59 protein-coding genes (1 of these 59 cut by a window edge) are annotated in these 54,871 nt (G+C 63.9%); 37 read left to right on the top strand and 22 right to left on the bottom strand.

All coding sequences use genetic code 11. From position 1 onward, the window contains the following. Positions 1–40: 40 nt before the first annotated feature. The 3 genes from NR193_RS17750 to NR193_RS17740 form a co-directional block, all read right to left on the bottom strand. Entirely contained in the window at positions 41–544 is a 504-nt protein-coding gene (locus NR193_RS17750) for an invasion associated locus B family protein (protein WP_091575980.1), read from the bottom strand. Positions 545–819: 275 nt separating this feature from the next. Then, on the bottom strand, positions 820–1,182 hold the full coding sequence (locus tag NR193_RS17745) for a YkvA family protein (protein WP_256752071.1): 363 nt from the start codon (positions 1,180–1,182) through the stop codon (positions 820–822). Between the two features lie 134 nt (positions 1,183–1,316). Then, positions 1,317–1,613 carry a 4a-hydroxytetrahydrobiopterin dehydratase gene (locus tag NR193_RS17740; RefSeq protein WP_256752070.1) on the bottom strand — a complete coding sequence of 99 codons (297 nt, stop codon included), beginning with the start codon at positions 1,611–1,613 and terminating at the stop codon, positions 1,317–1,319. Positions 1,614–1,721: 108 nt separating this feature from the next. On the opposite strand from NR193_RS17740, the gene NR193_RS17735 reads away from it, so the two are divergent. After that, complete coding sequence (locus tag NR193_RS17735) at positions 1,722–2,240, top strand: low molecular weight protein-tyrosine-phosphatase (protein WP_256752069.1); 519 nt, start codon at positions 1,722–1,724, stop codon at positions 2,238–2,240. Here NR193_RS17735 and thpR read toward each other — a convergent pair. Together thpR and NR193_RS17725 are read right to left on the bottom strand one after the other, a co-directional pair. Then, on the bottom strand, positions 2,144–2,740 hold the full coding sequence (thpR, locus tag NR193_RS17730) for an RNA 2',3'-cyclic phosphodiesterase (protein ID WP_256752068.1): 597 nt from the start codon (positions 2,738–2,740) through the stop codon (positions 2,144–2,146). The genes NR193_RS17735 and thpR overlap by 97 nt on opposite strands. 128 nt (positions 2,741–2,868) lie before the next feature. Then, positions 2,869–3,513 carry an arylesterase gene (locus NR193_RS17725; RefSeq protein WP_256752067.1) on the bottom strand — a complete coding sequence of 215 codons (645 nt, stop codon included), beginning with the start codon at positions 3,511–3,513 and terminating at the stop codon, positions 2,869–2,871. Between the two features lie 88 nt (positions 3,514–3,601). On the opposite strand from NR193_RS17725, the gene NR193_RS17720 reads away from it, so the two are divergent. The 4 genes from NR193_RS17720 to NR193_RS17705 all read left to right on the top strand — a co-directional run bounded on the left by NR193_RS17720 (position 3,602) and on the right by NR193_RS17705 (position 8,547). After that, complete coding sequence (locus tag NR193_RS17720; RefSeq protein WP_256752066.1) at positions 3,602–4,297, top strand: ABC transporter ATP-binding protein; 696 nt, start codon at positions 3,602–3,604, stop codon at positions 4,295–4,297. Beyond that, positions 4,297–6,846: an ABC transporter permease gene (locus tag NR193_RS17715; RefSeq protein ID WP_256752065.1), complete on the top strand. Its 2,550-nt coding sequence runs from the start codon at positions 4,297–4,299 to the stop codon at positions 6,844–6,846. The genes NR193_RS17720 and NR193_RS17715 overlap by 1 nt, the downstream gene beginning before the upstream one ends. A gap of 248 nt (positions 6,847–7,094) precedes the next feature. Then, positions 7,095–7,874 (top strand): Bax inhibitor-1/YccA family protein, encoded by a 780-nt coding sequence (locus tag NR193_RS17710; protein WP_256752064.1) that lies wholly within the window; start codon positions 7,095–7,097, stop codon positions 7,872–7,874. Positions 7,875–7,980: 106 nt separating this feature from the next. Then, positions 7,981–8,547 carry a GNAT family N-acetyltransferase gene (locus tag NR193_RS17705; RefSeq protein WP_256752063.1) on the top strand — a complete coding sequence of 189 codons (567 nt, stop codon included), beginning with the start codon at positions 7,981–7,983 and terminating at the stop codon, positions 8,545–8,547. 122 nt (positions 8,548–8,669) lie between these two features. On the opposite strand, the gene NR193_RS17700 is transcribed toward NR193_RS17705, so the two are convergent. Then, the gene (locus tag NR193_RS17700) at positions 8,670–9,056 is read right to left on the bottom strand and encodes a DUF2794 domain-containing protein (protein WP_091576226.1); all 387 of its coding nucleotides are present in this window, start codon (positions 9,054–9,056) and stop codon (positions 8,670–8,672) included. 548 nt (positions 9,057–9,604) lie between these two features. On the opposite strand from NR193_RS17700, the gene NR193_RS17695 reads away from it, so the two are divergent. Continuing rightward, positions 9,605–9,799, top strand: coding sequence for a transcriptional regulator (locus NR193_RS17695; RefSeq protein ID WP_256752062.1), 195 nt, complete (start codon positions 9,605–9,607; stop codon positions 9,797–9,799). 160 nt (positions 9,800–9,959) lie between these two features. On the opposite strand, the gene NR193_RS17690 is transcribed toward NR193_RS17695, so the two are convergent. Then, positions 9,960–10,511, bottom strand: a complete 552-nt coding sequence (locus NR193_RS17690) for a winged helix-turn-helix domain-containing protein (RefSeq protein WP_256752061.1) — start codon at positions 10,509–10,511, stop codon at positions 9,960–9,962. A 278-nt stretch (positions 10,512–10,789) separates the two neighbouring features. Next, on the bottom strand, positions 10,790–11,554 hold the full coding sequence (locus NR193_RS17685) for a thioredoxin family protein (protein WP_256752060.1): 765 nt from the start codon (positions 11,552–11,554) through the stop codon (positions 10,790–10,792). 174 nt (positions 11,555–11,728) lie between these two features. Between NR193_RS17685 and NR193_RS17680 the strand changes: the two genes are divergently transcribed. Then, positions 11,729–12,406 carry a ceramidase domain-containing protein gene (locus NR193_RS17680; protein ID WP_256752059.1) on the top strand — a complete coding sequence of 226 codons (678 nt, stop codon included), beginning with the start codon at positions 11,729–11,731 and terminating at the stop codon, positions 12,404–12,406. 51 nt (positions 12,407–12,457) lie between these two features. Here NR193_RS17680 and acnA read toward each other — a convergent pair whose 3' ends face one another. Next, positions 12,458–15,148, bottom strand: a complete 2,691-nt coding sequence (gene acnA, locus NR193_RS17675) for an aconitate hydratase AcnA (protein WP_256752058.1) — start codon at positions 15,146–15,148, stop codon at positions 12,458–12,460. A 285-nt stretch (positions 15,149–15,433) separates the two neighbouring features. Between acnA and ccmA the strand changes: the two genes are divergently transcribed. From ccmA to NR193_RS17655, 4 genes are all read left to right on the top strand, one after another. Beyond that, a complete protein-coding gene (gene ccmA / locus NR193_RS17670) occupies positions 15,434–16,042 on the top strand; it encodes a heme ABC exporter ATP-binding protein CcmA (protein WP_256752057.1) in 609 nt (202 codons plus the stop codon). Positions 16,043–16,238: 196 nt separating this feature from the next. Next, a complete protein-coding gene (gene ccmB, locus NR193_RS17665) occupies positions 16,239–16,904 on the top strand; it encodes a heme exporter protein CcmB (RefSeq protein WP_256752056.1) in 666 nt (221 codons plus the stop codon). A 179-nt stretch (positions 16,905–17,083) separates the two neighbouring features. After that, a complete protein-coding gene (gene ccmD / locus NR193_RS17660) occupies positions 17,084–17,251 on the top strand; it encodes a heme exporter protein CcmD (RefSeq protein WP_256752055.1) in 168 nt (55 codons plus the stop codon). After that, positions 17,248–17,829: a DsbE family thiol:disulfide interchange protein gene (locus tag NR193_RS17655; protein ID WP_256752054.1), complete on the top strand. Its 582-nt coding sequence runs from the start codon at positions 17,248–17,250 to the stop codon at positions 17,827–17,829. Before ccmD ends, NR193_RS17655 begins: the two co-directional genes overlap by 4 nt. A gap of 266 nt (positions 17,830–18,095) precedes the next feature. Here NR193_RS17655 and NR193_RS17650 read toward each other — a convergent pair whose 3' ends face one another. After that, complete coding sequence (locus NR193_RS17650; protein WP_091575996.1) at positions 18,096–18,263, bottom strand: hypothetical protein; 168 nt, start codon at positions 18,261–18,263, stop codon at positions 18,096–18,098. Positions 18,264–18,595: 332 nt separating this feature from the next. Here NR193_RS17650 and NR193_RS17645 point away from each other — a divergent pair, with 332 nt between their 5' ends. Next, positions 18,596–19,513, top strand: a complete 918-nt coding sequence (locus NR193_RS17645) for an SMP-30/gluconolactonase/LRE family protein (RefSeq protein ID WP_256752053.1) — start codon at positions 18,596–18,598, stop codon at positions 19,511–19,513. 33 nt (positions 19,514–19,546) lie between these two features. Further along, positions 19,547–19,753, top strand: a complete 207-nt coding sequence (locus tag NR193_RS17640; RefSeq protein ID WP_256752052.1) for a 4-oxalocrotonate tautomerase family protein — start codon at positions 19,547–19,549, stop codon at positions 19,751–19,753. A 76-nt stretch (positions 19,754–19,829) separates the two neighbouring features. Here the strand turns inward: NR193_RS17640 and NR193_RS17635 are convergent, their stop codons facing one another. From NR193_RS17635 to NR193_RS17600, 8 genes are all read right to left on the bottom strand, one after another. Continuing rightward, positions 19,830–20,363 carry an NADPH-dependent FMN reductase gene (locus NR193_RS17635; protein WP_256752051.1) on the bottom strand — a complete coding sequence of 178 codons (534 nt, stop codon included), beginning with the start codon at positions 20,361–20,363 and terminating at the stop codon, positions 19,830–19,832. Between the two features lie 33 nt (positions 20,364–20,396). Continuing rightward, positions 20,397–21,017 carry a pyridoxamine 5'-phosphate oxidase family protein gene (locus NR193_RS17630; protein ID WP_256752050.1) on the bottom strand — a complete coding sequence of 207 codons (621 nt, stop codon included), beginning with the start codon at positions 21,015–21,017 and terminating at the stop codon, positions 20,397–20,399. Positions 21,018–21,027: 10 nt separating this feature from the next. Continuing rightward, positions 21,028–21,693, bottom strand: a complete 666-nt coding sequence (locus NR193_RS17625) for a septation protein A (protein WP_256752049.1) — start codon at positions 21,691–21,693, stop codon at positions 21,028–21,030. A 61-nt stretch (positions 21,694–21,754) separates the two neighbouring features. Next, positions 21,755–23,674 (bottom strand): signal recognition particle-docking protein FtsY, encoded by a 1,920-nt coding sequence (ftsY, locus tag NR193_RS17620; RefSeq protein WP_256752048.1) that lies wholly within the window; start codon positions 23,672–23,674, stop codon positions 21,755–21,757. A gap of 12 nt (positions 23,675–23,686) precedes the next feature. Then, complete coding sequence (gene mtaB / locus NR193_RS17615; RefSeq protein WP_256752047.1) at positions 23,687–25,015, bottom strand: tRNA (N(6)-L-threonylcarbamoyladenosine(37)-C(2))-methylthiotransferase MtaB; 1,329 nt, start codon at positions 25,013–25,015, stop codon at positions 23,687–23,689. Then, the gene (gene dapF, locus NR193_RS17610; RefSeq protein WP_256752046.1) at positions 25,015–25,899 is read right to left on the bottom strand and encodes a diaminopimelate epimerase; all 885 of its coding nucleotides are present in this window, start codon (positions 25,897–25,899) and stop codon (positions 25,015–25,017) included. The genes mtaB and dapF overlap by 1 nt, the downstream gene beginning before the upstream one ends. Before the next feature lie 72 nt (positions 25,900–25,971). After that, a complete protein-coding gene (locus tag NR193_RS17605) occupies positions 25,972–26,133 on the bottom strand; it encodes a DUF1328 family protein (RefSeq protein ID WP_120014473.1) in 162 nt (53 codons plus the stop codon). Between the two features lie 300 nt (positions 26,134–26,433). After that, positions 26,434–27,489, bottom strand: a complete 1,056-nt coding sequence (locus NR193_RS17600; protein ID WP_256752045.1) for an MBL fold metallo-hydrolase — start codon at positions 27,487–27,489, stop codon at positions 26,434–26,436. Between the two features lie 104 nt (positions 27,490–27,593). On the opposite strand from NR193_RS17600, the gene NR193_RS17595 reads away from it, so the two are divergent. The 3 genes from NR193_RS17595 (at position 27,594) to zapE (ending at position 29,998) form a co-directional block, all read left to right on the top strand. After that, entirely contained in the window at positions 27,594–28,037 is a 444-nt protein-coding gene (locus NR193_RS17595; RefSeq protein WP_256752044.1) for a glyoxalase/bleomycin resistance/extradiol dioxygenase family protein, read from the top strand. A 139-nt stretch (positions 28,038–28,176) separates the two neighbouring features. Then, positions 28,177–28,716 (top strand): protease inhibitor Inh/omp19 family protein, encoded by a 540-nt coding sequence (locus tag NR193_RS17590; RefSeq protein ID WP_256752043.1) that lies wholly within the window; start codon positions 28,177–28,179, stop codon positions 28,714–28,716. An 88-nt stretch (positions 28,717–28,804) separates the two neighbouring features. Beyond that, positions 28,805–29,998 carry a cell division protein ZapE gene (zapE, locus tag NR193_RS17585; protein ID WP_256752042.1) on the top strand — a complete coding sequence of 398 codons (1,194 nt, stop codon included), beginning with the start codon at positions 28,805–28,807 and terminating at the stop codon, positions 29,996–29,998. A gap of 10 nt (positions 29,999–30,008) precedes the next feature. Here the strand turns inward: zapE and NR193_RS17580 are convergent, their stop codons facing one another. After that, entirely contained in the window at positions 30,009–30,437 is a 429-nt protein-coding gene (locus NR193_RS17580) for a GNAT family N-acetyltransferase (protein ID WP_256752041.1), read from the bottom strand. Between the two features lie 215 nt (positions 30,438–30,652). Here NR193_RS17580 and mdh point away from each other — a divergent pair, with 215 nt between their 5' ends. The 12 genes from mdh to NR193_RS17520 all read left to right on the top strand — a co-directional run bounded on the left by mdh (position 30,653) and on the right by NR193_RS17520 (position 43,719). Then, positions 30,653–31,621 (top strand): malate dehydrogenase, encoded by a 969-nt coding sequence (mdh, locus tag NR193_RS17575; protein ID WP_256752040.1) that lies wholly within the window; start codon positions 30,653–30,655, stop codon positions 31,619–31,621. A 31-nt stretch (positions 31,622–31,652) separates the two neighbouring features. Beyond that, entirely contained in the window at positions 31,653–32,846 is a 1,194-nt protein-coding gene (sucC, locus tag NR193_RS17570; protein ID WP_256752039.1) for an ADP-forming succinate--CoA ligase subunit beta, read from the top strand. A gap of 4 nt (positions 32,847–32,850) precedes the next feature. Beyond that, complete coding sequence (locus tag NR193_RS17565; protein WP_256752038.1) at positions 32,851–33,222, top strand: cupin domain-containing protein; 372 nt, start codon at positions 32,851–32,853, stop codon at positions 33,220–33,222. 2 nt (positions 33,223–33,224) lie between these two features. After that, a complete protein-coding gene (locus NR193_RS17560) occupies positions 33,225–33,722 on the top strand; it encodes a DUF1579 family protein (RefSeq protein ID WP_256752037.1) in 498 nt (165 codons plus the stop codon). Positions 33,723–33,733: 11 nt separating this feature from the next. Further along, complete coding sequence (sucD, locus tag NR193_RS17555) at positions 33,734–34,636, top strand: succinate--CoA ligase subunit alpha (protein WP_027031912.1); 903 nt, start codon at positions 33,734–33,736, stop codon at positions 34,634–34,636. Between the two features lie 204 nt (positions 34,637–34,840). Further along, the gene (locus tag NR193_RS17550; protein ID WP_256752036.1) at positions 34,841–37,828 is read left to right on the top strand and encodes a 2-oxoglutarate dehydrogenase E1 component; all 2,988 of its coding nucleotides are present in this window, start codon (positions 34,841–34,843) and stop codon (positions 37,826–37,828) included. Between the two features lie 30 nt (positions 37,829–37,858). Continuing rightward, positions 37,859–39,145: a 2-oxoglutarate dehydrogenase complex dihydrolipoyllysine-residue succinyltransferase gene (gene odhB, locus NR193_RS17545; protein WP_256752035.1), complete on the top strand. Its 1,287-nt coding sequence runs from the start codon at positions 37,859–37,861 to the stop codon at positions 39,143–39,145. A 10-nt stretch (positions 39,146–39,155) separates the two neighbouring features. Next, positions 39,156–39,725, top strand: a complete 570-nt coding sequence (locus tag NR193_RS17540) for a hypothetical protein (protein WP_256752034.1) — start codon at positions 39,156–39,158, stop codon at positions 39,723–39,725. 68 nt (positions 39,726–39,793) lie between these two features. Then, positions 39,794–40,246 (top strand): hypothetical protein, encoded by a 453-nt coding sequence (locus tag NR193_RS17535; protein ID WP_256752033.1) that lies wholly within the window; start codon positions 39,794–39,796, stop codon positions 40,244–40,246. Further along, complete coding sequence (locus NR193_RS17530; RefSeq protein WP_256752032.1) at positions 40,243–40,998, top strand: SDR family oxidoreductase; 756 nt, start codon at positions 40,243–40,245, stop codon at positions 40,996–40,998. Before NR193_RS17535 ends, NR193_RS17530 begins: the two co-directional genes overlap by 4 nt. A gap of 24 nt (positions 40,999–41,022) precedes the next feature. After that, positions 41,023–42,429 (top strand): dihydrolipoyl dehydrogenase, encoded by a 1,407-nt coding sequence (gene lpdA / locus NR193_RS17525; protein WP_256752031.1) that lies wholly within the window; start codon positions 41,023–41,025, stop codon positions 42,427–42,429. Positions 42,430–43,236: 807 nt separating this feature from the next. Continuing rightward, on the top strand, positions 43,237–43,719 hold the full coding sequence (locus NR193_RS17520) for a DUF2867 domain-containing protein (protein ID WP_256752030.1): 483 nt from the start codon (positions 43,237–43,239) through the stop codon (positions 43,717–43,719). On the opposite strand, the gene NR193_RS17515 is transcribed toward NR193_RS17520, so the two are convergent. Continuing rightward, entirely contained in the window at positions 43,716–44,789 is a 1,074-nt protein-coding gene (locus NR193_RS17515; protein WP_256752100.1) for a TraB/GumN family protein, read from the bottom strand. The genes NR193_RS17520 and NR193_RS17515 overlap by 4 nt on opposite strands. Positions 44,790–44,926: 137 nt before the next feature. Continuing rightward, positions 44,927–45,865, bottom strand: a complete 939-nt coding sequence (locus tag NR193_RS17510) for a tyrosine recombinase XerC (RefSeq protein ID WP_256752029.1) — start codon at positions 45,863–45,865, stop codon at positions 44,927–44,929. A 363-nt stretch (positions 45,866–46,228) separates the two neighbouring features. On the opposite strand from NR193_RS17510, the gene rimM reads away from it, so the two are divergent. Together rimM and trmD are read left to right on the top strand one after the other, a co-directional pair. Further along, the gene (gene rimM, locus NR193_RS17505; protein ID WP_256752028.1) at positions 46,229–46,822 is read left to right on the top strand and encodes a ribosome maturation factor RimM; all 594 of its coding nucleotides are present in this window, start codon (positions 46,229–46,231) and stop codon (positions 46,820–46,822) included. Then, on the top strand, positions 46,819–47,523 hold the full coding sequence (trmD, locus tag NR193_RS17500) for a tRNA (guanosine(37)-N1)-methyltransferase TrmD (RefSeq protein ID WP_256752027.1): 705 nt from the start codon (positions 46,819–46,821) through the stop codon (positions 47,521–47,523). Before rimM ends, trmD begins: the two co-directional genes overlap by 4 nt. On the opposite strand, the gene NR193_RS17495 is transcribed toward trmD, so the two are convergent. Further along, complete coding sequence (locus NR193_RS17495) at positions 47,505–48,257, bottom strand: sulfite exporter TauE/SafE family protein (RefSeq protein WP_256752026.1); 753 nt, start codon at positions 48,255–48,257, stop codon at positions 47,505–47,507. The genes trmD and NR193_RS17495 overlap by 19 nt on opposite strands. 329 nt (positions 48,258–48,586) lie before the next feature. On the opposite strand from NR193_RS17495, the gene rplS reads away from it, so the two are divergent. The 7 genes from rplS to leuC all read left to right on the top strand — a co-directional run. Further along, on the top strand, positions 48,587–49,126 hold the full coding sequence (gene rplS, locus NR193_RS17490) for a 50S ribosomal protein L19 (protein WP_256752025.1): 540 nt from the start codon (positions 48,587–48,589) through the stop codon (positions 49,124–49,126). A gap of 139 nt (positions 49,127–49,265) precedes the next feature. After that, entirely contained in the window at positions 49,266–49,700 is a 435-nt protein-coding gene (locus NR193_RS17485; RefSeq protein ID WP_256752024.1) for an organic hydroperoxide resistance protein, read from the top strand. Continuing rightward, entirely contained in the window at positions 49,697–50,197 is a 501-nt protein-coding gene (locus NR193_RS17480; protein WP_256752023.1) for a MarR family winged helix-turn-helix transcriptional regulator, read from the top strand. Before NR193_RS17485 ends, NR193_RS17480 begins: the two co-directional genes overlap by 4 nt. A 172-nt stretch (positions 50,198–50,369) precedes the next feature. Continuing rightward, positions 50,370–51,167, top strand: a complete 798-nt coding sequence (locus NR193_RS17475) for a transporter substrate-binding domain-containing protein (RefSeq protein WP_256752022.1) — start codon at positions 50,370–50,372, stop codon at positions 51,165–51,167. Positions 51,168–51,431: 264 nt separating this feature from the next. Next, positions 51,432–52,244 (top strand): amino acid ABC transporter permease, encoded by an 813-nt coding sequence (locus tag NR193_RS17470; protein ID WP_256752021.1) that lies wholly within the window; start codon positions 51,432–51,434, stop codon positions 52,242–52,244. Positions 52,245–52,345: 101 nt separating this feature from the next. Continuing rightward, positions 52,346–52,981: a class I SAM-dependent methyltransferase gene (locus NR193_RS17465; protein ID WP_256752020.1), complete on the top strand. Its 636-nt coding sequence runs from the start codon at positions 52,346–52,348 to the stop codon at positions 52,979–52,981. 529 nt (positions 52,982–53,510) lie between these two features. After that, on the top strand, positions 53,511–54,871 hold the 5' portion of the coding sequence (leuC, locus tag NR193_RS17460) for a 3-isopropylmalate dehydratase large subunit (RefSeq protein ID WP_256752019.1). The gene runs 49 nt beyond the window's last position; the window shows 1,361 of its 1,410 coding nt (coding positions 1–1,361); its start codon is at positions 53,511–53,513; the stop codon falls past the right edge of the window.

Here is a 54,871-nt window from a genome sequence, read left to right as displayed (position 1 = left end):
GGCCATGCCGCCCGGCCTCTCACTCAAAACGATGATTTGCCTATTTGCACTTGGCGATCGAGGACAGCGCCGCCGAAATGCCCTTCAGCGAGAAGACATAGGAGGTGGGGTTGCCGCGGCCCGACTTCGCCGTCACCTTCATGTCGGTGCCGGTCTTCATCGCGGCGATCAGCACCGGCTCCTCGGCGGCGTTCTCGACCCAGGCCGACTTGCCGCGCGTGAACATCGAGAAGGACTTCTTGTCGATGGTGACGGTGGCCTTGGAGCCTTCCTGGAAGTTATAGCCGGCAATGAATTGCGGCTCGTAGGAGACCTGCTGGCCGGGCCGCTGGCTGACGAAGAAGAACATGTCGCCATGGTCGAGCGTCGGCGGCTGCTTGTCGGTCGGCACGGTCAGGACATAGCAGACCTTGCCGCCCGATGCCTGGTAGCTGTAGGTGCCCCAGGCATTGTGCTGGCCGATCTTGGTCGCCGACTGCGCCAGTGCCGGCGCCGCCGCGGCCACCAGGACCAGGCTCGAAACTATAGCAATCAATCCGCGCATCGTTTTTCCCGTATTCCAAATGGTGCGGCGGCAGGCCGGCTTGGCGTCCTGCCCGTCGCTTCATTTTGATTTAATCTGGGTTACCAAACGGTGAACTTCCTTTGAGAAAAGGACCCTCACCCGAGGAAACCGCCGCCATTCCCGCGCCGCCGCCCTGTCAGCGGGTGGCGCGGCGTCCCTTCGGCGACTTGGAGGCCACGAAAGCGGCAAGAGTTTGACTTTTTTCCCCGGCCGCTGAACGCCGATGTCCAGGGCGCGGGCTGGCGTGGAGACGCTCAGCCCTTGTCGGCGATGGCCTCCTTGGCGGCCTGCCGGTGCGCCGGCGTGATGTGGGCGCTGACGGCGGTGATGGCGGCGGTCAGCACGGCGATGTCGTCGGTGAAGCCAAGCCCGAGCACGAAATCGGGAATGACGTCCACCGGCAGGACGAAATAGCCGAGCGCGGCCAGCAATATGCCCTTGGCGCGCAGCGGCGTGTTCTTGTCCAGGGCGCAATAATAGGCGGCGACGACCTCTTCCATGAACGGAATCTGCCGTGCGGCCTTCTTCGCCGTGCGCCAGAATTTCTCGCGCACCTCGCTCTCGCTGCCGAGCTTGTCGCCAAAGCCGAAGAAATCAAAACCGGATTCTCGCGCCATCAACCTCTCCTTGCGGGGCCGTGCGCGTCCTGGCGCATGCCCGCGGGGAAGATGTGGTGAAATCCGAACCCTGCTGCAAGTGCCGGCGCCGATTTGAGGTCCGCCATTCAATTGCAAGCACGCACGGAAAGCACTCAGCCGCCGAAATAGCGGTTCATCTTCTTCGCCATCTCGATATCGAGCACGCTCAGGCCGCCGACATCATGGGTGTTGAGCGTGACCTCGACCGTCTTGTAGACGTTCGACCACTCCGGATGGTGGTCCATCTTTTCCGCGGCAAGCGCGACGCGGGTCATGAAGGCAAAGGCCTCGGAGAAATTCTTGAAGGTGAAGGTGCGGCTGATGGAGCCGGCGTCCTTTGCCAGTGCCCAGCCGTCGAGCCCGGTCAGCGCGGCTTCAGCGGCTTCCCTGCCCAGTTTCTCTCTCGCCATGTCGATTTCCTGTGCTATTTCCCGAAAATGACCCTCACCATAATGCATGTCGCCCAAAAGTGCGTTGCGGTTTTGGGATAACGACACGCACAAAACAACGCCGGATCGATGAGCGCAAAGCCCATAAAATCCATCCTGTTTGTCTGCCTCGGCAATATCTGCCGGTCGCCGCTGGCCGAAGGCGTCTTTCGCGCCGTCTGGGCGGAGCGCGGATGGAGCCGGGACATCCTGCTCGATTCAGCGGCCACCAGCGGCTGGGAGGTCGGCTCTGCCCCCGATCCACGCTCGATCGCGGTCGCGGTGCGCCACGGCATCGACATTTCCGGACAGCGGGCGCGCAAGGTCACATCGGAGGATTTTCATCGCTTCGACCTGATTTTCGGCATGGACCGGTCGAATGTCCGCGACCTGAAAGCGCTGGCGCCGGCAGCCACGCACGAGCGCATCCATCTGTTCCTGGAATTCGCCGAGGGAACGGCGCGCGACGTGCCGGATCCCTACTATGACGACGCGGAAGCGTTCGCGTCCGTCTACCGCATGATCCGCGATGCGTCGGAGGCGCTGGCTATGCGGCTGGAAGCGCGGGCGTCACTGCCCGACAGCGGCCAGGCTTCCTCGACGATATAGGGCCCGCCGCCGACCGAATCGCGCGACGACATCAAGACGAAGCGGCCGACGCGGAACGGCAGCGTCGAGAAATTGCCGCGCGCCGACAGATACTGGGCGACGTCCAGCGGAGTCGAATTGCGCAGCCGGGCAAGGGTTACATGCGGCATGAACTTGCGCGGGTCGGCAGGGATGCCGAGCCGCTGACAGATGCGCTCGATTTCGCCCTGAAGGGCCACAAGATCGGGCGAAGCCGAAACTCCGGCCCACACCGCGTGCGGTTTCTTCTGGCCGAAAGCACCGACACCGGACAGCGTCAGCGGGAAGGAGGGACGGTGAACGCGGTCGAGCGCGTTGGCGATCTCGTCGGCGACATGGCCCGGGACATCGCCGATGAAGCGCAGCGTCAGATGGTAGTTTTCGACGTCGATCCAGCGGGCGCCTGGCAGGCCGCCCCGCAGCAGGGACAGCGAAAGAGCGGCGTCACGCGGTATTTCGAGGGCGGTGAAAAGACGCGGCATGAAGAGCCTCCCTTCCTCGAATCGAACTGTCACCCGTAGCGAATCATCGATAGTCAAACGGAGCAAGAGGTTTGTTGGTCACAGTCCTTGTCAAAAAGCTTCCCCAACGGAAACAGGTCCAGTCGGCCTCACCAACCTCCCGGCACCGCCGCGATGGCCTTTTCGACGGTGGGCAGGATGCGTTCGACCATCTTGTCGACGCCCCGGGCGTTCGGATGCATGCCGTCCTCGAGCTGCAGGCCAGGCTGGTCGGCGACGCCGTCGAGAAAGAACGGGTAGAGCGAAACATCATATTTCCCGGCGAGGTGCGGAAAGATGGCGTCGAAGGCGCTCTGATAGTCGGCACCGAGATTGGGCGCGGCGCGCATGCCGGCCAAGAGCACGGCAATCTTGCGCTCCCTCAGCTTGCCCAGCATCTCGTCCAGGTTCTTTTTGGTGATGTCGGGCGGGACACCGCGCAGCATGTCGTTGGCGCCGAGCTCGAGGATGACCAGCTGGGTGCCGTCCGGCACCGACCAGTCGAGCCGCGCCAGGCCACCGCTCGACGTGTCGCCGGAGACACCGGCATTGGCGACGGTCACATCATGGCCCTTGGCGCGAAGGGCTGCCTGCAGTTTGTCGGTAAAGCCCTCGTCCGGTCCGAGGCCAAAGCCCGCCATCAGGCTGTCACCGAAGCCGACGATCTTGAACGGCTCGGCACGCGCCGACGAAATGGCGCCGCAAATGGCGAGGAAAACGATGAAGCCTGCGGCAATACTGCGTTTGAAAGACATGCGGCAGGCCCCATATGACCAAGGAATTCTTCCGGCGACGGTCTGCGGCAAGCAGAGCCTTCATTCTCCCATATAGGACGCTTTCATTTTGACAGAAGCCGTCATCGAGCTGAAAGACGTATCCCTGACGCTTGGCGAAGGGGCGTCGTCGGTCCATGTGCTGAAAGGCGTCAGCCTCGAGGTGGCGCGCGGCGAGGCGACCGGAATCGTCGGTCCATCGGGCTCCGGCAAGTCGACCTTGCTGATGGTCCTGGCCGGCCTCGAAAGGGTCGATTCGGGTACGGTACGAATCGCCGGCGAACTGCTCAACGGCAAAAGCGAGGACCGGATTGCTTCGTTTCGTGGCCGAAACATTGGCATCGTGTTCCAGTCGTTCCACCTCATTCCCAACATGACGGCGCTGGAGAATGTCGCGGTGCCGCTGGAACTGGCCGGCCATGCCGATCCGTTTTCGGTGGCGGCGCGCGAACTGGCGGCCGTCGGCCTGAGCGACCGCGTCACCCACTATCCCGGCGAACTGTCGGGCGGCGAACAGCAGCGCGTGGCGATCGCCCGGGCGCTGGCGCCGTCGCCGCGTATCCTGATCGCCGACGAGCCGACCGGCAATCTCGACCAGGCAACGGGGCGGCAGGTCGCCGACCTCCTGTTCGCCAAGGCGGCCGAGCGCGGCATGACGCTGGTGCTGGTCACCCATGACCCCGCACTCGCGGCGCGCTGCTCGCGCCAGGTTTCGATGCGCTCCGGCCGGATCGAGGCGCCGGCGCCCGTCAAGGTCACCGCCTGATGCCGCCGGCGCAGACGTTGAAGCTTGCGGTCCGCTTCTCGCTGCGCGAGATGCGCGGCGGCCTGTCCGGCTTCCTGATCTTCCTTGCCTGCATCGCGCTTGGCGTCGCGGCGATCGGCGGCGTCAATTCGGTTGCGCGCGCCATCACCGCCGGCGTCGCCAATCAGGGCCAGACGCTGCTTGGCGGCGACCTTCGCTTCCAGGTCAACCAGCGCGACGCCAGTGAGGCCGAACGCGGCTTCCTCAACGGTCTGGGCGCGATTTCGCGCACCACCAGCATGCGCTCGATGGCGCGGCTCGCCGACGGATCCGACCAGGCGCTGGTCGAGGCCAAGGCGGTGGACGATGCCTATCCGCTCTATGGCGCGCTGGAAACCGAGCCGGCGCTGTCGAAGCAGGAATTGTTCGGCGAGGAGTTCGGCGTTTTCGGCGCCGCGGCACCGGATCTGCTGTTCGAACGGCTGCATCTCAAGCTCGGCGACCGGCTGAAGCTCGGCACCGCCACCTTCGAGCTGCGCGCCAGGCTGGTCACCGAACCGGATGCCGTGTCCGACGGCTTCGGCTTCGCGCCGCGGCTGCTGATCTCGAGCCAGGGGCTGGCGGCCACCGGGCTGGTCCAGCCGGGCAGCCTGGTCGAAAACGCCTACAAGATCCGGCTGCCGGCCGATGCCGACGAGGCGCGGCTCAAGGCCATCCAGGATCAGGCGGCCAAGGACTTTCCCGAGGCCGGCTGGTCGATCCGCACGCGCAGCAATGCCGCCCCGGCGCTGTCCTCCAACATCGAACGCTTCTCGCAATTCCTGACGCTGGTCGGGCTGACGGCGCTGGTGGTCGGCGGTGTCGGCGTCGCCAATGCGGTGCGCGCCTATCTCGACGGCAAGCGCGGCGTCATTGCCACCTTCAAGAGCCTGGGCGCTTCCGGCGGCTTCGTCTTTGCCGTCTATCTGGTGCAGATCCTGATCATCGCCGTTCTCGGCATTGTACTGGGCCTTGTGTTGGGCGCGCTGATGCCGTTCGCCGCCAGTGCCGCGCTCAAATCCGTCATTCCGGTGCCTGCGGAAGGCGGCTTCTATCCCGGCGCGCTCGGCATGGCGGCGCTGTTCGGCCTGCTGGTGACGCTGGCCTTCGCGCTTCTGCCGCTCGGCCGTGCCCGCGACGTGCCGGCCACCGCGCTGTTTCGCGAGATGGGGCTGGAAGGACGAGGCTTTCCGCGCCCTGTCTATATTGCCTCAGCCGTCGGCATCGCGCTGTTGCTGGCGGCGCTGGCCATCCTGTTTTCCGGCGACCGCCGCATCGCCTCGATCTTCGTCGGCGCCACCATCTTCGCCTTCCTGGTCCTGCGCCTCGTCGGCGCGCTGGTGCAATGGGCGGCACGGAAGAGCCCGCGTGTGCGCTTCGTGGCGCTGCGGCTCGCCGTAGGCAACATCCACAGGCCCGGGGCGTTGACCCCATCGGTGGTGCTGTCGCTGGGGCTCGGGCTGACGCTGCTGGTGACGCTGGCGCTGATCGACGGCAATCTGCGGCGGCAGATTTCCGGCAGCCTGCCGGAGCGGGCGCCGAATTTCTTCTTCGTCGACATCCAGAGCAGCGATGTCGCTTCCTTCTCCGCGCTGATCGGCAAGGAGGCGCCCCGGGGAACACTGGCCACGGTGCCGATGCTGCGCGGCCGTGTGATGGCGCTGAACGGCGTCGGCGTCGACAAGGTCAAGGTTCCGGCCGAAGGCGCCTGGGTGCTGAAAGGCGATCGCGGCCTGACTTATGACGCCAGGCAGCCGGAAAACGCGACGCTGACCGAGGGCAGCTGGTGGCCGGACAATTATGCCGGCGAGCCGCTGGTCTCGTTTTCGGCCGTGGAAGGCAAGGAGATCGGGCTGAAGCTCGGCGACACCATCACCGTCAACGTGCTCGGCCGCAACGTGACGGCCAGGATCGCCAATTTCCGTCAGGTCGAATGGGAGACGATGGGCATCAATTTCGTCATGGTGTTCTCGCCCAACACATTCGCCGGCGCCCCGCATGGCTGGATGGCGACGCTGACCGAAAAGAATGCCTCGACGGCTGACGACGCTCGCATCCTCAATGCCGTCACCCGCGCCTTCCCGGCGGTGACGACGGTCCGGGTCAAGGATGCGCTCGATGTCGTCAACCGGCTGGTCGGGCAGCTCGGCACGGCGATCCGGGCCGCGGCCGGCGTGGCGCTGATCGCTTCGGTGCTGGTGCTGGCGGGCGCGCTTGCCGCCGGCAACCGGGCGCGCATCCACGATGCGGTGGTGCTGAAGACGCTGGGCGCGACGCGCACGACGCTGATTGCCGCCTTCTCGCTCGAATACATGCTGATCGGGCTCGCGACCGCGATCTTCGCGTTGGCCGCCGGCAGTGCCGCTGCCTGGTTCGTCGTCGCGCGCATCATGACATTGCCGTCGCATTTCATGCCCGAAGTGGCGGTGGCGACGATCGTCTTTGCGCTGGTGATCACGGTCGGCATCGGTCTCGCCGGCACCTGGCGGGTGCTTGGCCACAAGGCCGCGCCGGTGCTGCGCAACCTCTGAGTCGCCTAAGTTCCATGTGCTGGCGATGGGCTGGCCGCCGGCATTTGGTTAAATCGGAGTAATGTTTTGCCTTCAAAGGCCGAAAAACCGGGCCATGCGTGCCTCACGAAGCATTACACCCCGTTACGGTCTTGTTCTTGACGCGAATAACCATCATATTTCGCCACAGGCATGCTGGAGCCCTGCCAGCGGCGCCTGGGTCCGGGTGGACCTGACACCGGACGGGGCAGAAGCAATAGAGGACTACAATGGCTGATCCCATTCGCAACTACCAGACGCGCGCCGTGCCCGGCGTCGGCGTCGGTGCTGATATCGATCAAGGCCTGCGCGCCTACATGATCAAGGTCTACAATCTGATGGGGCTTGGCCTCCTCATCACCGGCCTTGCCGCTGTCGGAACGATCATGCTGGCCACCACCACCGATCCGGCCTCGGCCGTCGCGACGCTGCCGAGCGGCGAGATGCTGACCTCGTTCGGCTACGCGATCTTCGGCTCGCCGCTGCGCTGGGTGGTGATCTTCGCCCCGCTGGCCGCTGTGATGTTCCTGTCGTTCCGTGTCCAGTCGATGAGCGTTGCGGCGGCGCAGACGACGTTCTGGGTCTATGCCGGCCTCGTCGGCCTGTCGCTGTCGTCGATCTTCCTGGTCTACACGACGGCCAGCATTTCGCAGACCTTCTTCGCCACCGCAGCGGCCTTCGGCGCGCTGTCGCTCTACGGCTACACGACCAAGCGCGACCTGACCGCGATGGGCTCGTTCCTGATCATGGGCGTGTTCGGCCTGATCATCGCAATGGTGATCAACATCTTCCTGCAGTCGTCGGCCTTGTCCTTCGCCGTTTCGGCGATCGGCGTGCTGATCTTCTCGGGCCTCACCGCCTATGACACGCAGAAGATCAAGGAGATGTATTTCGATGGCGACGCTTCGGATGTCGCCGGCCGCAAGGCGATCATGGGTGCCCTGAGGCTCTATCTCGACTTCATCAACCTGTTCATGTTCCTGCTGCAGTTCATGGGTGATCGCCGCTAAGGCTTTGTCTGGACCAGAGAGTTTGGAAGGGGCGGCCCAACGGCCGCCCTTTTCTTTTGTGTCGGCCTTTGCTTTATAGGAGGCACATGAACGACTTGCATAAATTATGAGCAGCATCATTCGGGCCGCCAGGTCGGCCGACCTCGACCGAATCACGGAAATCTACGCCGATGCCGTGACGCACGGCACCGCCAGCTACGAGTTGGAGCCACCCAGCCGCGCCGAAATGGGGGCCCGCTTCGACGGTCTGATGGCCGGCGGCTTTCCCTATCTGGTGGCGGAGAAGGACGGCGCCGTGCTTGGCTATGCCTATGCCGGGGCGTTCCGGCCGCGCCCGGCCTACCGCTTCATCGTCGAGGATTCCGTCTATGTCGCGCCCGAGGCCAAGGGCCGGGGGATTGGCTTGTTGCTGATGCGGCACCTGATCGAGGCATGCCGCGCGGCGGGCTTTCGCCAGATCGTCGCGGTGATCGGCGACGGGCGGCCGGACAGCGCTTCGGTGCGGCTGCACGAAAAGCTCGGCTTTCGCCATTCGGGCCGCCTCGAAGGGTCCGGCTACAAGCACGGGCGCTGGCTGGACACGGTCTTCATGCAGCTGTCGTTGAACGGCGGGGCGTCGGCGCCGCCTGATCAGGATTCGCTGCCGGAGCGGAAATTCCGCCAGCAAAAGTAACGCCTTGATTTTTCAAGCAATTCCGGACGGAAAAGCGCTGCACTGGAATCGGGATGGGCTCTATCTCTTTGTTTGAGCATGATCTTTCCCGAAAACCGGATTCCACTTTTCGGGATCATGCTCTAGGCCTCGACCAGCTTCAGCTTGCCGTCGAACACCCCAAGCACGCGGCCAAGCTCCTGGCCGCGCTTGAGGATGCGGCCGCCGGCGGCGATGACGGCAAAGGCGCCCTGCTTACGGGCCAGTTTCGGATCCTTGACGATCTGGAACAGCGGCACTTCGCTGGTGCGGCGGAAGACGGAAAACACGGCGCGGTCGGTGAGGTGGTCGATGGCGTAGTCCCGCCATTCATTGGCGGCGACCATGCGCCCGTAGATCCTGAGGATCTGGTCCAGTTCACGCCGGTCGAACCGCACCGGCTGATCGAGGCGCTCGCGTCTCGCCTCGTGCAGCGGGATCAATATTGCGGATGCGTCGCCATCCCCCGTCCCGCCGCCGTCATCGGTCATGCCTCGATCCTTCATAATGAATCTTTGCCAACCAAAGTTGGCGCGTTCGCGAAGGAATTGCAAGACCCGACGAAGCGAGCCCCGTGCTGCGCTGTTTCCGCAACGTCCAGTCACTTTTATGAAACGCCGTGTTGGAATTGGTGATGCTTCGCCACATTTCTGCCTTTTTTTATCCGCGCTCATGCCCCAATGTCCGACGAATTTACCGGCGTTGCCTGAGACGGTTCGGTCCGGCACCGGCTCGTAAACCCCAAGCCCCCCGCCCACGGGTCTGCGTCGGATCGAACCAACCTCGGTTTTTCCTCGGAAAGACCGGGTGCGACGATCCCAAAACCTAAATAACCGACGTCAGAAGCAAGCTGGCGTCGGTTTTTTGTTGCCTGGGTGATCGACGCCGGAGCCCTTCGGCAGGTGCGCAGCTTCGTTGCTCCATCCGCTAACGCTGGCGATCCTTCGCGCTCCCCTCGTGTCCTGCCGGACATCTCCCGCACAAGGAGGGAGATTGGCCTTCATCCCTGCTTTTGCCAATCTGTGTTAAAAGTCTTGGCATGAGTCTCCGCGACGTCGCGTCGTTCCTGCTCTGCCTCAGGATGACCGAAGTCGGTGGCGTTTCGCTTTCGACGGTGCGTGACTTTGAAAAGGGACGCCACGTTCCCATCGGCAACATTATGAATGCCTTACTAGCGGCGCTGGAATTGCGTGGCATTCAATTCACAGAAAATGGCATAACCGGGCCACCATAAAAGGCAGCCCGGTTTGACGAATCCATCAGACTCTGCTATAGAATTTGGTGGACCGACGGGGAGTTGGACCCCGCGCCCCATGGTGCAAACCCAGGAACGGAACCACTCCCCGGCCCAACAGGCGACCAAGGCGCGCCAACGCCTCAGCCGCCCAAGCGGGTCAACTGATTATGTTGTCATGTTCCACCTCCCGGCCGGGCTCACCGCCTTGCGCACTGGGTTGAGATAAACCCGCTGACTGTTCCCCCTCGGAAACAGGGTCAGCGGGTTTTTCGTTTTCGGAAGGCTCACCATCCGAAGATTTCAGAGTCCACCCGGTCCTGCCATGCGAGACAAAATCCGGGTGGTGATATAGAAGAGCAGACAGGTTGTTGGCTGGCAAAGTGCCGCCGAGCGTGATGCCCCGCCTCTCCAGCCTTTTGTAAATCTCGCCCGTTCTCATTGGTCCGAGTGCCGAGGACAGGATTTCACGGGCTTCATCGATTGCGGCCTGCCTCATCGGATCGGGCGTCCGTCCGCGACGGGCAGGCTTGCCTTCTTCTTCGATGGAGACACGAGATGCCGGCGAAGATGCCAAGGCAGGTGCCTCGCCATTATAAATGGCAAGGACACGGCGCAGCTCATGCAGCTTCACAAGCCTCGGATCGGGCTGCGCCTTTAGCGAAGCCTCAAGGCCGAAAATCTCGTCTTGCAGTGCCTTCTTGAAGTCCATGGCGTGGGGCCTTGTTTCGGTAAAATGCCATATGGCAGATTTTGACCGACCGTACAAGGGCTCCCATGCCACAATAACTAAAAATGGGATGGAATATGTTTGGGTGAAACCACGGATTTCGCTTGACTTGCGACTCATGGGTCCCGGAACAGAGACGGAACGCGATTCGCGTCCCTTCCCATTATGTGCCAATTGTTAGGTGTAACTGCAACCTACCGGAAATGGCGATCGTCCCGCCATCGGCGAGATAGCGGCGCTCAATCAGGATGTGAAGGTGCCTAAGGCTTGTGGATGAAGGCTGCGCCCAGAATAGGACCGGGCATGCCATCCTTGCCGACCGATTGCAGCAGCACGGCGCAGCCGCCCTTCTTGGAAATCTCGCTCATCGGCAATTCGTAGCGCTGCGCCTTGCCGTGCCACATGCCGGCGGTCTGGATACCCGTAACAGCGTTCCAGTAGGTCATCTTGCGGCCGGTGTTCTCACCCTGGCCGATCTTGATCGTCTGCGGCGGGTCGAAATAGACGATGACGACATGAGCATCGCTGGGGCCGGTGCCGGCATCGCCGGCGTCGATCATCACGCGGTCGCTGGTTCGGCTGACCTTGATGGCGACCCGCATGCCTTCGCCGGTCTTCGCCAGACGGGCGAGCGCGCCGTCGACCTCGCCGCGGCTGGCGCCGTTGACATGGACGCGGCCGTTGATGACGGCCTGCGGCGTGTAGACGGAGCGGCTGCCGAAGGCGCGCATGTAATCATATTGCCGCTCGGTGTTCTCCTTGCGGCTCAGCGTGTCCTGCCAGCCAAGATAGTCCCAGTAATCGACGTGATAGGCGAGCGCGACAATGTCTTCCTTGGCGGCAAGTTCGGCAAACAACGCATCGGCCGGCGGGCAGGAATTGCAGCCCTGGCTGGTGAACAGCTCGACCACGCCCAAGGGCCTGTCGGTTTGGTCGGACCCGCCGGCATGACCAGCGCCGGCACACGCCGAGAAGGCCAGCGCAAGGGCTGCCAGCCACAATGATTTTCGCGAGGCCATGGCCATTCCGATTCCCGCCGGTGGTGCCGGCTTTATTGTGATTGCTGAAATATGTGGCAGAACCGGAAGTCAACAGGAAGTCACGTTGCGGTGAAATTTTTGCCATTGCAACCGACCGCAACGGCGCAATAGGACCAAGGCCTGCACTCAGGGTGGAAACCGATTCGGGCGGCAATCACGATGTGGCAAACACTTTTGGCGCCGGTCGATCTCTACTGCGAGAGAACCGGACCGGGACTCTGGGCCGAGCCGGTCAATGTCCTGACAAATCTCGCTTTCATCGCCGCCGGCCTGTGGGGCGTGCGCGAGGTGCGAAGGCTGGGCACCGGCACCTTTGCCGAGGTGCTGGCCTGGTGGGTGGTGGCGATCGGCATCGGCTCGACGATATTCCATACCTTTGCCACCAAGGGCACCATCTGGGCCGACGTGCTGCCGATCGCCGGTTTCACGCTGGCCTACACGCTGTTCAACCTGCGCCGCTTCCTCGGCATGCGATGGGGCAAGGCCATTGTCATCTTCGTTGCCTTCTACGCGGTTGCCGGGCTGGTGACGCTGGCCGTGCCGGATTGGCTGCGCCAGGCATCGAACGGCACGACAGGCTATCTGCCGCCGTTCCTCGCGCTCGCCTTCTTCGGCACCCTGGTGGCGGCGGGTGGCAATCGGGCCGGCTGGTACAATCTGGCGGGGTCGGCGATCTTCGTCGTCTCCGTCATCTGCCGGATGATCGATCCGATGGTCTGCGCCAGCTTTCCGCTCGGCACGCATTTCCTGTGGCACATCCTCAACGGGCTGATGCTCGGCGTGCTTCTGGCTGCGGCGGCGCGGTATGGGGCGCCGAAGGCAGGCAGTAGGCAGTAGGTCTCGTCTTCCCTAACTGCCTACTGCCCAAGCCCTATTCCCTGGCTGCTGCTATGCAGCCAAGTCTCGCAGTACGTATTGCAGGATGCCGCCGTTCTTGAAGTAGTCGAGCTCGTCCAGCGTATCGATGCGGCAGATGATCGGCACATTCTTCACCGTGCCGTCGCCATAGGTGATCCTGGCGGTCATCGTCTGGCGCGGCTTGATGGCGCTCAGTCCGTCGATTTCGACCAGCTCGTCGCCCTTCAGGTTGAGCGAGGCCCAGGAGGTGCCGTCCTCGAAGACGAAGGGAATGACACCCATGCCGACCAGGTTCGAGCGATGGATGCGCTCGAAGGACTGGGCGATGACCGCGCGGACACCAAGGAGATTCGTTCCCTTGGCCGCCCAGTCGCGCGACGAGCCGTTGCCGTATTCGACGCCGGCGAAGATGACCAGCGGCACGCCTTCCTTCTTGTACTCCATCGCCGCGTCGTAGATCGATTCCTCCTCCTTCGACGGGTAGTGGATGGTGTAGCCGCCTTCCCTGCCGTTCTCGCCCAGCATGTGGTTGCGGATGCGGATGTTGGCGAAGGTGCCGCGCATCATCACCTCGTGATTGCCGCGCCGCGTGCCGTACTGGTTGAAGTCGGCGACGCCGACGCCATGATCGGTGAGGTACTTGCCGGCCGGTGAGGCCGCCTTGATCGAGCCCGCCGGCGAGATGTGGTCGGTGGTGATCTTGTCGCCGAACAGGCCGAGCACGCGGGCGCCCTTGATGTCGCCGATCTTGCCGAACCCGGCGGTCATGCCGGCGAAATAGGGCGGGTTCTGCACATAGGTCGAGTTGTCGTCCCAGGCATAGGTCTGGCCTTCCGGCGCCTGGACCTTCTGCCAGTGTTCGTCACCCTTGAAGACGTCGGCGTATTTGCGGGCGAACAGCTCGCGGGTGACGTTCTTCTCGATGAATTCCTGGATCTCGGCCGAGCTCGGCCAGATATCCTTGAGGTAGACCGGATTGCCGTTCTTGTCCTCGCCGAGCGGCTCGGTGGTGAGGTCCTTGGTGACGGTTCCAGCCAGCGCATGGGCGACGACCAACGGCGGCGAGGCGAGATAGTTCGCCTGCACGTCGGGCGAGACACGGCCTTCGAAATTGCGGTTGCCGGACAAGACCGCGGCAGCAATCAGGCCCTTGTCGTTGATGGTTTTCGAGATCGGCGCCGGCAGCGGGCCGGAATTGCCGATGCAGGTGGTGCAGCCGAAGCCGACGAGGTTGAAGCCGATCTGGTCGAGCTCCTTCTGCAGGCCGGATTTCTCCAGATATTCGGCGACCACCTGGCTGCCGGGGGCCAGCGAGGTCTTCACCCAGGGCTTCTGCTTGAGGCCGAGCCGGTTGGCGTTGCGTGCCAGGAGGCCGGCGCCGATCAGCACGCTCGGGTTCGAGGTGTTGGTGCAGGAGGTGATGGCGGCGATGACGACATCGCCATGACCGAGATCGTAAGAGGTGCCTTCGACGGCATAGCGCTTGGAGATCTCGGCCGCCTTCTTGTACTCGGTCTCCATCGCCTTGGCGAAGCCGGCCGGAATGCCTTCGAGCGCGACACGGCCCTCGGGGCGCTTGGGGCCGGCCATCGACGGCACGACGCTGCCGAGGTCCAGTTCGAGCAGGTCGGTGAAGACCGGATCGGCCGAGCCGGTGTCGCGCCACAGGCCTTGCGCCTTGGAATAGGCTTCGACCAGCGCGATGCGGTCCTCGCTGCGGCCGGACATTGTGAGGTAGCGGATGGTTTCGCTGTCGACCGGGAAGAAGCCGCAGGTGGCGCCATATTCCGGCGCCATGTTGCCGATGGTTGCGCGGTCGGCCAGCGTCATGTTGGAGAGGCCTGGACCAAAGAACTCGACGAACTTGCCGACGACGCCCTTCTTGCGCAGCATCTGGGTGACGGTGAGCACGAGGTCGGTGGCGGTGACGCCTTCCTTGAGCTTGCCGGTGAGGCGGAAGCCGATGACCTCGGGCAAGAGCATGGAGACCGGCTGGCCGAGCATGGCCGCCTCGGCCTCGATGCCGCCGACGCCCCAGCCGAGCACGCCAAGGCCGTTGATCATCGTGGTGTGCGAATCGGTGCCGACGCAGGTGTCGGGGTAGGCGGTGGTTTCGCCGTCCTCGGTGTTGGTCCAGACGACCTGGCCGAGATATTCGAGGTTGACCTGGTGGCAGATGCCGGTGCCGGGCGGCACGACGCGGAAGTTGCGGAAGGCCTGCTGGCCCCATTTCAGGAACTTGTAGCGCTCCTCGTTGCGCTCGTATTCGAGCTCGACATTGCGGGCGAAGGCCATCGGCGTGCCGAATTCATCGACGATGACGGAGTGGTCGATGACGAGGTCGACAGGCACCAGCGGGTTGATCTTCTGCGGGTCGCCGCCGAGCGAGGCCATGGCGTCGCGCATGGCGGCGAGATCGACCACGGCCGGAACGCCGGTGAAATCCTGCATCAGCACGCGGGCCGGGCGATAGGCGATCTCGACGCCGGCGGTGCCCTTGTCGGTCAGCCAGCCGGCGACCGCCTGGATGCTCTCCTTGGTGACGGAGCGGCCGTCTTCGTTGCGCAGCAGGTTCTCCAGCAGCACCTTCATCGAATAGGGCAGCTGGGCGATGCCGGTAAGGCCGTTCTTCTCGGCCTCGATGAGGTCGAAATAGACATACTCGGTACCGCTCGCGGTCAGCGTGCGGCGGCAATTGAAACTATCGAGGGATTTTGACACGTGCGGTCCGTCCTTGTCTGTTCAGCCTGAAAGGGAACGGACGCCGATGGCATGCAATCACGCGCAAAGGTGCGGGTACGGCCATTTCCGCTGTCCGTTCCCAAGCAACCCGAGCCGTTCAAGGCGGCGCGTGCGCTGGTTCGGCGCTAATTCGCTTCCCGTGCCGACCGCTGGCACGGATGCACCGCATATAGAGAATTTTCTGGAATAGTTCTAGACAGTTCAAAGGCTATTTTGTGCGATGCGATAGCAGCCGCGACACATTGTTTCGAGGACGGGTGAGGGATGCGGCTTATCGCCGAAAATCTGGGCGGCGAACGCGGCGGCGACACGGTGTTTTCCGGCATCGGCTTTGCCCTGCTGGATGGTCAGGCGCTGGTCGTCACCGGGCCGAACGGATCAGGCAAATCGACCTTGCTGCGGGTCATCGCCGGACTGCTTGCGGTGGCGGAAGGCAGCGTGCGGATCGAAGATGGTGGCGAGGCGTTTCCGTCGATCGCTTCGGCCTGTCATTATCTTGGCCACCACAACGCGATGAAGACGGCGCTCAGCGTGGCGGAAAACCTGCGCTTCTGGCGCGACTTCAACGGCACCGGCCATGTCGGCGTCGAAGAGGCGCTGGACATGGTCGGGCTGGGCAGCATCGGCCATCTGCCATTCGGCTATCTCTCGACCGGGCAGAGGCGGCGGGCGGCGATCGCGAAACTGCTGGTCAGCCATCGGCCGCTGTGGCTGCTCGACGAGCCGACGGCGGGACTGGACAAGGCTTCGGAAGGGCGCTTCGCCGCGCTGATGACGAGGCATTGTGGGGATGGCGGGATGATTATCGCGGCGACACATCTGCCGCTGGGGCTGGAGGGGGCGAAGGAATTGAGAATGGGGGTAGCTTCTTGATGTCGCCGCTCTGCGACGCCCCCCTCTGCCCTGCCGGGCATCTCCCCCTCAAGGGGGGAGATCGGATGTTGCCCGCGCCTTCGCTAATCTCCGGCGTTCGAGGACTGGCGCGACGCATGGACTGCCAATCTCCCCCCTTGAGGGGGAGATGTCCGGCAGGACAGAGGGGGGTGCCTGGGCAGAGGCATCTCAAATCATGCTAGCGCTCTTCCTCCGCGATATCCGCCTCAATATCCGTGCCGGCGGCGGCGCGTTGACCGGCGTGATCTTCTTCCTTGCCGTCATTGCCACCATCCCGTTCGGGGTTGGGCCGGACCTCAGGCTGCTCGCCCGCATCGGCCCGGCAATCCTGTGGATCGGCGCGCTGCTGTCTTGCCTTCTCGGGCTCGACCGGCTGTTCCAGGCCGACCGCGAGGACGGCTCGCTCGATCTGCTGGTGCTCGGCAACGACCGCCACATGCTGGCTTTGACCGTGCTGACGAAATGCCTGGCGCATTGGGCGGGCAGCGTGCTGCCGCTGGTCATTGCCGCTCCCTTGCTTGGCCTGTTCATGAACATGGAGCCGCTCGCCATCGGCGCCACGGCGCTGACACTGCTGGTCGGCACGCCGGCGATCACCTTCATAGGTGCTGCCGGTGCGGCGGTGGCGGGGGCGCTGCCGCGTGGCGGGTTGCTGATCTCGGTGCTGGTGCTGCCGCTGACCATCCCGGTACTGATCTTCGGCGTTTCGGCGAGCTACGGCGCGACGGCCAATCCCGATCCGTTTCTGCAGCCCTTCCTCATTCTTGCCGCGCTGACCCTGTTTCTTGCCGTGCTGGGCCCGGTCTCGGCGGCGCTGGCGCTGCGCCACGGAACGGATTGAGTGACGTCGGTCAGCATTTGCGTGACATCAAAGGCCGCGGCGCGGCGACCGCCTATGTTCGGAGGCTGCGGCGCGGCGGCCGATTGCGAAGCCGCCGGCACGCCGTTAAGGAAAAGCATGATCGAGCGAGACGGAAGGATCCGATTGGAGAGTAGGATGTCGTCGAGGGGGCGGCAGGCATGAGCGCGCATGCACTCTACGTCACCGCTGCCTACGCGATCACCGCCGTGGCGCTGGCCGGACTGATCGGCTGGATCCTGATCGACCAGCGGGCCCGAAAGCGTGAGCTCGCCGAACTGGAAGCGTCCGGCGTGCGGCGTCGCTCCGACAAGGCCATCAAGTCATGAGCATGGAAACCGAGACGCCCGCCCCGCCCCGTCGCCGCCTGTTCGTGCTTTTGCCGCTGTTGATTTTCGTCGGCCTGGCAGGATTGTTCCTGTCTCAGCTCTTGTCGGGGCGCGATGTTTCGGAGGTGCCATCGGCGCTGATCGGCCAGCCGGCGCCACAGACAAACCTGCCGGCGCTCGAGGGCAGCAACCTGCCGGGCCTCGATTCGAAATTGTTCGCCGGCAAGGTCACGCTGGTCAACGTGTTCGCGTCATGGTGCGCGCCGTGCCGGGAGGAACATCCGGTGCTGCTGGCGCTGGCGCAGGACAAGCGCTTCGTCATGGCGGCGCTGAACTACAAGGACCAGCCGGAAAACGCCCGCCGGTTCCTCGGCGATCTCGGCAACCCGTTCCAGGCGATCGGTGTCGACGAGGCCGGACGCACGGCGATCGACTGGGGTGTCTACGGCGTGCCGGAAACCTTCGTCATCGGCAAGGACGGCAAGATCGCCTACAAGCATGTCGGCCCGCTGACGCCCGAGACGGCGCAGACGCTGCTGTTGCCGCAGATCGACAAGGCGCTTGCGGCGCCCAACTGACGGGGTGCCCTATGACTTCGTCATCCCAGGGCGGAGCAGGAGCGAAGCGACGTCGCGGAGACCCTGGGATCCATGCCGTGACATTTTGCTAAGAAATGCGGGGGCCCGAAACGCGCGCTTGCTAACGCGCGAAATCACGAATCATCACAAAACAAGTGTTCTGCATCGCTGCCGTGCTCGAAAGTCGCGGCATGGATCCTTGGGTCTTCGCTCCGCTTCGCGCCGCTACGCCCAAGGATGACGAACGTGATAGGTCGACCGAATACTCAGCCGTAGATCTGCTTGTGGACCTGGTAGAGCATTTCCGAGCGGTCGGCGCGCATGTCGGCCAGATCGCGGCTGGAAAAGCTGTCGATTTCGGCGACGAGGCGGTTGTAGTGCTTGCGCTTGGCAATGCTGTTGCGAGCGCGGTTCATGAGATCGTTGAAGATCATAGCAAGGTTCCTTCTGTGCCGCATTCCTGGCGGCCGGTTCTTCCTCCCTTGATCAGTACGAAGCATGACATAGGATTGGTGCGTTGCAAAAAGAAGATGTTGCAATGCACCATTGCACTCAGCGCATAGCCGGTTAAGCGAGCTTAACCCGGGTTAAGTGCCCTTAACCGGGGTTAATCGCGCTTAACCGGAGTCAAGCGTCCTTGACGCGCATTGGCGCCCTCATCACGTCTGCAGGAGTTGCGGACGATTTGATGATCGATCTTGCCTTATTGATCGCCGGCTGGCTTGATCGGTGACGGTGCCGCGTTGAATGACCTGGGAGGGAAGCCATGGCCGCCGAAGACTACGAAATTCTCGATCCGCGCTTCGCGCGCCTGATCGGCACGAACGCGCATGTCAACAAGCTCTTCACCGGCTGCCAATGGGCGGAGGGGCCAGCCTGGTTCGCCGCCGGCCGCTATGTGGTCTGGTCTGATATCCCGAACAACCGCATGCTGCGCTTCGACGAGACCGACGGCCATGTCAGCGTGTTCCGTCAGCCATCGGGCAATTCCAACGGCAACACCGTCGACCGGCAGGGCCGGCTGGTCACCTGCGAGCATTCGGGCCGGCGCGTCAGCCGCACCGAGCATGATGGCTCGATCACCACCATTGCCGCGAAATGGCGTGGCAAGCGGCTGAATTCGCCCAACGACGCGGTTGTCAAGTCGGATGGATCGATCTGGTTCACCGATCCGAGCTACGGCATCGACAATGATTACGAGGGCGACAAGGCGGAGAGCGAGATCGGCGCCTGCCATGTCTACCGGGTCGATCCCGGCACCGGTGAGGTCGAAGCCGTGATCACCGACATGGTCAGGCCCAACGGCCTCGCCTTCTCGCTCGACGAGAGCAAGCTCTATGTCGCCGACACCGGCCGCACGCATGGCGCGCATGATCCTGCTCATATCCGCGTGTTCAATGTCGGCAAGGGCGGCAAGAAGGTTTCCGGCGGAAAAGTCTTCGCCGACTGCACGGCCGGACTGTTCGACGGCTTCAGGCTCGATGAGGGCGGCCGCATCTGGACCAGTGCGGCCGACGGCATCCACTGCTACGATCCGGACGGGACGCTGATCGGCAAGGTCAAGGTACCGGAGGTCACCGCCAATTGCGTGTTCGGCGGCAACAAGCTGAATTGTCTCTACATCGCCGGCACCACTTCGCTCTACATGGTCCGGCTCATGGTCAACGGCGCCAAAACGTACTGAGCTGCCGTCAACAAGATCGAAGGGGAGAAAATCATGCCATTCGTCAACATCCGCCTCGTCAAGGAAGTGATCGCGGCCGACCCCGCCGGCAAGAAGGCGGACATCGCCAAGAAGGTCACGGCGGCCATCATGGAAGCCACCGGACTGGGTAACGACGATGTCTGGGTGGTCTTCGAAGAGGTCAACGCGCGCGACTGGTACGTCGGCAAGACCGATGTCGAGACGCTGCGGAAGGGTTAGGTAGAACGCTTGATAGCCGCTGACGCTAGAGAATGGCCGAAGCCCCCCGACGACGGCGGGTGGTGGCCGTTGAGCATCAACGCGTCGCGATGAAATCCGCGAAGGCGGACAGCGCGTCGCGCATTGCCAGCACATTTGTCGGCTCCGCCAGGATGGTGTCGGTCTCCAGCGACTTCTTGCCCAGCAGCGCAATCTCGAGCGACCCGCCGTCATAAAGCGCAAACGACATGGTCCGCATGATTTCGGCCAAGGCGGCGCGGGCAAACAGCGAGCGCGGTGAGGCGTGCACCAGCATGGCCGGCTTGTCGACGGCGGCGTCGCGCGACACCAGCCAGTCGAGCCCGTTCTTCAGCCCGCCCGGAACGCCATGGGCATATTCCGGACAGGAGACAATGACGCCGTCGGCATGGGTGACGGCGTCGATCAGCGCCGAGGCTTCTTGCGGCGTCCGTTCGCCTTCCTCGTCGGGATTGAAGATCGGCAGACGGCCAAGCCCGTCATAGATGGTGACGCGACAGCCGGGCGGTGCATTCCGCGCCAGTGCGGCGACCAGGGCCGAATTGGTGGAGGCCGCCCGCAGGCTGCCGGAAATGGCAAGGAGGTTCAGCAAGGGTAAAACTCTGACGAATCGTGTCCGCGAAGACTACCACATCGTCTGCCTGTAGCTTTCGTCCAGCCAGCGGTCCGTCGCCTCGACCGAATCGGCCAGCGCCAGCTGGTCGCGCAGGATCTGGCCGAGTGTCGGCAGCGTCGAGCGGTCGTACCAGGTCTCCGGCTTCCATAGATCGGAGCGCATGAAGGCCTTGGCGCAATGCATGTACGCGGCTTTGACGGTGACCACGACGACGCTTTGCGGTTCCTTGCCGTCGACGGCCAGGCGCTCGCGCAAACCGGCGTCGATGGTGATGCGGGCGTCGCCATTGACGCGCAGCGTCTCGTTCATGCCGGGGATGAGGAAGAGCAGCCCGACCGACGGGTTGAGGAGGATGTTCTCCAGCGTGTCGAGCCGGTTGTTGCCGGGCCGGTCGGGGATGGCGATGGTCTGGTCGTCGAGCACGGCGGCGAAGCCCGGCCTGTCGCCCTTGGGAGTCACGTCGGCGTTGCCGGCGCCGTCGGACGAGCCGATCAGCACGAACGGGCTCTTGCCGATGAAGGAACGGCAATGGCCATCGAGCGCCTTCAATTCCTTGCGGATCGAGCCGTCGGTCGGGCGTGGCGTCTTGTAGATCGTCCTCAGCTCGTCGCGCGTGGTGACGAATTCCATGGCCCTCTCCCTATTTGCCGGCCTTCTCTTCCTCTGCCGGCTTTTCCTCGAGCGAATGGCGCAGGATCAGCGGCATCTGGCTGAAAGTGAAGACGAGAGTGATGGGAATCGTGCCCCAGACCTTGAAATAAAGCCAGGTTTCCTCCGAAAAATTCCGCCACATCACTTCGTTCAGCGCAGCCAGGAAAAGAAAGAACAGTCCCCAGCGGAAGGTGAGCTTGCGCCACCCTTCGGCGTCGAGGCTGAAAGCCGAATCAAAGACATAACCGAGAAGCGATCTGCCGAATGCCAGTCCGCCGAGCAGCGTCAGGCCGAACAGGGAATTGATGATCGTCGGCTTCATGTAGGCAAAGGTCTTGTCCTGCAGCCACAGCGCCAACGCCCCAAATCCGAAAACGATGATGCCCGATACCAGCGGCATGATCGGCAAGCTGCGCATCACCAGCCACGAAACGGCCAGCGACAGCGCCGTGGCCACCATGAAGAAGGCGGTGGCGATCAGCAGCGGTTCGCCCAGATGCGTCAGGATGGGGAATTTCTGGGCGAGCCACTCACCGCGAATGGTCGTGAAAAAGAACACAAGGCCCGGTCCGAGTTCGAGAGCGAATTTCAGAGCGGGGTTCAGCGTCTTGCGGCGCGGGTCGGAAAGGTCGCTTTCGAGGATAGGCGGGTTCATGGAATCTCTTTCTTACGCATAATCCGATCCAAAAAGCCTGTAACTTCTTGGGATATGCTCGTTACGCCACTCCAGCGATCGCCCTGGCGAATTCGCTTGCCGAAAAAGGTTCGAGGTCGTCGACCTGTTCGCCGACGCCGATGAAATAGACCGGCAGTTTGTGCTTTGCCGCGATCGCCACCAGAATACCGCCACGCGCCGTGCCGTCCAGCTTGGTCATCACCAGACCGTTGACGCCGGCGACATTGCGGAAGATCTCGACCTGGTTGAGCGCGTTCTGGCCGGTGGTGGCGTCGACCGTCTGCAGCACCGTGTGCGGCGCTTCCGGATCGAGCTTGCCGAGCACACGGACGATCTTTTCGAGCTCGGCCATCAGTTCGGTCTTGTTCTGCAGGCGCCCGGCGGTGTCGATGATCAGCACGTCGGAGCCGGCCTCCTTCGCCTTCTCGAAGGCGTCGTAAGCAAGACCGGCGGCATCGGCGCCGATCTTGGAGGCGATCACCGGCGATTTCGTCCGCTCGCCCCAGATCTTCAATTGCTCGATCGCGGCGGCGCGGAAGGTGTCGCCGGCGGCGAGCATCACCGACAGGCCGCCATCGGTCAGCTTGGCGGCGAGCTTGCCAATGGTGGTGGTCTTGCCGGTGCCGTTGACGCCGACCACAAGAATGACATGCGGCTTGTGCGAGAGGTCGAGCTCCAGCGGCATGGCGACGTGGGTCAGCACCTTTTCCACCTCAGCCGCCATGATGGCGCGCACTTCCGCGTCGGAGACGTCCTTGCCATAGCGGCTGGAGGCCAGGGCATCGGTGACGCGCAGCGCGGTTTCCATGCCGAGATCGGCGCGGATCAGCACGTCCTCCAGGTCCTGCAGCGTCTCCTCGTCGAGCTTGCGCTTGGTGAAGACGCCGGCGATGTTGCCGGTCAGTTCTTTCGAGGAGCGGGCGAGCCCGTCCTTCATGCGCTGGAACCACGAGCGTCTCGGCGCCGGCTCCGGCGCCTTCTGCGGTTCTGCCTTCTGTTCGACCTTCTTGGTGACGGTCACCTTGCCGGGCGCGGGCTTTGGTTCCGGTTTCGGCACGGCCTGCGGTTCGGGCGCAATCTCGGCAATGACGGGCTGCGATTCGATCGGCGCGGGCTGGCGAATGGGAGGCGCGATTTCGGCGGCGGGCGCTTCAGATACACTGGCTGGAGAAGCCGCGGCAGGCGGTGCCGCGACCTGCTCAGGTTGGCGCTGCCCCTCACCCTTACCCGTTCCGGGGCGAGCCTCGGGTCTCGCCCGTCCTTCGGACCCCCGCAAGAGGCGGGGAGAGGGGGGCGTCAGCGCTGCGGCTTCTTCTTCGACGTCTGCAGGGGCAGGCGCGGCGTCGCGTTCAGCTTCCTTCTCCCCGTCTCTATACGGGGAGAAGGTGGCGGCAGCCGGATGAGGGGCAGCGCCAAGCTGGGAAGGGATCTCTGATCGTGCCTCGACAGCAAGGGCCGGCACTTCGACCGGCGCAGGCCAAGGCTGTTGTTCCGGTTCTTCCGGCACCATCTCCGGCAGTTCCGGTCCCGGGACTGGAATCTCTTGCGGCGCCGGTTCCGGAACGCGCTCCGGCACGGCTGGCACATCAGGCTTTTCCGGTGGCGCCGGCTCTTCGGCGGGTATTTCGGGGGCCGGTGGCGCCTGCGGTTCCTCGATCGGTGTGGGCTCTGGCTGAATTTCCGGCTCGGACGGGACGATCGGTGCCGGCGCGGGCGTTGGCTCCTCGACAGGTGCCGGCTCTGGCGTGACCTCCGGCTCGGCCGGCGGTACCGGCACGGCCTCCGCCTCGGGCCGCGGCTCGTCGCGCTTCAGGAATTCCGGAACGACCTGCTCGGCCGCCGGCTTCAGCGCATCGAGCGCTTCCCATTTGATCGGCGGCAGCGGAGCGGTCTCGTCGATGCGCTCCTCGACCACCTCTTTCTTGCCAAACGAAAATATCTTCTTGAAAAAACCAGCCATGCTTTGCGTTTCTCAGGCGGCGCGGGCGGCAAGCGGCGCCGCGATCAGCCGGGCGCCGTCATGGCCGGTGATGTCAGCCTGGACGATTTCGCCCGGCGAGCCGGTGGCAAGTGCCGCCAGCGTGAAGCCTTCGGTGCGGCCGAGGCCATCGCGTTCGATCAGGATCGACTGACGCGTTCCGGCCAGCGACGACAGATGGCTGCGATACGCGGCTTCACCGGCGGCGCGCAACCGGGCGGCGCGCTGCTTGACCACTTCGCGGCGAACCTGCGGCATGCGTGCGGCGGGCGTGCCCTCGCGCGGGCTGAACGGGAAGACGTGAAGATGGGTCAGTCCGCATTCCGCGACGATCTTTTCCGAGTTCTCGAACATGTCGTCGGTCTCGGTCGGAAAGCCGGCGATGATGTCGGCGCCGAAGACGATGCCTGGGCGCAGCTTGCGCACATCCTCGCAGAAGCGGATCGACTGATCGCGCAGATGCCGGCGCTTCATGCGCTTCAGGATCATGTCGTCGCCCGACTGCAGCGACAGATGCAGATGCGGCATCAGCCGCGGCTCGGTGGCGATGGCGTCGAGCAAATCGTCGTCGGCCTCGATCGAATCGATCGACGACAGCCGCAGGCGCTTCACGTCCGGCACCTGCTTGAGGATCGTCTTCACCAGCTTGCCGAGTTTTGGCGCGCCCGGCAGGTCGGCGCCGAAGCTGGTCATGTCGACGCCGGTCAGCACGATCTCGGCATAGCCGTTGGTGCTGAGCCGCTTGACCTGCTCGACCACGGCGCCCATCGGCACCGAGCGCGAATTGCCGCGACCATAGGGAATGATGCAGAAGGTGCAGCGATGGTCGCAGCCGTTCTGCACCTGGACGAAGGCGCGCGCCCGGCCTTCGATGGCGTCGACCATGTGGCCGGCGGTCTCACGCACCGAAAAGATGTCGTTGACGCGCGCCTTCTCGGTATCGTTGACGCCGAAATCCGGCAGCGCGCGATAGGAATGCGCCTTCAGCTTCTCCTCATTGCCGAGAACGAGATCGACCTCGTCCATGGCGGCGAAACTCTGCGGCTCGGTCTGCGCGGCGCAGCCGGTGACGATGATGCGGGCAAGCGGATTGTCGCGGCGCGCCTTGCGGATCGCCTGCCTGGCCTGGCGCACGGCCTCGCCGGTGACGGCGCAGGTGTTGAAGATCACCGCGCCGCCTTCCAGCGCGCCGAGGCCGGCGGTTTCAGCCTCGCGCCGCATCACCTCGGATTCATAGGTGTTCAGCCGGCAGCCGAAGGTCACCACGTCAATTCCCTTGGAGATGGGGCCCTCGGAGACCGGGCCCTTGGACAGAGCCGACATCAGGCCGCGCTCTCGGTGTCGCGGGCCCAGATGCCGGTCGACGGATCGAAGCTGCCCGAAAATTCCCATTCGGCGGCGCCGGTCAAGATGACGTGGTCGTCGTCGCGCCATTCGACATGCAGCGTGCCACCGCCGGGGGTCAACAGGCTGACACTTCGGCCGGTCCGCTTGGTACGGGCCGCCGCAACCACCGATGCGCAGGCGGCCGAGCCGCAGGCCTTGGTCAGGCCGGCGCCGCGCTCCCAGGTGCGGATGACCATGGTTTGCGGTGAAGTAACCTGCGCGATGGTGATGTTGGCGCGCTCGGGAAACATCGGGTGGTTCTCGAGCAGCGGGCCGAAGCGGTCGAGTTCATAGGACCAGACATCGCGGTCGACCCAGAAGATGGCATGCGGATTGCCCATCGAGACGACCGAGGGCGAGTGCAGCACCGGCGCGTCGATCGGGCCGATCTGCAGCTCGATCATGCGGGTGTCGCGGAATTCCTCGGCCAGCGGGATGTCCTGCCAGCCGAAACGTGGCGTGCCCATGTCGACCGAGATCGAGCCGTCGGCATGTTCGCGTGCATTGAGGATGCCGGCGACGGTCTCGAAGGTGAAGGTCTTCTGGCCGGTCTCGGCGGCCAGCGCCTGGACGACGCAGCGCATGCCGTTGCCGCAGGCCTGCGCCCCGGAGCCGTCGGAATTCAGGATGTCGATGAAAAAGGCGGTGCCCGGCGTCCTGGCGTCGTGGATCGCCATGATCTGGTCGAAGCTGGTCGCCGCGTCGGCGTTCAGCGCGATGGCCGCAGCCGGCGTCACCCGATCAACACGGCCACGCATATCGGCGACGATGATCTCGTTGCCGATGCCGTTCATCTTGGCGAAGGGGGCCGTGCTTGCCATTGCTCCGAAAATTCCGTGTCCGTTTGGCGCTATATGGCGGAAACGGGCGGGAATTACCAGTGCGGAGCAGCTTTACGTCACCGCGAAGACGCCAAGTACCAGCAGCAGGAAGATGATGAGAACGATGCCGATGAGGATGCGCGCGCCGGTGGCGGCGGCTCCAGCCAGTGCCGGCATGCCGAGCAGGCTCGCCGCCGCGGCAACGATCAGGAGAATGATGATCCATTTGATCATGGGAATGCCTCGTAAACCGACAGATTTTGAAACCGCATGGAAACGCGGCTGTCGCGCTTGGGTTCCCGCTGGCTGCGAGGCCGATTTGGGCAGCTGTACCTAGCCCGCGATCTCGATATCGGTGGTGAAGGGCGCCGTCTTGGTGGAATTCTGGTCATGCATGAGTCGCACCGGTATTTGCCGGGCGGCAGGCCATCGTGGGAAAGATCGAGTTTGAAGAACAGTTCCCGGTTATGCGAGCGAGAAGCGACCTGAACGCTGCCAATCTTCTCGAAGGTGCGTAAATGGCCAATGCAGACTTCAGCCATGCTTTATCTCGGGTACGTCCCAGACGTCCCCGGGCCGCAAGGCGCGAAACCGCTCCTGCGGGATGCCTTGATCGTCAAGCGCCTGAGCCAGCTTTCGGACCGGCTCGTCGATCGGTTCGTCTGTGAGCTGAAAGGTGCCCCAGTGGCAGCCGGCGGCATAGGCGGCGTTGCACAGTTTCATGCCTTGCACGGCCTCCTCCGGGTTCTGGTGCTGCGGCGCCATGAACCAGCGTGGCTCATAGGCGCCGATCGGCAGGATGGCGAAGCGGAAGCCGCCATGTTTCTCAGCCATCAGCCGGTAGTTGGCGCCATCGTGGAAGCCGGTGTCGCCGGCGAAGTAGATCTTGCCGCCCGATGTCTCGATGACGAAGCCGGCCCACAGGGCCATGCATCGGTCGCGGGTGCCGCGCGCCGACCAGTGATGCACCGGCTCGACATGGATGGCGACGCCATCATGGGTGTCGACCCTGTCGCCCCAGTCATGTGCCGACAGCCGCATGCCGGGCACGGCGCCGTCGATGAGGACGTCGTTGCCGAGGGGCGTCAGTACCAGCGGGTCGTGCTTTGCCTTGAGCCGCTTCAAAGTCGCGAGGTCGAGATGGTCGTAATGATTATGGCTGACCAGCACGAGGTCGATCGGCGGCAGTTGGACGAAGGCGATGCCCGGCGGACTGACGCGTTTTGGTCCGAGGAAGGAAAACGGCGACGTGCGTTGCGACCAGACCGGATCCGTGAGGATGTTCAGGCCGGCGGTCTGGACGAGCAGCGAGGAATGGCCGACCATCGTCACCCTCAGATCGGAGCCTTCGACCCTTTCCACGGGATCTGCCTGCTGAAACGAACTCGGATCGGCCGCCGGCCATTTCGAGCGCCCACCGCTCAACCGCCATTTCAGCAGGTCGGCGAAGCGCCCTGGCGGCTGGCCGTCGGGGTTGAAGAACAAGGTGCCGTCGAAATGATCGCTTGGCGGGCCGCTGTAGTAGCGATTGGCGGCTGTCTTTTTCGCGGCCAATGTTGCGGCTCCGGCGGGTTTGCGTTTGCTAGACATAGGCCCTGCGCCGGCTGGCGCAAGCAATTGGTTCTCTAATGCCAAGGGCCGGGAGGCCGGCTCGGCTAGGATCGCCAGGGACCGGGGAGCGGGAGGACGACGCCATGGCGATGAAACGGACGAAGACCCCATGGATGAAGGCCGAGGATTTCGGCCGCTCGTTACCGCGCGGGATCGGCGTCAACCTGTTGGTGCGCGACATGGTGGCCATGGAAGCCTTCTGCCGCGACGTGCTTGGCGCGCGGGTGATCTACGCCGATGAGGATTTCGCGGCGATCGAGCTGCTGGGATCGGTGTTCATGCTGCATGCCGACCATTCCTATCTCGACAACCCGATGACCGGGATTATCGTCGGCAGCGAAACACGCGGGGCCGGGATAGAGTTGCGCCTCTACGGCGCCGATCCCGATGCGATCGAGACGGCGGCACGGGATCACGGCCACATCGTGCTGGCAGGCGCGCTCGACAAGCCGCATGGCTTGCGCGAAAGCTATATCGTCGGACCTGACGGATATGTGTTCGTGCCGAGCGCGCGCCTGGCCGGGTGATTGCGATAAATTTGCAACAAATGTTGCCGCAAACCGTATTTTAACCATATCGGGTTGAAATTTCGCCACCTTCTCCATCTTGGTGGAGGTGAGATTGCGCGGACGGCATCCCCCCAAGCCGGATCCGACGGAGGTTGGAATGACTTTTTCGAAAATCGGCCTGGTGGCCGTATCGCTGGCGGCGCTCGTTGCGAGCGGCTGCTCGACCTCACGGTTCTCGTCAATGGATGACCAGCAGCCCGCGCCGCTGCAGCCGGCCCCGGCCGGCCAGGTGACGGCGAATCAGCTGCCGCCGCCGGCCTCACCCGGCACCACCGATCCGTCGCAGTTCCCGACCGCGCCGGCGAATTCGCAGGTTGCGTCCTTGCCGCCGGACGGCTCGGCTCCCGCCGGAGCCTCGGATCTGACCGCGGCAAGCGTCGCCGGCGTCTGGAACGCCAGCGTTTCGGGCCAGACCTGCAAGGTGGCGACGCCGCAGACCAAATTCGGCGCCGGCTTCCGCGCCGGACCGCTGCACTGCCCGGCGCCAATCGACGGCATCAAGTCGTGGAACGTCGCCGGCAAGCAGCTGACACTCTATGACGAGAATGGCGGCACGCTGGCACGGCTCTATTCCTCTGGCGGTTCGAAATTCGACGGCCAGACTTCCAACGGTCAGCCGATTTCGCTTACAAGATAAGTCTGACCCGCCTCTTATGTTTTTACGCAATTCCGGATGGAAAACCGCTTACTACTTTTCCTGGAATTGCTCGACAACGACGTGACCGATGCATCTGCGTGACGGCCTCCAGACCCATGCGACCGTCAGGCAGCGCTATGACCATCTGGTCGAGACGGGCGCGATCGAACGCGACCCGGCGCAGGAACGGATCGCCGCCGCGCTCGACCGGCTGATCGACGAGATCTCGGCAAAGCGGCTGGCGCACAAATCCAGTGCGCTGGGCTGGCTGTTTGCCCGCAAGCGCGAGACACATGAGGCGGTCAAGGGCCTCTACATCCACGGTGGCGTTGGCCGCGGCAAGACCATGCTGATGGACATGTTCTTCGAGCTACTGCCGGTGCGCCGCAAGCGCCGTGTCCACTTCAACGACTTCATGGCCGATGTGCAGGACCGTATCCAGAAGCACCGGCAGGCGCGCAAGAATGGCGACGTCAAGGAGGACGATCCGATCCCGCCCGTGGCCAAGGCCCTCGCCGAGCAGGCCTGGGTGCTGTGCTTCGACGAGTTCTCGGTCACCGACATTGCCGATGCGATGATCCTGTCGCGGCTGTTTTCGGCGCTGTTCGCCAGCGGCGTGGTGCTGGTCGCGACCTCGAACGTGGCGCCGGAAAATCTCTATGGCGACGGGCTGAACCGCCAGCTTTTCCTGCCGTTCATAGGCATCCTGGAGCGGCACACGCATGTGCTGTCGCTCGACACCGACAAGGACTACCGGCTGGAAAAGCTTGCCCGCACACCGATCTATGTCACGCCGGCCGATGCCGACGCCGACCAGGCGCTCGACGAGGCGTGGCAGGCCATGACGTACGGTGCGCCGACGGCCGAGGCGTCGCTGACCGTCAAGGGCCGGCATGTGATGATCCCGCGCGCTGCCGGCGGCGCGGCACGCTTCTCTTTCGCCGATCTTTGCGAAAAGCCGCTCGGGGCACGCGACTACCTGGCCATTGCCGGCCGGTTCTCGACCATCTTCATCGACCACGTGCCGGTGCTGGGCGAAGGCAAGCGCAACGAGGCCAAGCGCTTCATCCTCTTGATCGACACGCTCTACGATCATCATGTGCGCCTGGTGATGAGCGCCGAGGCCCCGCCGCAGCAGCTTTACGTGGCCAAGCGGGGCGTCGAGGTGTTCGAGTTCGAGCGCACGGCATCACGATTGATCGAGATGCAGAGCCGCGACTGGCTGGAAGATTGGGCCGAGCGGCAGAAGGCGAAGGCGCTGCCGGAGGCGCAGCAGGCATAAGCCTGAGTGCCTAAAGCTCATACACATACATGACGAACTCTTCCGCCGGCCCATGCGGCTCCTTGCGCGCTTCGTAGAGCGCGCGGGCGGCAACGTTGTCGGGCTCGGTGCCGACCCAGGCCTCCTCGCAGCCGTGCTCCCTGCCGATCGCGAACATCGCGTCGAGCATCTTGCGCGCGATGCCCTGGCGCTGGAAGGCCGGCGAAACGCCGACCTCGTCGACATAGAGTTCGCTGACCTTGTCGGGATGGCGATGGATGACGGCGGCGCATTGACCGACGACCACGCCATCGGCCAGCGCCACGATCATGAAATGGCCGGGTTCGGCGAGGTAGGCTGCCAGCCGATCCGGCCTGACGGGCGCGTCGAACACATCGTCGGCGATCTTCATCACAAGGGCGTCATCGCCCGCCTCAAGCCTTATGATTTCCATCTTCATCGTGTAAATACTCCCAAGTCGGCTTATGAATTTTGACGTTTACGTAAATCCCAAACACTCTAACCGATTGAAAATGCTCACTCCAAAATAATCGTTTGAATTTATCGCGCACCGGAGCTATTGGGTGCGGCGAAATCTCGCGGGTCCCCGCAACATTCCGGCCTCTTCCTCGACGCCGTATGGCGCCGTCACAGACAAAGGGAAAACATCCTCACATGGCACGCAACAAGATAGCGCTTATCGGCTCTGGCATGATCGGCGGCACGCTCGCCCACATGATCGGCCTCAAGGATCTCGGCGACGTGGTGCTGTTCGATATTGCCGAGGGCATTCCGCAAGGCAAGGGGCTCGATATCGCGCAGTCGTCGCCTGTCGACGGGTTCGATTCCAGGCTGACCGGCGTCAACGACTATGCCGGCATCGAGGGCGCCGACGTCTGCATCGTCACCGCCGGCGTGCCGCGCAAACCCGGCATGAGCCGCGACGACCTCCTGGGCATCAACCTGAAGGTCATGGAACAGGTCGGCGCCGGCCTGAAGAAATACGCGCCGAAGGCGTTCGTCATCTGCATCACCAATCCGCTCGACGCCATGGTCTGGGCGCTGCAGAAGTTTTCCGGCCTGCCGAAGAGCCATGTCGTCGGCATGGCCGGCGTGCTCGACAGCGCGCGCTTCCGCTATTTCCTGGCCGAGGAGTTCAAGGTCTCGGTCGAGGACGTCACCGCCTTCGTGCTCGGCGGCCATGGTGATTCCATGGTGCCGATGATCCGCTATTCGACGGTATCCGGCATTCCGCTGCCAGACCTCGTCAAGATGGGCTGGACCTCGAAGGAAAAGCTCGACCAGATCGTCCAGCGCACCCGCGACGGCGGCGCCGAGATCGTCGGCCTGCTCAAGACCGGCTCGGCCTATTACGCGCCGGCCGCCTCGGCAATTTCCATGGCGGAAGCCTATCTCAAGGACAAGAAGCGCGTGCTGCCCTGCGCGGCGTTCCTCTCCGGCCAGTATGGCGTCAAGAACACCTATGTCGGTGTTCCCGTGGTGATCGGTGCCGGTGGCGTCGAGCGCATCATCGAGATTGACCTCAACAAGAGCGAGCAGAAGATGTTCGACTCCTCGGTGGCGACGGTGCAGGGCCTGACCGAGGCCTGCGTCAAGATCGCCCCGCATCTCGCCTCGAAGTGAACCTCCAGTAAGTGACCCGGAGACAATCCAGATGAACATCCATGAATATCAGGGCAAGGCGCTGCTGAAGACTTTCGGCGCGCCGGTGGCCGAAGGCGTGCCGGTGTTCAAGGCGAGCGAGGCGGAAGCCGCCGCCAAGGCGTTGCCCGGTCCGCTCTATGTGGTGAAGAGCCAGATCCATGCCGGCGGCCGCGGCAAGGGCAAATTCAAGGAGCTCGGCCCCGACGCCAAGGGCGGCGTGCGGCTGGCGAAGTCGGTGGCCGAAGTGGTCGCCAACGCCAACGAGATGCTCGGCCACACGCTGGTGACCAAGCAGACCGGTCCGGCCGGCAAGCAGGTCAACCGCCTCTACATCGAGGACGGCGCCGATATCGATCGCGAGCTCTATCTGTCGATCCTGGTCGACCGCTCGGTCGGCCGCGTTGCCTTCGTCGTTTCGACCGAAGGCGGCATGGACATCGAGGCGGTCGCGCATGACACGCCGGAAAAGATCATCACCGTCGCCATCGATCCGGAAAAGGGCGTCACGGCAGCCGATCTGAAGGCGCTCAACGGCGCGCTGAAGCTCGACGGCGACGCTGCCAAGGACGGCAACACGCTGTTCCCGATCCTCTACAAGGCCTTCGTCGAGAAGGACATGAGCCTGCTCGAGGTCAACCCGTTGATTGTCATGAAGAACGGCCGGCTGCGCGTGCTCGACGCGAAAGTGTCGTTCGACAACAACGCGCTGTTCCGTCACCCCGACGTGCTCGAACTGCGCGACACCACCGAAGAGGACGAGAAGGAGATCGAGGCGTCGAAATACGACCTCGCCTATGTCGCGCTCGACGGCAATATCGGCTGCATGGTCAATGGCGCCGGCCTTGCCATGGCGACGATGGACATCATCAAGCTCTATGGCGCCGAACCCGCCAACTTCCTCGATGTCGGCGGTGGCGCGTCCAAGGAGAAGGTGACGGCGGCGTTCAAGATCATCACCAAGGATCCGGCGGTCAAGGGCATCCTGATCAACATCTTCGGCGGCATCATGAAGTGCGACATCATCGCCGAGGGCGTCATTGCCGCGGTCAAGGAAGTCGGCCTGACGGTGCCGCTGGTGGTGCGCCTGGAAGGCACCAATGCCGAGCTCGGCAAGAAGATCATCAACGACAGCGGCCTGAACGTGGTGTCGGCCGACGACCTCGACGATGCGGCCAAGAAGATCGTGGCGGCGGTGAAGGGCTGATCTGGTGCCTCCGCACAAGATAAACCTGGTCGAGGCGGCGGATGCGAAGATCAAGAAGGTCTTCGATCCGCATATCGCCGGTGACGTGAATGACAGCCAAGCGAAGGTCGCAAAGTTTGGCAAGGTCTTCGACTGGCACGCGCATGAGAACGAGGACGAAGCTTTTCTCGTGCTGCGCGGCCGCATCGCCATCGATTTTCGCGACGGTCCGGTCGAACTCGGGGAGGGCGACTTCATCGTCGTGCCGCGTGGCGTCGAGCATCGGCCACGCTCGCTGACCTCGGAGCCGGTGGTGCTGATGTTCGAGCCGGCGACGACGCTCAACACCGGCAACGCCAAGAGCGACCTCACCGTCGCCGACCTGAAGCGGCTCTGACCATGAATGCGGCGCCCTTCTCTTCGCTTTCGGCCGATCACCAGCGCCTGCAGGCGCTGGTCGGCGCGTGGCGTGGCGAGGAAGTGCTGGCGGCCACACAATGGACCGATGCTGGCGCCGCGGCCGCCGAAGTGCTGGCTGCGGCCGAATTCGGCGGCCTGTTCGTGGTGCAGCGCTATCGTCAGCGCCGCGATGGCACGATTTCGTTCGGCTCGCACAACGTCTTCGGTTTCGACCAGCCGAACAGTCTCGTCACCATGCACCAGTTCGATTCGATAGGCTTTGTGCCGGCCGCACCCGCCACCGGCGCGTGGAACGGCAGAGAACTGGTGTTGATGAGGTCGTCGCCACGCGGATCGGCCCGTGTCACCTACACTTTCGATACAGACAGCAACTATCGCATGCGGCTGGAGTTCCAGCCGGTCGGCAGCGACATTTGGCAAGACATGGTGAGCGGCGTCTACCAGCGCGTTTCACCTTCCTCGATCAACGGTTTTTAAAAAGGGCTCCCATGTCCATTCTCGTCGACAAGAACACCAAGGTGCTGGTGCAGGGCCTGACCGGCAAGACCGGCACGTTCCATACCGAACAGGCGCTGGCCTATCACGGGACCAAGATGGTCGGCGGCATCCATCCGAAGAAGGGTGGCGAGACCTGGACCGGCTCGAAGGGCGAGAGCCTGCCGATCTTCGCCACCGTCGCCGAGGGCAAGGCAAAGACCGGCGCCAACGCCTCCGTCGTCTATGTGCCGCCGGCGGGTGCCGCCGAAGCGATCCTGGAAGCGATCGAGGCCGAGATCCCGTTGATCATCTGCATCACCGAGGGCATTCCGGTGATGGACATGATCAAGGTCAAGGCCAGGCTCGACCGCTCGACCTCGCGGCTGATCGGTCCGAACTGCCCGGGCGTGCTCACCCCCAACGAATGCAAGATCGGCATCATGCCCGGCAACATCTTCCGCAAGGGTTCGGTGGGCGTTGTTTCGCGCTCGGGAACGCTTACCTATGAGGCTGTGTTCCAGACCACCAATGTCGGCCTCGGCCAGACCACCGCCGTCGGCATTGGCGGCGACCCCGTCAAGGGCACCGAGTTCATCGACGTGCTCGAGATGTTCCTCGCCGACGACGAGACCAAGTCGATCATCATGATCGGCGAGATCGGCGGTTCGGCCGAGGAGGACGCCGCGCAGTTCCTCAAGGACGAAGCCAAGCGTGGCCGCAAGAAGCCGATGGCCGGCTTCATTGCCGGGCGCACGGCGCCGGCCGGCCGCACCATGGGCCACGCGGGCGCGGTCATCTCCGGCGGCAAGGGCGGCGCCGAGGACAAGATCGCGGCGATGGAATCGGCCGGCATCAAGGTTTCGCCCTCGCCGGCCCGTCTCGGCACGACGCTGGTCGAGGCGATCAAGGGGTGAGAAACGATCGGCCGCTGGCCGACGAAAAGCCAATGGCTTGGCTTTTCGAGTTTTGAGCGCCCGGAGCGAAAGCGAAGGGCCGGAAATGGAATGAAGGCTGGCGGCGGTTCGTTGGCTTTGAGGGGAACAAGGACGGGTGAACCGTTCGACATCGCGGCAATGCCGCAAACGTAAGGAGACGGAGCACGGGCTCCGCTAAGTGACATGGCAAGACAAGATCAGGCCAACGACCAATTTTCGCTCACCTCTTTCCTGTATGGCGGCAACGCCGACTATATCGACGCGCTCTATGCCGCCTATGAGGACGATCCCGCCTCGGTCAATCCCGAATGGCAGGAGTTCTTCGCCGGGCTGAAGGACGACGCCGGCGACGTGCGCAAGAACGCCAAGGGCGCTTCCTGGGCCAAGCCATCCTGGCCGCTGCAGGCCAATGGCGAGCTGGTGTCGGCGCTCGACGGCAACTGGGGCATCGTCGAGAAGCACCTGGAGAAGAAGGTCAAGGACAAGGCCGTCGTCAACGGCATCGCCCTTTCCGACGCCGACGTGCACCAGGCGACGCGCGATTCCGTGCGCGCCATCATGATGATCCGCGCCTACCGCATGCGCGGCCATCTGCACGCCAATCTCGACCCGCTCGGCATCGCCAAGCCGCTCGAGGACTACAACGAATTGTCGCCGGAGAATTACGGCTTCACCGAAGCCGACTATGACCGGCCGATCTTCCTCGACAATGTGCTCGGGCTCGAATTCGGCACCGTCCGGCAGATGCTGGAGATCCTGACCCGCACCTATTGCTCGACGCTCGGCGTCGAGTTCATGCACATCTCCGATCCCGAGGAAAAGGCCTGGATCCAGGCGCGCATCGAGGGCGCCGACAAGGAGATCACCTTCACCGCGACCGGCAAGAAGGCGATCCTGCAGAAGCTGATTGAATCCGAAGGTTTCGAGCAGTTCGCCGACATCAAGTACAAGGGCACCAAGCGTTTCGGCCTCGATGGCAGTGAAGCGCTGATCCCGGCGCTGGAGCAGATCATCAAGCGCGGCGGCCAGCTCGGCATGAAGGAGATCGTGCTCGGCATGGCGCATCGCGGCCGGCTGAACGTGCTTTCCCAGGTGATGGCCAAGCCGCACCGCGCCATCTTCCATGAGTTCAAGGGCGGCTCGGCCGCCCCCGACGAGGTCGAAGGTTCGGGCGACGTCAAGTACCATCTCGGCGCCTCGTCGGACCGCGAGTTCGACGGCAACAAGGTGCATCTGTCGCTGACCGCCAACCCCTCGCATCTGGAAATCGTCGATCCGGTGGTGATGGGCAAGGCGCGCGCCAAGCAGGACTATCTGTTCGGCCGCAGCCGCGAGGAGATCGTGCCGCTGGAGGAGCGCGCCAAGGTGCTGCCGCTCTTGCTGCATGGCGACGCCGCCTTCGCCGGCCAGGGCGTGATTGCCGAAATCCTCGGCCTGTCGGGGCTGCGCGGCCACCGCGTCGCCGGCACGCTGCATTTCATCATCAACAACCAGATCGGCTTCACCACCAATCCCCGCTTCTCGCGCTCGTCGCCCTATCCGTCCGACGTCGCCAAGATGATCGAGGCGCCGATCTTCCACGTCAACGGCGACGATCCGGAAGCGGTGGTCCATGCCACCAAGGTGGCGATCGAATTCCGCATGAAGTTCCACAAGCCGGTGGTGGTGGACATGTTCTGCTACCGCCGCTTCGGCCATAATGAGGGCGACGAGCCGGCCTTCACCCAGCCGATCATGTATCGCAACATCCGCACCCACAAGACGACGGTGCAGATCTATGCCGACCGCCTGATTGCCGAAGGCCACATCACCCAGGCCGAATTCGACAAGATGAAGGCGGACTGGCGGGCGCATCTGGAATCGGAGTGGGAAGTCGGCCAGCACTACAAGCCCAACAAGGCCGACTGGCTCGACGGCGCCTGGTCGGGCTTGCGCACGGCCGACAACCAGGACGAAACGCGGCGCGGCAAGACCGCCGTGCCGGTCAAGACGCTGAAGGAAATCGGCAAGAAGCTGACCGAGGTGCCGAAGGATTTCGAGGCGCACAAGACGATCATCCGGTTTCTCGAGAATCGTCGCCAGGCGATCGAGTCGGGCGAAGGCATCGACTGGTCGACGGCCGAGGCGCTGGCCTTCGGTGCCATCCTGCTCGATGGCAACCCGATCCGGCTGTCGGGCCAGGATTCCGAACGCGGCACCTTCTCGCAGCGCCATTCCGTGCTCTACGACCAGCGCGACGAAACCCGCTACATCCCGCTCAACAACCTGTCCGCCGCGCAGGCCGGCTACGAAGTCATCAACTCGATGCTGTCGGAAGAGGCGGTGCTCGGTTTCGAATATGGCTACAGCCTTGCCGAGCCGAAGGCGCTGACGCTGTGGGAAGCGCAGTTCGGCGACTTCGCCAACGGCGCCCAGGTGGTGTTCGACCAGTTCATCTCGTCGGGCGAGCGCAAGTGGCTCAGAATGTCGGGCCTCGTCTGCCTGCTGCCGCATGGCTATGAAGGCCAGGGGCCGGAACATTCCTCGGCGCGGCTGGAGCGTTTCCTGCAGCTTTGCGCCGAAGACAACATGCAAGTGGCCAACTGCACGACGCCGGCCAACTACTTCCACATCCTGCGCCGGCAGTTGAAGCGGGACTTCCGCAAGCCGCTGATCCTGATGACGCCAAAGTCACTGCTGCGCCACAAGCGGGCGGTGTCGACGCTGCCGGAAATTTCCGGCGAGAGTTCGTTCCACCGGCTTTTGTGGGACGACGCCCAGCTGCTCCCCGGCCAGGCGATCAAGCTGGTCAAGGATTCGAAGATCCGTCGCGTCGTGCTGTGCTCGGGCAAGGTCTACTACGACCTCTACGAAGAGCGCGAGAAACGCGGCATCAACGATATCTACCTGCTGCGCGTCGAACAGCTCTATCCGTTCCCGGCCAAGGCGCTGATCACGGAACTGTCGCGCTTCCGCAACGCCGAGATGGTGTGGTGCCAGGAGGAGCCCAAGAACATGGGCGCCTGGTCGTTCATCGACCCGTATCTGGAGTGGGTGCTGGCGCATATCGATGCCAAGCATCAGCGGGTGCGCTACACCGGCCGTCCGGCTGCCGCGTCGCCGGCGACCGGACTCATGTCCAAGCACCTTGCCCAGCTCGCCGCCCTGCTCGAAGACGCGCTCGGCGAATAAACAGAACCCGACAAGAAACGGACAGGCACAATGGCTACCGAAATCCGCGTTCCCACTCTCGGCGAATCCGTCACCGAAGCGACCATCGGCAAATGGTTCAAGAAGGTGGGCGACGCCATTGCCGCCGACGAGCCCCTGGTCGAGCTCGAGACCGACAAGGTGACGGTGGAGGTGCCGGCCGCCGCCGCAGGCACGCTGAGCGAAATCACCGCCAAGGAAGGTGAGACGGTCGGCGTCGGCGCTTTGCTGGGTTCGATTTCGGCTGGCGGGGACGCCGCCGCACCAGCGACCAAGCCGCAAGCGGTGTCGCAGGCCTCCAGCCCCGACGCGGCGTCCACCGTCAAGCAGGCGGCGGTCGAAACCGCCAAGATCGCCGGTGACGCCGGCGCGGTCGAACCGCGCGGCATGCCGCCGGCGCCGGCGGCGGCGAAGCTGATCGCCGAGAACAATCTGGCGGTCGACCAACTCTCCGGCTCGGGCAAGCGTGGCCAGGTGCTGAAGGGCGATGTGCTCGACGCGATCGCCAAGGGCGCGCCGTCGCAGCCGGCCGAAACGCCCAAGGCGGCACCGGCGCCCGCACCGGTCACTGTCCGTGCGCCGTCCTCGGGCGACGATGCATCGCGCGAGGAGCGTGTGCGCATGACCAAGCTGCGCCAGACGATCGCGCGACGCCTCAAGGAAGCGCAGTCGACCGCCGCCATGCTGACCACCTTCAACGAGGTCGACATGTCAGCGGTGATGGCGCTCAGGACCAAATACAAGGATGTGTTCGAGAAGAAGCACGGCGTGAAGCTCGGCTTCATGGGCTTCTTCACCAAGGCGGTGACGCATGCGCTGAAGGAAATCCCCTCGGTCAACGCCGAGATCGACGGCACCGACATTATCTTCAAGAACTACGCGCATATCGGCGTCGCGGTCGGCACCGAAAAGGGCCTCGTCGTGCCTGTCGTGCGCAACGCCGACCAGATGTCGATCGCCGAGATCGAGAAGGATATCGGCCGGCTGGGCATCGCCGCGCGCGACGGCAAGCTGTCGGTCGCGGATATGCAGGGCGGCACGTTCACGATTTCCAATGGCGGCGTCTATGGCTCGCTGATGTCGACGCCGATCCTCAATGCGCCGCAGTCGGGTATTCTCGGCATGCACAAGATCCAGGAGCGGCCTGTGGTGGTCGGTGGCCAGATCGTGATCCGGCCGATGATGTATCTGGCGCTCAGCTACGATCACCGCATCGTCGACGGCAAGGAAGCGGTGACCTTCCTGGTGCGCGTAAAGGAGAGCCTGGAGGATCCGGAGCGGCTGGTGCTCGATCTCTAGGGTTGGTTCGGTGGCTGAGCCTGTCGAGACAATCGACCTCTTCGAGCTTGTAGCGACAGGCCGGGCGGGGCCGATCGAACTTGGCAAAAGCAGCCGCGAAACGGTTCGAGACTTGATAGATCCGGAGGATGTGCGCGCCGATAATCATTTTCGCCACGGAGACATCGAGTCCGCGTGGTGCATCTATGGCGCGAATTGCGAGTTCTTTTTCAGTCCCGATTTTCGCTTACGGTCGATTAGCGTCGAGCCTGTCTTCGGAAGATTGCAATCGGGTGGAACGATGCCGACTTGGTACGGCCATCTGGACGTTGATGTGGGGCGGCATCCTGTATCTTTTGCAGGCACAAAGCCGATAGCCATACATACTTTGCCCAAGGCTCTGCAGTTCCTGAACAAGAGTGAATTCAAGTGGGCAATCGGTGGTGGTCGTGAGCGCGACGTTTATATCGAGCTGGCGGAGAGTTCCCGCATCTTGACCCTCAAATACGAGGTGAACACCATTCCGGTCGACAGGAATGAAAACATCGTGTTCGAGATAGACTATTTTCTTTCGACGGTCTTCATCATCGATCAAGGCTGATAGCAGTGACGATCCGTTCTTTCTTGTCCGAAAGCCTGTCGACTGCATCGATAGCGGTCGGCGCGGCCATGATCCCAGCGACCGCTTATGCCGCCTGCCCGATCGAGCTTGCCGTCTATGGCGACGCCCAGAGCGGCAGCGAAATAGACTTCACGCCAACCGGCACCTCGGCCACCGTCACCAACACGTTCCGCATGATCCTCGACAACAATGTGGTGCTGAACGGCATTGTCATGTGGAACGAAGGCGTGTCGCGGCCGAACGGCGCGCTGATGTACAAATGCCCGGAGGGCGACGTCACCGGCGAGGAGCTTGCCGCCTGCACGGCCTGGCACGGCGTCATCTATACGTCGGACGACAAGGGCAGCATCGGGCTGCTGCCGGCCGAAGGCGTCGAGGCGCCGAGGACGTTGATCCTGCCGGATCTCGGTCCGGCGCTGCGTCAATCCTCGGCCTATGGCGGCAGCGGATTTTCGAAAGTGCCGTGGGATGTGTTTGCCTTGAAGGGATGCCAGGAATGAGCAAGGCGCAAAAGGTGCTGCTGGTCACCGGCGGCAGCCGCGGCATCGGCGCCGCCATCTGCCGGCTCGGGTCGAAGGCCGGTTATCGCGTGGCGGTCAACTACGCCTCGAACCAGGCTGCGGCCGACGCGCTGGTCAGCGAAATCAAGACGGCCGGCGGCGAAGCTTTTGCCGTCAAGGGCGATGTCGGTAGCGAGGCCGATGTCGTGGCCATGTTCGGCGCCGTCGACCGCGCCTATGGCCGGCTCGATGCCTTCGTCAACAATGCCGGCATCGTCGACGCCAAGGCGCGCGTCGACGAGATGGATGTTTCGCGGCTCGAGCGCATGATGCGCATCAATGTCGTCGGCTCGTTCCTCTGCGCCCGCGAGGCGGTCAAGCGCATGTCGACCCGCCACGGCGGGCCGGGCGGATCGATCGTCAACATCTCGTCGGCGGCGGCGGTGCTGGGCGCGCCGGGCGAGTATGTCGACTATGCCGCCTCCAAGGGCGCCATCGACACTTTTACCATCGGGCTCGCCCGCGAGGTGGCGCTGGAAGGCATCCGCGTCAATGCGGTGCGGCCGGGCCTCATCGACACCGAAATCCACGCCTCCGGCGGGCAGCCGGACAGGATAGAGCGGTTCCGCGACATACTGCCGATGAGAAGAGCCGGCACCGCTGATGAAGTCGCCGGCGCGGTTCTCTATCTTCTATCCGACGCCGCGTCCTATACGACGGGCGCGATCCTGAATGTAAGCGGCGGCCGCTGAGCCCCAATCGAGAAGGACAGTATCATGGCTTATGACGTCGTTATCATCGGATCGGGACCGGGCGGCTATGTCTGCGCCATCAAGGCGGCGCAGCTCGGGCTGAAGGTCGCGGTGGTCGAGAAGAACGCGACCTTCGGCGGCACCTGCCTCAACATCGGCTGCATTCCGTCAAAGGCGCTGCTTTATGCCTCGGAGATGTTCGCCGAGGCCGGCCATTCCTTCGACACGCTCGGCGTCGAGATATCAGCGCCGAAACTCAACCTGAAGAAGATGATGGCGCACAAGGACGCGACGGTGTCGTCGAACGTCAACGGCGTCGCCTTCCTGTTCAAGAAGAACAAGATCGACAGCTTCCGCGGCACCGGCAAGGTGGTCGCGGCAGGCAAGGTGTCGGTGACCGGCGAGGACGGCAAGGTCGAGGAGATCGAGACCAAGAACATCGTCATCGCCACCGGTTCGGACGTCGCCGGCATTCCCGGCGTCAAGGTCGATATCGACGAGAAGGTCATCGTGTCATCGACCGGCGCGCTGTCGCTGGAGAAAGTTCCCGGCCATCTGGTGGTGGTCGGCGGTGGCGTCATCGGGCTTGAGCTCGGCTCGGTCTGGGCAAGGCTCGGCGCCAAGGTGACCGTGGTCGAGTTCCTCGACACCATCCTCGGCGGCATGGACGGCGAGGTCTCCAAGCAATTCCAGCGGCTGCTGTCCAAACAGGGTTTCGAGTTCAAGCTCGGCGCCAAGGTGACAGGCGTCGCCAAGGCCAGGAAGGGTGCGACCGTCACCTTCGAGCCGGTCAAGGGCGGTGCCGCCGAGACCATCGAAGCCGATGCGGTGCTGATCGCCACCGGACGCCGCGCCTATTCCGACAGCCTTGGCCTGAAGGAAGCCGGTGTCGAGGTCGACGAGCGTGGCCGGGTCAAGACCGACGGCCACCTCAGGACCAATGTATCAGGCATCTACGCCATCGGCGATGTCATCGCCGGGCCGATGCTGGCGCACAAGGCCGAGGACGAGGGTGTGGCGGTGGCGGAAACCATCGCCGGCCAGGCCGGCCACGTGAACTATGACGTCATCCCGAGCGTCGTCTACACCAGCCCGGAAATCGCCTCTGTCGGCAAGACTGAGGAAGAGCTCAAGAAGGCCGGCATCGACTACAAGGCGGGAAAGTTCCCGTTCAGCGCCAATGGCCGGGCGCGCGCCATGCTGCACACCGATGGTTTCGTGAAGATCCTCGCCGACAAGGCGACCGACCGCGTGCTGGGCGTCCATATTGTCGGCTTCGGCGCCGGCGAGATGATCCACGAGGCGGCGGTGCTGATGGAGTTCGGCGGCTCGTCGGAGGATCTCGCCCGCACCTGCCACGCGCATCCGACGATGTCGGAAGCGGTGAAGGAGGCGGCGCTGGCCACCTTCTTTAAGCCGATCCATATTTAGGGGTGACTTCGTCATCCCAGGGCGGAGCAGGAGCGAAGCGACGTCGCGGAGACCTTGGGATCCATGCCGCGACCTCAGAGCGTCGCTGCGGTGCAGAATTCTGTCCTGCGGCATTCCTCGGCTGAGGTAGCGGCATGGATCCTCGGGTCAAGCCCGAGGATGACGAACGCCGCGCCTCAGCCCAAAACAAAACGGCCCGCTTTTCAGCGGGCCGTTCGTATTTGATGTCGAGCCGGTCAGTTGGCCGGTGCGGCAGGTGCCGGTGCAGGCGCTGGTGCTGGCTCTGCCGGAGCAGGGGCCGCCGGTGCCGGAGCTGCGGGAGCCGGTTCGGCAGGCTTTGCCGGCTCGGCTGGCTTCATCGGTTCCGCAGGCGCGGGCGCAGGGGCCGGTGTGCTGGCCGCAGGCGGCTCGGCGGGTGCCGGATTCTCGCCGCTTCTTCCGAAAACATAATACGCGACAATGGCCAGAATAACGACGACCAGCGCAATCAGCCAGGGACTGCCGCCCCCGCCACTGGGCCTGGGAGTGTCGTTTGATGGATTCGCCATAAAAGTGTCCTCCGTGGATGAAAATGATCAATCAACAGCCATCAACGCGCAACCGTTGAATGGGTTTCACGCTAGGGGAGGAAAACGCCGAAAAGGCGACGCCTGGATCCCCCGCTGCCATGCGACTCAATTGACAGCGGTCACAGTATAGCCGGCTTTGCAGAAATCCTCGACCAGCCCCCCGACGGACCGGCGGCGTTTCGCCACGCAGCGAGCCAGGCCAACCGGTGCTATCGTCGGTTGCGAGGGATTTGCCGGTATGATGCCCACTGCACAGACTTTTCCTGATCCCGAAAGCGCTCTTGCCGGCGCCCAGTTCGCCGACCGATACGTGCTGACAACCGATGGCCTCGCACTGACCGCCATTGGCGCGGCCGAGCGCGTCCTGGGGCGAACACCGCGATGGATTGGCCGGCTTATGCTGCTACGCAATTTCGCCGTGAGGCCATTCGGGCTGAAAACGGGAGCGGACCCCGACTTACCGCCGGAAAGCAGGATCGGCATATTTCCGCTCATCAGCCAGGCACCCGGCAGGGTCGTCCTTGGTCTCGACGACCTGCATCTCGATTTCCGTATCCTGGTGGATGTGAACGATCTCGGCGCGGGCCGGCAGGAGGTCGCCGCGTCGACGATCGTGAAGACGCACAATCTGCTTGGGCGGACGTATCTCGCCATCATCAAGCCGTTTCACCGGATCATCGTTCCGGCGATGCTGGCTCAGGTTTTGATGAAGGAGGGTTAAAGCCCCACAGCCGTGACAGTATAGCCCGCCTTGCGGAAATCCTCGACCAGTCCATCGGGACCGGGAAGGTGCAGGGCGCCGACCGCCATGAAGGCATTGCCTTTGGCAAGGATCGGCTCGGCGTGGTCAACCATCACCTTGTTGCGGCTGGTGATCATGGTCTCCTCGAACGCCGCGTAGCTGCTGGCCTGGTCGCCTTTCGCGTCGGGAAGCACGGCGCGAAACAACGGCCAGAACATGCCGGTCTCGCCGCGCTGGTAAAGCACGATCATGGTCTCGTTGACGTCGTTGACCTTGTCGCCAAGTTTCACGGTATCGACCAGCCCTTTCATGTGAAAGGCGAGCGGCAGCGAGGCCATGGCGCGAAGCTGGCTGGCAGCCGTTTCCAACCCTTCCACCGGCTTGCCCGACGCCTTGGCACCTTCCGCCAGCTTGACGTCGAGCACCGGTGCGCCGCCCGACTGGCGGGCGAGTTCGCAGGCCGGCAGTGCCAGCATCGCCGACAGCAGCCACGGCTTCATCTTTGCGACCGTCAATGGCGGAATACCGCGCGCGTCGAGCGCGCTGTTCATGGCCGCCGCATCGTCCGGCGACAGCAACGACGACAGCGTCGTGTTGTCGGTGAACATCATCAGGTCCGGCTCCTTGAGCATCGCAGCCATCATCTTCTGCTTGTCGAGCACGTCGGTGGTCTCGATGACGATGGTGCCGGCGCCATCATAGGCCGTTTGCGCGGCGGGCGGCAGCGCTGTCACGCGCGGGTCGGTCATGTGCATGGTGCCGAACAGGAAGGACGGCTTTTCGCCCGGCCTCTCCAGCTTCCACAGCAGGCCCTTGCCGTTCGGCGTGGCGGCGGCTTCCGCTTCGATCTTGCGGTAGGTGGCCGGATCGTCCTTTTGCAGGGCCGACAGCATGTCGGCGCCGGTGCAGGTCGGAATTTCGGCATGCGCCCTTCCGGCCGCGAACAGCAGGGCGGCGAGGAAAGACAGGAAAAACAGGACGTTGAGCGCCACGAGCAGCTTCAGCGAGATGAGAGCGGCGCGGTCGGCGACGGCGATGACGCGGTTCATGGCTCTATCTTCGTGCTTGACCATGATCTCTTCCCGAAATCCGGACCCCACTTTTCCGGATCATGGTCTGGTCTAGGATCAAAAAGCGGCGAAACGGTTAACCGGCGCAGCGAAATTGTCTTGGACGAAGCCGTTGGTCATGCGCGTGGATGGGCGGACTCGTAGATTTCGAGCAGCCTCGCGGTGTCGACGCCGGTGTAGATCTGCGTCGTCGACAGGCTGGCGTGGCCCAGGAGTTCCTGGATCGTGCGCAGGTCGCCGCCGCGGCCGAGCAGATGCGTGGCGAAGGAATGGCGTAGCGCATGCGGCGTCGCCGTGTCGGGCAGGTTGAGCGCCGAGCGCAGTTTCGCCATGTCGCGCTGGACGATGGCCGGGTTGAGCGGGCCGCCACGGGCGCCGCGAAACAGCAGCCCCTTCGGGTCGAGATGATACGGACACAGCCGTCGGTATTCGGCGATGGCGCGCAGCGCCACCGGCAGCACCGGCACCAGCCGCGTCTTGCCGCCCTTGCCGGTGACGCGCAGCACGGTGTCACTTGGCGAAGCCAGATCGGCGCCGGCCAGACCCAGCGCCTCGGAAATGCGCAGGCCTGAACCATAGAGCAATGTCAGCACGGCAGCGTTGCGGGCAGCGATCCAGGGTTCCTCGGCCAGTTGGCCTTCGATGGACACGACGTGCTTTGCATCGCCTGCCGTCAACGGTTTCGGCAGCGACTTGGGTTGGCGCGGGGCGCGCAGGGCCGCGGCACCAGCGGCGTTGACAAGGCCGCGCCGTTCGAGGAAACGCAGCAGCGAACGGATGCCGGCCAGCCCACGGCCAAGAGTGCGGGCGCTGGCGCCGGCGTTGCGGCGGGCGGCGAGGAAGCCGCGCAGGTCGGCCGGGCGCAGATTGGCGATGTCGGCAATGCCGGGTGAGCCGCCGCAATGGCCGGTGAGGAAATGCAGGAACTGGCGGGTGTCGCGCTCATAGGCTTCGACGGTTTCGGGCGACAGCCGGCGTTCGCGCGCCAGCATCTTCAGCCAGCTTTCGCGCGCCGCCTGCAGATCGGGTTTTGCCGGGATGAGGAATTCCTGCATGACGGCATTTTGGGGCATTCGGGTTAGGAAGCGGTGAAGAGCCCCTCATTGAAATGACGCCGGGCGATCATTGAAATGACGCCGGGCTGGGGTTAGGAGAGTCTTCGGATTGGTGGCAAGTCACAACCTTGGTGATTGGCTGAAACGCAAGGTTCCTTCCATGCCGTGACCTGCGAGCGCTGCTGCGTTACAAGTCTGATAACTTTGCAGTGGCGACCATGCGCAAGCAGAGAGTTGGCAGGAACCAGATACGTGATCCTTTCTGAACTGCCGTGCTTCTTGGTCGCCGTAACGGAATGGATCCTCGGGTCTGCGCAGCCGCTTGGCGCCTGCTCCGCCCGTGGATGACGAAGGTAAAGTGCCATGAACAAGCCCCAGAACCCTGTCCAGATGGCCGTGATCGGCGCCGCCCACGGCATAAAGGGCGAGTTGCGGGTGAAAACCTTCACCGGCGAGCCGCTGGCTCTGGCCGACTATGGACCGCTCTACGCCAAGGATGGCCGCGCCTTCCAGATCGTCGACATCAGGCCAGCAAACACCGTCGTCGTGGTCCGCTTCAAAGGCATCAGCGACCGCAACGCCGCCGAGGCGCTGGCCGGCACGGAATTGTTCGTCGACCGCTCGGTGCTGCCGGACGATGGCGAGGAGGACGAATTCTACCATGCCGACCTGATCGGGCTGGAGGTCCGGGATGACACCGGCGCTGCCATCGGCAAGGTCGTCGCGGTGCACAATTTCGGTGGCGGCGACATCCTCGATGTGACGCTGGGCGGGCGCAAGGGCGTGCTGATCCCGTTCACGCAGGCCGCCGTGCCGCAAGTGTCGCTCGCCGAGGGTTTTGTCCGCGTCGACCCGGCGGCGGCCGGACTCATCGACGACGAGGAAGCGCCGCGCGAAGAGGACTTCGACCCGAAGGGCAGGCCGCGCGGACCAAGGGACGCCGGGGGCAACCGGTGACGTTCAAGGCCTCGGTGCTGACGCTCTATCCCGAGATGTTTCCCGGCGCGCTCGGCCTGTCGCTGGCCGGGCGGGCGCTGGAGGCGGGCACATGGTCGCTCGAGGCGATCCAGATCCGCGACTTCGCGGCCGATCGTCACCGCACCGTCGACGACACGCCGGCGGGTGGCGGCGCCGGCATGGTGATGCGCGCCGACGTGCTGGCGAAAGCCATCGACCACGCCTCGCCACCGGGCGATGCGCGGCCACGGCTTTTGATGAGCCCGCGCGGCAAGCCGCTGACACAGGCGCGCGTGCGCGACCTGGCCGCCGGGCCGGGCGCGGTCATCCTCTGCGGCCGCTTCGAGGGGGTCGACCAGCGGCTGATCGAGGCGCGGAACCTGGAAGAGGTCTCGATCGGCGACTTCATCCTTTCGGGCGGCGAGCCGGCGGCGCTTGTGCTGCTCGACGCGGTGGTGCGGCTGTTGCCCGGCGTGATGGGCAATTCGGTGTCCGGCGAAGAAGAAAGCTTCGAGAACGGCCTGCTCGAACATCCGCACTACACGCGACCGCAGGAGTTCGAGGGTCGCCCAATTCCCGAGGTGTTGATTTCCGGCAACCACAAGAAGATCGCCGCATGGCGGCGGGCGGAGTCCGAGGCGCTGACGAGAGAGCGGCGGCCGGACTTGCTTGGCGCCGCCCCTCAGCCTTTCGTGAAGTAGTAAAAGGCGAGAAACAGGCCGACGGCGACGACGAAGCCGCGCACCACAGTCTGCGGCACGCGCCTGGCGATCCAGACGCCGGCATAGCCGCCGAGCGCGCCGCCCGGGATCATGATGATCGCCTGCGGCCAGGCGACGACGCCGCCCGAGACGAAGACGACGATCGCCACCGCGGCGATGACGATGGCAAGCATGTTCTTCAGCGCGTTCAGCCGGTGATAGTCGCCAGCCTGGGTCAGGCCGAGCGTGGCCAGCATCATCACACCCATGCCGGCGCCAAAGAAGCCGCCATAGATGGCGGTGACGAACTGCGCCAGGGAGCCGGCCAGCGAGCCGACGGCCGCTTCGTGCCCCGGTTCTGGCGCCGGCTTCAGCCACGGCCCGGCGGCAAACAGCGCCGTTGCGCCCAACAGCAGCCATGGCACCAGGACGCGGAAGGACGGATTGTCAAGCGCCAGCAGGATCAGCGCGCCTGCCAGCGCGCCGGCCGCCGAGATCAGGCAGAGCAGCAGCGCGCCGCGCCAGAAATGCCTGATGTCGTCTGAGTAGGCGAGCGTCGAGGTGATGTAGCCTGGAAACTGGGTGACCGAGGAGGTGGCGTTGGCGACGATCGGCGGCAGGCCGACCAATGTCATGGCGCCGAAGGTGATGAAGGTGCCGCCGCCGGCGACCGCGTTGGCGGCGCCTGACAGAAAGCCCGCGAGGAAAAGCAGGATGGCGTCGAAGAAAGACATGAAGAAGCCGCCGTGGAAAACTATGCCAGCCCCGGCTTAGGAAGCTTGGCAAGCGGGCGCAACCCCGCACCGGAAGATTGCGATGATGGCACGCGCGCAAAAAAGACTCGGGCCAAGGCGTGACAAAGGGCCGAAATAGCTGTATGTGCCGCCCGAACCGGAAGAAGAATCTGCCGGACCCGTCAACAATGACGGTGTAGTCGCCCCTGCCCGATGTCTTGGAGACAAAAATGTCTCAGAGACAAAGGGCATAGCCGAGCGGTCAATGGAACTGCAAGGCGAGTGTCGGACGCTCTGACTGTCGGAAGAACAAGAAGTGGACTTTTGAGATGGATATCCTCCGTCAGCTCGAGGCCGAACAGGCCGCCAAGATCGAAGCCAAGCGCAAGCTTCCCGAATTCCAGCCCGGCGATACCGTGCGCGTCCAGGTCCGCGTGACCGAAGGCACCCGCACCCGCGTCCAGGCGTATGAGGGCGTCGTCATCGCCCGCGCCGGCTCCGGCTTCCAGGAAAATTTCACCGTCCGCAAGATCTCCTATGGCGAAGGCGTCGAGCGCGTGTTCCCGGTCTACTCGCCGATGGTCGAAGGCGTCGAGATCGTGCGTCGCGGCAAGGTGCGTCGCGCCAAGCTCTATTACCTGCGCGATCGTCGCGGCAAGTCGGCCCGTATCTCGGAAAACACCGGCGTGCGCGCCCGCAAGCTGAACGACGAGGAGCGCGATGCGCTGAACGCCGAGAAGGCCCGCATCGAAGCCGAGAAGGTGGCCGCCGCCGAGGCGCTGGCCGTCGAGAAGGCCGCCCAGGACGCCGCCGAGAAGAAGGCCGCCGCTGAGGCAGCCGCCGCCGCTGAAGCGACCCCGGCGGAATAAGGTTTTCGTCAGCATGTTCAAAAAGGCGGCTTCGGCCGCCTTTTTTCGTTTGAAGGCCATGCCTCGGGCCGGAATCGCTGGTTGACTCCGTTTATCTTGTACACTAATGAATCGTGCACAAGATAAATGGAGAAGCGAGATGCCCGCACTGTATTCCACCCAAGCCCGCGCCGTCGGCGGCCGCGCCGGTCATGTCCAGAGCGACGACGGCCTGCTCAGCCTCGACCTTGCCATGCCCAAGGAGCTTGGCGGCAAGGGCGGCGCCACCAATCCCGAGCAGCTTTTCGCCGCCGGCTATGCCGCCTGCTTCGAAAGCGCCATGCGCTTCATCGCCGGCAAGCAGAAGCTGCCGCTGCAGGATGCCTCGGTGACGGCGACCGTCAGCCTGCATACCAATGCCCAGGGTGGTTTTGTGCTTGGCGTTTCGCTCGCGGCCGAGACGAAAGGTCTTGATCAGGCGGCGGCGGAAGCGCTTGTATCGGCGGCGCACCAGGTTTGTCCCTATTCCAACGCCATCAAGGGCAACATCGAGGTAGCGCTTTCGGCGAAGGCGCTTCCAGCAAAGGCAGCATGACCCCCACCACGACACCCTCGCCCCTGGACGTCCCGGCGGATTTCACCGGGATACCGAAGCTCGCGCAGCATCTCTGCTTCGCGCTCTATTCGGCGAGCGGACTGATGACGCGGCTCTACCGGCCGCTACTCGAGCCGCTCGGCCTGACCTATCCGCAATATCTGACCATGCTGGCACTGTGGGAGCATGCGCCGCGCACCGTCGGCGAGGTTGGCGAAACGCTGGGGCTGGATTCGGCAACGCTGACGCCGCTGCTCAAGCGCCTGGAGGCGAACGGCATGGTGACGCGCCGGCGCGATCCCGCCGACGAGCGTCGGGTGCTGGTCGAACCGACGCCCCGGGGCCAGGCGCTGCGCGAGGGCGCCAAGGCGGTGTCGGCGGCGATGCGGTGCCATTCACCGCTCGATGGCGACGAGCTCAAATCCCTGCATCACACCTTGACCCGGCTGATCGACGGGTTGCGTGAAGCCACTGCCCGCGCGCCGGACCGCGATTGACGGGACCGCAAGGATCGTTCCGAAATCCGGGGAATGAAGGCACCGGAATCCGCTTTCGCATGAGCTGACGCAGCGGACCGTCTTGCATGGCGCTTGCGGAAAGCTAAAGTCGGCGCCGGATTTCCTGCAAGCCCGGCCCATGTCCGGGCCATTCAATTTCCGGGAGTGTGTCATGACCAAATCGAAACTGCTGCTGGCCGGCCTGCTTGCCCTCCTCCTGGCGCCCGTCGCCGCCTTCGCGCAGGCGCTGCCCGATCTCGGCGGCAAGAAGGTGGTGGTGGTGACCGAAAACGCCTATCCGCCGCTGCAGTTCATCGACGCCAAGACGGGAAAACAGATCGGCTGGGAATATGACGCGATGAACGAGATCGCCAAGCGGCTGAATTTCAAGGTCGAGTACCAGAACACCTCCTGGGACGCGATGATCCAGGCGGTTTCCGACAACCAGTACAACATCGGCATGACCGGCATCACCATCAAGGACGACCGCAAGGAGAAGGTCGATTTCTCCGACCCCTACATGCGGTCGGAACAGTTCATGCTGGTGCGCGGCGACGAAAGCCGCTTCACCGACGCCAAGACATTCGGCGCCTTCAAGGACGGGCTGATCGGCGCGCAGGCTGGCACGACGCCCTTCTACACCGCCGTCTACAGCGTCCTCGACGGCAATGAGCAGAACCCGCGCATCAAGCTGTTCGAGACTTTTGGCGCCACCGTGCAGGCGCTGAAGTCCGGCGACGTCGATGTCGTGCTGACCGATGGCACCGCCGGCAAAGGCTATGTCGACGCCTCGGAAGGTAAGCTGAAGCTCATCGGCGGACCGCTCGGCACCGAGGATTTCGGCTTCATCTTTCCCAAGGGCTCGGATCTGGTGAAGCCGGTCAACGCGGCGATCGCGGCGCTGAAGGCCGACGGCACCCTCGATGCGCTCAACAAGAAATGGTTCCTCGACTACAAGATGGGGCAGTAGGCTCCTTGTTGAGAGTGGCGCGCGTGCGTCAACTCGCGCTGACTTTGCGCCAAGGTACCCCCCCTCTACCCTGCCGGGCATCTCCCCCTCAAGGGGGAGATCGGCTGTCGTCTCCGCCTTCGCCTTCGCCACTCTCAGACGTCGTAAAATGGGCGGCGAGGCCAACGCTGCCATCTCCCCCCTTGAGGGGGAGATGGCTGGCAAGCCAGAGGGGGGTGCCTTGGCGCTGCCCTTTCGGGATTTTTACACCAGCGGCATCAATTGATGTCCGCTAGCCCAACCTCCCCCAAAACTGAATTCCCCTGGTGGCTCGCCGTCGCTGTCATCCTGGCTTTGGCGGCGGCCTTGTTCATCGCGACGAGCAATCTCTACGCCCAGGTCTTCGCCACCGTCGCCAAGGGTATCGGCATCACCATTTTCGTCACGGTGGTCGCCTTCGCGCTGGCGTCGGCCATTGGGCTCGGCGTCGCGCTGATGGGGCTGTCGGGTTCGCGCTTAATGCGCCAGATCGCTCGCTTCTATGTCGAGATCATCCGTGGCGTGCCGATCCTGGTGCTGCTGTTCTGGATCGCCTTCGCTGGCGCGCCGGCCTTCGTCGCGGCGTGGAACGCACTGACGGCGCCGCTGCAGAGTGCCGGTTTCTTCGGCGAACTTCTGGTGCGCGACGTATCGCTGTTGTGGCGCGCCATCATGGCGCTGACCATCGGCTATTCGGCCTTCATCTCGGAGGTTTTCCGCGCCGGCATCCAGGCGGTGGAGAAGGGCCAGATCGAGGCGGCGAAGGCGCTCGGGCTGAGTCGCTCGCAACGCTTCCGGCTGATCGTCTTTCCGCAGGCGATCCGCACCATCCTGCCGCCGCTCGGCAATGATTTCGTCGCCATGGTCAAGGACTCGTCGCTGGTCTCGGTGCTCGGTGTCGCCGACATCACCCAGATGGGCAAGATCTACGCCGCCGGCTCGTTCCGCTTTTTCGAAACCTATTCGATCGTCGCCTACATCTATCTCATCCTGACCGTCGGCCTGTCGCTTGCCTTGCGGGCGCTGGAGAAGCGGCTGCGCCGTCAGCACGAGGAATAGCGCGCGGCCAGGGACAGCGTTATCTTGGGGTTTGTGCATGTCGTTGTCCCAAACCCTCCGCACCTTTGGGCGACATGCATCAGATGGGAGAAGCACGACCGATGATTGTCGACAAAGCCAATGCGGCGCTGGATTCCGTCTATACGGCCGACACGCCGGAAACGCTGGCCGAGGCCTATGCCGCCTGGGCGGCGACCTATGACAGCGAGACCGCCTCGCTCGGTTATTTGCTCCCGTTCCTGATCACGGCCTGGGTGGCGCGCCATGTGCCGGTGGGCGAGGGGCCGCTGCTCGATGCCGGCTGCGGCACCGGCCTGTCGGGACCTTCGCTGCGGGCGCTCGGCTACGGCGACATTGCCGGGCTCGACCTCTCGGAGGACATGCTGAAGATCGCCGGCAGCCGCAACGCCTACAGCGAGTTGAAACAAGCGATGCTGGGTGGGCCGCTGCCATGGCCGGACGGACATTTCCGCGCCTTCTTCTCGACCGGCGTGTTCACCATCAGCCACGCGCCGGCGTCGGGCCTGCACGAGCTGGTGCGCATCACCAGAAAGGGCGGCCACGCCATCTTCACCGTGCGCGACCAGGTGTTCGAGAGCGGCGGCTTCCAGGCCGTGTTTGACGAACTGGCGCAAGCGAAGAAATGGCGGCCGGTCGAGCAAAGCCCATGGTTCCGCTGCTATGCGATCGCCGAGCCCGACGCGCTGGTGAAGACGTTTGTGTTCGAGGTTTTGTGAGCTGTGAGTTCCCCGACCTTGGCACCCTTCCTCTCCCTCCGGAGGGGGGAGAGGTGGCGCTGCGAAGCAGCGACGGAGTGGGGGAAGCCGCTCGTCACTCGTGCCGCCGCAAGACAGGAACAACCAGGTGATGAAAGATCGACCCCCACTCCGTCGAGCTTCGCTCGACACCTCTCCCCCGATCGACGGGGGAGAGGAAAAGCGCGAGTTCGCCGACCTTGGTGCCCTTCCTCTTCCCCCGAAGGTGTGGAAGTGAGGGCGAGAATCCCAGGCTCGGCCGCACCACGTCGCAATTGCCGAAAACCCAAAACATTGGTATGAGCCACGCCATGGAAGAGCTTTTTGGCGATCCGGCCTACAAGGGTTTCGTGCTGCAGGACAGAAAACGCCTGCCGTCACGCTTCTCCGCGCGTGTCTGCGGCGCGTTGACCAGCCGACTTAGCTAGGCCGACCTGTCCAGGTCTCCGCGCCGGACCGAAGCTTGCAGGCGTCTGCTCTTTCCCATTCTCATATCGACGGATTTACGCACATGAGCGCACCGCGCACCCTCTACGACAAGATTTTCGACGACCACGTCGTCGACCGCCAGGACGACGGCACCTGCCTGCTCTACATCGACCGCCACCTCGTCCATGAAGTGACCAGCCCGCAGGCCTTCGAAGGCCTGCGCCTGAGCGGCCGCAAGGTCCGGCATCCGGAAAAGACGCTGGCCGTGGTCGATCACAATGTGTCGACCTCGCCCGAGCGCAAGTTCGGCATCAAGAACGAGGAAAGCCGCATCCAGGTCGAGGCGCTGGCCAGGAACGCCAAGGATTTTGGCGTCGAATACTATTCCGAAAACGATATCCGCCAGGGCATCGTCCACATCATCGGACCGGAGCAGGGCTTCACGCTGCCCGGCATGACCATCGTCTGCGGCGACAGCCACACCTCGACGCACGGCGCTTTCGGCGCGCTGGCGCACGGCATCGGCACATCGGAAGTCGAGCATGTGCTGGCGACGCAGACGCTGATCCAGCGCAAGGCCAAGAACATGCTGGTGCGTGTCGATGGCCAGCTGCCGGAAGGCGTCACCGCCAAGGACATCATCCTGGCCATCATCGGCGAGATCGGCACCGCCGGCGGCACCGGCTACGTCATCGAATATGCCGGCGAGGCGATCCGCGCGCTGTCGATGGAAGGCCGCATGACGATCTGCAACATGTCGATCGAAGGTGGCGCGCGCGCCGGCCTGATCGCCGCCGACGAAACGACCTTCGCCTATGTCAAGGACAAGCCGCGTGCGCCCAAGGGCGCGGCCTGGGATGCAGCACTCGAATACTGGAAGACGCTGCAGTCGGACGAGGGCGCGCATTTCGACAAGGTGGTCGTGCTCGACGCGGCCAAGCTGCCGCCGATCGTATCCTGGGGCTCATCGCCCGAGGATGTCGTGTCCGTGCAAGGCATCGTGCCGAACCCGGACGATATCACCGATGAAAACAAGCGCACGTCCAAGCAGCGCGCGCTGGACTATATGGGCCTGACGCCCGGCACCAAGATCACCGATATCTCGCTCGACCGCGTCTTCATCGGCTCCTGCACCAACGGCCGCATCGAAGACTTGCGCGCCGTCGCCAAGGTGGTCGAAGGCAAGACGGTCAGCCCGCATGTCGATGCGATGATCGTGCCGGGTTCCGGACTGGTCAAGGAACAGGCGGAAGCCGAAGGCCTCGACAAGATCTTCCGCGCCGCCGGGTTCGACTGGCGCGAGCCGGGCTGCTCGATGTGCCTGGCCATGAACGACGACCGGCTGAAGCCGCATGAACGCTGCGCCTCGACCTCGAACCGCAATTTCGAGGGCCGGCAAGGCTTCAAGGGCCGCACCCATCTGGTGTCGCCGGCGATGGCGGC

The organism is Mesorhizobium sp. Mes31 (genome assembly GCF_024519675.1).
Classification (GTDB): Bacteria; Pseudomonadota; Alphaproteobacteria; order Rhizobiales; family Rhizobiaceae; genus Mesorhizobium.
The sequence above is the reverse complement of the archived record's forward strand: the minus strand, read 5'-3'. Positions and strand labels throughout refer to the sequence as shown.

Coding starts and splice junctions, on each gene's coding strand:
- NR193_RS17530 (WP_256752032.1), top strand. CDS start 40,243: ATGAGCAAGGCGCAAAAGGTGCTGCTGGTCACCGGCGGCAGCCGCGGC.
- NR193_RS17465 (WP_256752020.1), top strand. CDS start 52,346: ATGATTGTCGACAAAGCCAATGCGGCGCTGGATTCCGTCTATACGGCC.
- NR193_RS17495 (WP_256752026.1), bottom strand. CDS start 48,257: ATGTCTTTCTTCGACGCCATCCTGCTTTTCCTCGCGGGCTTTCTGTCA.
- NR193_RS17725 (WP_256752067.1), bottom strand. CDS start 3,513: ATGTCTTTCAAACGCAGTATTGCCGCAGGCTTCATCGTTTTCCTCGCC.
- NR193_RS17705 (WP_256752063.1), top strand. CDS start 7,981: ATGAGCAGCATCATTCGGGCCGCCAGGTCGGCCGACCTCGACCGAATC.
- NR193_RS17650 (WP_091575996.1), bottom strand. CDS start 18,263: ATGATCTTCAACGATCTCATGAACCGCGCTCGCAACAGCATTGCCAAG.
- NR193_RS17580 (WP_256752041.1), bottom strand. CDS start 30,437: ATGAAGATGGAAATCATAAGGCTTGAGGCGGGCGATGACGCCCTTGTG.
- NR193_RS17520 (WP_256752030.1), top strand. CDS start 43,237: ATGATGCCCACTGCACAGACTTTTCCTGATCCCGAAAGCGCTCTTGCC.
- sucD (WP_027031912.1), top strand. CDS start 33,734: ATGTCCATTCTCGTCGACAAGAACACCAAGGTGCTGGTGCAGGGCCTG.
- NR193_RS17695 (WP_256752062.1), top strand. CDS start 9,605: ATGAGTCTCCGCGACGTCGCGTCGTTCCTGCTCTGCCTCAGGATGACC.
- NR193_RS17625 (WP_256752049.1), bottom strand. CDS start 21,693: ATGAACCCGCCTATCCTCGAAAGCGACCTTTCCGACCCGCGCCGCAAG.
- NR193_RS17480 (WP_256752023.1), top strand. CDS start 49,697: ATGACCCCCACCACGACACCCTCGCCCCTGGACGTCCCGGCGGATTTC.
- NR193_RS17645 (WP_256752053.1), top strand. CDS start 18,596: ATGGCCGCCGAAGACTACGAAATTCTCGATCCGCGCTTCGCGCGCCTG.
- NR193_RS17745 (WP_256752071.1), bottom strand. CDS start 1,182: ATGGCGCGAGAATCCGGTTTTGATTTCTTCGGCTTTGGCGACAAGCTC.
- NR193_RS17700 (WP_091576226.1), bottom strand. CDS start 9,056: ATGACCGATGACGGCGGCGGGACGGGGGATGGCGACGCATCCGCAATA.
- ccmA (WP_256752057.1), top strand. CDS start 15,434: ATGCGGCTTATCGCCGAAAATCTGGGCGGCGAACGCGGCGGCGACACG.
- dapF (WP_256752046.1), bottom strand. CDS start 25,899: ATGGCAAGCACGGCCCCCTTCGCCAAGATGAACGGCATCGGCAACGAG.
- NR193_RS17685 (WP_256752060.1), bottom strand. CDS start 11,554: ATGGCCATGGCCTCGCGAAAATCATTGTGGCTGGCAGCCCTTGCGCTG.
- ftsY (WP_256752048.1), bottom strand. CDS start 23,674: ATGGCTGGTTTTTTCAAGAAGATATTTTCGTTTGGCAAGAAAGAGGTG.
- NR193_RS17605 (WP_120014473.1), bottom strand. CDS start 26,133: ATGATCAAATGGATCATCATTCTCCTGATCGTTGCCGCGGCGGCGAGC.
- rplS (WP_256752025.1), top strand. CDS start 48,587: ATGGATATCCTCCGTCAGCTCGAGGCCGAACAGGCCGCCAAGATCGAA.
- NR193_RS17690 (WP_256752061.1), bottom strand. CDS start 10,511: ATGGACTTCAAGAAGGCACTGCAAGACGAGATTTTCGGCCTTGAGGCT.
- NR193_RS17485 (WP_256752024.1), top strand. CDS start 49,266: ATGCCCGCACTGTATTCCACCCAAGCCCGCGCCGTCGGCGGCCGCGCC.
- NR193_RS17470 (WP_256752021.1), top strand. CDS start 51,432: ATGTCCGCTAGCCCAACCTCCCCCAAAACTGAATTCCCCTGGTGGCTC.
- NR193_RS17640 (WP_256752052.1), top strand. CDS start 19,547: ATGCCATTCGTCAACATCCGCCTCGTCAAGGAAGTGATCGCGGCCGAC.
- NR193_RS17590 (WP_256752043.1), top strand. CDS start 28,177: ATGACTTTTTCGAAAATCGGCCTGGTGGCCGTATCGCTGGCGGCGCTC.
- mtaB (WP_256752047.1), bottom strand. CDS start 25,015: ATGTCGGCTCTGTCCAAGGGCCCGGTCTCCGAGGGCCCCATCTCCAAG.
- sucC (WP_256752039.1), top strand. CDS start 31,653: ATGAACATCCATGAATATCAGGGCAAGGCGCTGCTGAAGACTTTCGGC.
- NR193_RS17715 (WP_256752065.1), top strand. CDS start 4,297: ATGCCGCCGGCGCAGACGTTGAAGCTTGCGGTCCGCTTCTCGCTGCGC.
- NR193_RS17735 (WP_256752069.1), top strand. CDS start 1,722: ATGAGCGCAAAGCCCATAAAATCCATCCTGTTTGTCTGCCTCGGCAAT.
- rimM (WP_256752028.1), top strand. CDS start 46,229: ATGAACAAGCCCCAGAACCCTGTCCAGATGGCCGTGATCGGCGCCGCC.
- zapE (WP_256752042.1), top strand. CDS start 28,805: ATGCATCTGCGTGACGGCCTCCAGACCCATGCGACCGTCAGGCAGCGC.
- NR193_RS17655 (WP_256752054.1), top strand. CDS start 17,248: ATGAGCATGGAAACCGAGACGCCCGCCCCGCCCCGTCGCCGCCTGTTC.
- NR193_RS17595 (WP_256752044.1), top strand. CDS start 27,594: ATGGCGATGAAACGGACGAAGACCCCATGGATGAAGGCCGAGGATTTC.
- ccmB (WP_256752056.1), top strand. CDS start 16,239: ATGCTAGCGCTCTTCCTCCGCGATATCCGCCTCAATATCCGTGCCGGC.
- NR193_RS17560 (WP_256752037.1), top strand. CDS start 33,225: ATGAATGCGGCGCCCTTCTCTTCGCTTTCGGCCGATCACCAGCGCCTG.
- NR193_RS17750 (WP_091575980.1), bottom strand. CDS start 544: ATGCGCGGATTGATTGCTATAGTTTCGAGCCTGGTCCTGGTGGCCGCG.
- ccmD (WP_256752055.1), top strand. CDS start 17,084: ATGAGCGCGCATGCACTCTACGTCACCGCTGCCTACGCGATCACCGCC.
- thpR (WP_256752068.1), bottom strand. CDS start 2,740: ATGCCGCGTCTTTTCACCGCCCTCGAAATACCGCGTGACGCCGCTCTT.
- NR193_RS17600 (WP_256752045.1), bottom strand. CDS start 27,489: ATGTCTAGCAAACGCAAACCCGCCGGAGCCGCAACATTGGCCGCGAAA.
- lpdA (WP_256752031.1), top strand. CDS start 41,023: ATGGCTTATGACGTCGTTATCATCGGATCGGGACCGGGCGGCTATGTC.
- NR193_RS17740 (WP_256752070.1), bottom strand. CDS start 1,613: ATGGCGAGAGAGAAACTGGGCAGGGAAGCCGCTGAAGCCGCGCTGACC.
- NR193_RS17515 (WP_256752100.1), bottom strand. CDS start 44,789: ATGAACCGCGTCATCGCCGTCGCCGACCGCGCCGCTCTCATCTCGCTG.
- mdh (WP_256752040.1), top strand. CDS start 30,653: ATGGCACGCAACAAGATAGCGCTTATCGGCTCTGGCATGATCGGCGGC.
- NR193_RS17550 (WP_256752036.1), top strand. CDS start 34,841: ATGGCAAGACAAGATCAGGCCAACGACCAATTTTCGCTCACCTCTTTC.
- odhB (WP_256752035.1), top strand. CDS start 37,859: ATGGCTACCGAAATCCGCGTTCCCACTCTCGGCGAATCCGTCACCGAA.
- NR193_RS17510 (WP_256752029.1), bottom strand. CDS start 45,865: ATGCAGGAATTCCTCATCCCGGCAAAACCCGATCTGCAGGCGGCGCGC.
- NR193_RS17630 (WP_256752050.1), bottom strand. CDS start 21,017: ATGGAATTCGTCACCACGCGCGACGAGCTGAGGACGATCTACAAGACG.
- NR193_RS17535 (WP_256752033.1), top strand. CDS start 39,794: ATGATCCCAGCGACCGCTTATGCCGCCTGCCCGATCGAGCTTGCCGTC.
- NR193_RS17475 (WP_256752022.1), top strand. CDS start 50,370: ATGACCAAATCGAAACTGCTGCTGGCCGGCCTGCTTGCCCTCCTCCTG.
- NR193_RS17710 (WP_256752064.1), top strand. CDS start 7,095: ATGGCTGATCCCATTCGCAACTACCAGACGCGCGCCGTGCCCGGCGTC.
- NR193_RS17680 (WP_256752059.1), top strand. CDS start 11,729: ATGTGGCAAACACTTTTGGCGCCGGTCGATCTCTACTGCGAGAGAACC.